Here is a 57,671-nt window from a genome sequence, read left to right on the forward strand (position 1 = left end):
AGTTAGTCGAAAGATAAATAGGTGGGACAACGGCATGGTGTTGCGTGTCTGACTCGATACCAGTACGTACTGCGATTGTTGCTGGCTTCCGGCTGCTCATAGGTGCTTCCTTACAAGTTTTGCGTCTGAGAATCACAGCGGCTTGTCGGCATTCTGCGGCTGTGTTAGATATATGTTATTCACTTTACTTTCATAAATGTGAGACGTCAACACTTCTGGACGTCTATATGTCTTTGCTTATGGCAGTAAATCCCGCTAAAATCACCACTATTAATTTATTCTAACAACTAAAGTGATGAAGGTACGCAATGGCCGACTGGAATGGTGAATACATAAGCCCATATGCTGAGCATGGAAAGAAAAGCGAACAAGTAAAAAAAATTACAGTTTCTATCCCTCTAAAAGTGTTAAAGGTTCTTACTGACGAGCGCACTCGCCGCCAGATTAATAACCTACGCCATGCAACAAACAGTGAGCTACTGTGCGAAGCCTTTCTACATGCGTACACAGGCCAACCACTGCCAACGGATGAAGATCTCCGTAAAGACCGTCCAGACGACATCCCGACTGAAGTGAAAAAGCTGATGACAGAGATGGGTATCGAATTCGAAGCGTTTGACGAAGAATAAAAACTACTCAGTCACTGCCTTCAATATTGATTCGCTATAGCTGAACCTTATTTGTCACATCACCCACTACGTTATCGGTAGCTGCTCTGTGAATGATAGACATAAAAAAAACCGACTCTTATGAGTCGGTTTTTTATTATTCTTTTTCGCTCAATAGAGCAACAGCTATTACGCTATTACGCTATTACGCTATTAAGGCATTAAGCCATATAGTTAGCAGGCATCTCAATACGAGCTACGCCAGATTCAACGGCCGCTACTGCAACCGCTTTTGCTACGCGAGGAAGTAGACGTGGATCCATTGGCTTAGGAATGATGTAGCCTTTACCAAACTCCAGTGCAGTCTCACCTGCAGCAGCGAGTACTTCAGCCGGAACTTCTTCTTTCGCTAGTTCACGAATCGCTTTAACCGCAGCCAGCTTCATCTCATCATTGATTTCGCTCGCACGTACATCAAGCGCACCACGGAAAATGAATGGGAAGCAAAGTACGTTGTTTACTTGGTTCGGGTAATCGCTACGGCCTGTACCCATGATAAGGTCAGAACGAACTTCATGAGCAAGCTCTGGCTTGATCTCTGGATCTGGGTTTGAACATGCAAACACAACAGGCTTATCAGCCATCAGCGTGAGTGCTTTAGCTGGTAGCAGGTTAGGACCCGATACGCCCAAGAACAGGTCAGCGCCTTCAATAACATCTTCAAGCGTGCGCTTGTCCGTGTTATTTGCGAATAGCGCTTTGTATTCATTCAAGTCTTCACGACGAGTGTGGATTACACCTTTACGGTCAAGCATGTAGATCTTCTCACGCTGAGCGCCACACTTAATCAGCAGTTCCATACAAGCAACCGCCGCTGCGCCAGCACCTAAACAAACGATCTTACACTCTTCAAGCTTCTTACCTTGAAGCTCAATCGCGTTCAGCATACCTGCAGCCGTTACAATCGCTGTACCGTGTTGGTCATCATGGAAAACAGGGACATCACAACGCTCAATCAGGCGACGCTCAATCTCAAAACAGTCAGGTGCTTTGATGTCTTCTAGGTTAATACCACCGAATGTATCTGCGATATTCGCAACCGTATCAATGAACTCATCGATTGTGCGGTGTTTTACTTCAATATCGATAGAATCTAAACCAGCAAAACGCTTAAACAGTAGCGCTTTACCTTCCATAACAGGTTTAGAAGCAATAGGGCCAAGGTTACCTAGGCCAAGAATCGCTGTACCGTTAGAGATAACTGCAACCATGTTGCCTTTACCTGTGTACTTATAAACGTTATCAACGTTCTGTGCGATCTCGCGAACAGGCTCAGCCACGCCTGGGCTGTATGCAAGTGCTAGGTCTTCTGCAGAGTTTGCAGGCTTCGTCAGTTCTACGGCAATTTTGCCTGGGATTGGGAACTCATGGTAATCAAGAGCTTGCTGACGGAATTGTTCTTGAGGCGATAACGCTTGAGAGGATTGATCTTGGCGGCTGTCTTCAGACATAGGTGTAGGTTCCTAGGATATTATTATTTGGGGGATCTTGTTCATGTTAATAGATGTACTTCAAAGTTCCTAGGTGGTTAAAGCCTCTGTCTCATTAAAAAACGAGATTTCACTACTAATAAGACCAGTGAGCAGTTGAAATTACTGTCGCTTGTTGAACTTTCGAGCGGATTTCAAGAATGGAGTGTGGGATGTAAGTTATGAAACAAAATTCAAGCGGGTTGCCTGTCGTTTTCGAGACGTTGATGGCTGAATAAGATTCAGCGTTTTCTTAAATTTCAGGCAACAAAAAAGGACACCGAAGTGTCCTTTTTATGTCTAAATAGCGAGAATTACTTCTTGCTAGAAAGAGCACCGAAACGCTTGTTGAAGCGATCAACACGGCCGCCAGTATCTACGATACGTTGCTTACCAGTGTAGAATGGGTGACATTTGTCACATACGTCTAGGTGGATAGATTCTTTTGCAAGCGTTGAGTTGAACTCAAATGTGTTGCCGCAAGAACAAGTTGCAGAAACTGCTTTGTATTCTGGGTGGATACCAGTTTTCATGGGATAACCTCAAGTAGGCCGTGTCGCTATACGATTCTAAGCCGCACACCACACGTAGTTAAAAAATAAAATAAAGACACCGCTGCATCACTAAACTGCGATAAAGCCATACCTTTAAGGCGCAGTATAGTAATGAATCTATAAGGCAGGATCAACTGATTTGATACATTTTTCACCAATAGCCTATTTATTTACTTTGTCGGCCTGAGATTTCGGGCTCTCATTATCTTCCTGCGTTAACTCGATACTCTCATCCAAACTGCTCCTCGAATTTAACGCCCTTATCCATTAGACTGTTCGCTCTCGTCAACTCAGATAAAGCTGTCCCTTTATGCGTCCAATGATTGCCCGCGTGGCACTGCCTGTTCCACTAGACAAGCAGTTCGATTACAAGATTCCTAACCACCTATTCCCGATTATTGGCGGACGAGTATCTGTGCCTTTTGGACGACAAACCTTAACTGGTATTGTTACAGCTCTGGTTAACGAATCTGAATTCGATCTAGACAAGCTCAAGCCCATTAAAGCCTTATTAGACAACCAACCCGTTTGGCCAGAATCGGTCTACTCACTCTTGGTATGGTGCAGCCAGTTCTATCAGTACCCACTGGGTGAAACCTTGGCTAATGCTCTACCAAGCGCTTTACGAAAAGGCAAAACTGCCGACTTCGCAACGCTTGTCGAGTGGCAATTGACCCCATCAGGCAGAGATCAACTGATGCAAGGCTTTGGTCGTGCGGTTAAGCAAGCCAAAGTGATGCACATGCTTGAGCACGGCCCTGTTCCTCATCAAGAATTCATTGATGAAGAAGTCGGGAGCGCGGTGCTTAAAACTTTGGAAGAGAAAGGTTGGATTGAGTCGGTAGAGAAAAAGCCAAAGCGCCAACCGTGGCCAGTTGAACTTGAAAACGAACAAGACAAGCCGAAGCTCAATGCTGAACAAGCGATCGCGATTGCGACAGTAAATAGCCAAACCGATTTTAGTTGCTTCTTGCTAGAGGGGGTTACCGGCTCAGGTAAAACCGAAGTCTACCTGAATATGATCAAGCCGATTCTCGACCAAGGTAAACAAGCGTTAGTCTTGGTACCGGAAATAGGCCTCACTCCACAAACGATTAATCGCTTTAAGCGTCGTTTTAATGTGCCTGTTGAGGTGATTCACTCTGGATTAAACGATTCTGAACGACTGAATGCTTGGCTATCGGCGCGCGATAAAATAGCGGGCATTGTGATTGGTACGCGCTCGGCTCTGTTCACTCCCTTCGCTGATCTGGGAATTATCATTGTCGATGAAGAGCACGACGCCTCTTATAAGCAGCAAGATAGCCTACGCTACCACGCTCGTGATGTAGCCATCATGCGTGCTCATAAAGCGCAGATCCCGGTTGTGTTAGGCTCGGCGACTCCGGCCTTTGAAACGCTGCACAACGCTCAGATCGGTAAATACAGTTATCTCACCCTTACTTCACGTGCGGGTGTCGCGCTGCCGACCACCAATAAAGTGTTGGATGTGAAGGGTGAATATCTAGAAAGTGGCTTGTCTGCTTCTTTGATTGCTGAAATGCAAAGACACCTCAAAGCAGGCAACCAAGTGATGTTGTTTCTCAACCGTCGTGGGTTCTCTCCCGCACTGATGTGTCACGATTGTGGTTGGACCGCAGAATGTAAGCGTTGTGATGCCTACTACACCTATCACCAATACAGCAATGAGATGCGCTGCCACCACTGTGGTTCGCAGCAGCATATCGTACACAATTGCCAAGGTTGTGGTTCAACGAACTTAGTGACGGTGGGTGTTGGTACCGAACAGCTAGAGGCTCAACTTGGTCAGCTATTCCCTGAATACAAAACCATTCGTATTGACCGAGACAGCACCCGCCGCAAAGGCAGCTTAGAAAGCGCGCTCGAGTCGATTCGTAAAGGTGAATACCAAATTCTTATCGGTACACAGATGCTTGCTAAAGGTCACCACTTTCCTGACGTGACACTTGTGGCGTTATTGGATGTTGACGCCTCTTTATATAGTAGTGACTTCCGCGCCTCTGAACGGTTGGCTCAACTGTTTACTCAAGTCGCCGGTCGAGCAGGCCGTGCCAGTAAGCCGGGTGAGGTTATCTTACAAACTCACCATCCAGAACATGGCTTGTTACAAGCGTTGCTGCACAAAGACTATAACCACTTTGCCCAAACCGCATTGGCCGAGCGTAAACAAGCGATGCTGCCACCTTATACCTTTATGACTCTGTTTAGAGCGGAAGCCAATGACACACGTTTGGTGGAAGAGTTCTTGCGTCAGGTTCGTCATACATTAGAATCGCACCCCTTGTTTGACCAATATTGCATGGTTCTAGGCCCCACCCCAGCGCCACTGGCCAAGCGAGCGGGTAAATCACGCTGGCAGTTGATTCTACAAACTCAGACTCGTTCGTTAATGCAGAAGTTATTAATGAGTGCCAAGTCGGCAATTAATATGTTACCTGCTGCGAAAAAAGTCCGTTGGTCACTCGATATTGAGCCGCAAGATTTGAGCTAAACCTACTTGGGTTAAAACTAATGATAAGTTTGTTCACAAATATTTCATATTTCTCGTGAGCAACCTCACACTAGTCATGTGATTTTTGTTAATCTAGCCGTAACTTTACACGGATGAAACGAATAAAATATTGCAATAAAAAAAGTGTTAGCAACACTTTCATAATATCTATCCGATTGTATTAATTATTCACGCCTTAAATACTTAGGCGACAAAGGAACTTAAAAGAGGGTTTAATTTATGGCGACAATGAAGGATGTTGCCCAGCTAGCAGGCGTCTCAACGGCAACGGTATCACGTGCATTGATGAACCCTGAAAAAGTCTCGGTTTCTACTCGTAAACGAGTTGAGACAGCAGTACTTGAAGCTGGATACTCACCCAATACATTAGCTAGAAATTTACGTCGCAACGAATCAAAAACCATCATCACTATCGTTCCTGATATCTGTGACCCTTACTTCGCCGAAATCATTCGTGGTATCGAAGATGCCGCTGTAGAGAATGACTACCTCGTTCTACTGGGTGACAGTGGTCAACAAAAGAAGCGTGAGTCTTCATTTGTTAACTTGGTCTTCACAAAGCAAGCAGACGGTATGCTACTGCTTGGCACTGATCATCCGTTTGATGTCAGTAAGCCTGAGCAAAAGAATTTACCGCCAATGGTTATGGCGTGTGAATTCGCACCTGAGCTTGAACTGCCAACGGTTCACATCGACAACCTAACCTCTGCATTTGAAGCCGTGAATTACCTCGCTCAGTTAGGTCATAAGCGCATCGCTCAGATCTCTGGGCCAACGACTGCAACCCTGTGTAAGTTCCGTCAACAAGGCTACCAACAAGCATTGCGCCGCGCTGGAGTATCAATGAACCCAGCTTACAGCACTGTGGGCGATTTCACCTTTGAAGCGGGTGCGCAAGCGGTTCGTCAATTACTAGCACTTCCTGAACAGCCTACAGCGATCTTCTGTCATAACGATGCGATGGCGATTGGTGCGATTCAAGAAGCGAAGAAGCTAGGTTTACGCGTTCCTCAAGACCTATCGATTGTTGGCTTCGATGACATCCAATTCGCTCAATACTGCGATCCACCGCTAACCACTATTTCTCAGCCTCGTTATGAGATTGGACGCCAAGCGATGTTGATGATGCTTGATCTATTGAAGGGCAACGATGTGCAAGCAGGTTCGCGTCTGCTTGAAGCTAAATTAGTCGTTAGAGGCAGCACCGCACCACCTCGAATGTAACCCTCAGAAATACCCTTATAAATCTGCGGCACATTTTGATGTGCCGCTTCCATTTCTGCACTATTATCCTCGCGCAATCTGGATTACCATGAGGACAGAATCAGCAACTATTGAATTGTCTTGTGGCTAATAGAGATTATGTAAAGCGCGGTCGTGGCACGAAAAAACCGACCAAGAAACAAGCCCCTCGCCGTAAACCTTGGCGCAGTGGTCTTTTGGCGATCCTCCTTGCCGGTGGTTTTAGTTATGGACTTTACTTATTGAGTAATGATCCTGAGCCGCCAGCACCAACACCTGTGGCTACCAAACCTAAGCCAAAACCAGCGAAAGTGATTCCACCGCCTCCTGAAGAGAAGTGGGACTACGTTGAAACGCTGCCAAGCCGCGAGATTGAAGTTAAAGCCAAAGAGCAAGAGATCTCTAAGATCCCTTACGTGATGCAGTGTGGCGCTTACAAAACGTCAGCACAGGCAGAAACGCGCAAGTTAGATATTGCGTTCCAAGGTATCTCGAGTGAAATCCGTAAAAAAGACGGCAGTAGCTGGTACCGTGTGGTTCTAGGGCCATACAAGTTGAAGCGTGACGCCGAGCGCGATCGCCATAAGCTGCAACGGGCGAAAATCGAACCTTGCGCTATTTGGAAAGACACCGATTAGATTTAGCGATAGTCGCAGTCTTAATCTTAGCAAAAGCCGAAAAACAAACTCCGAAAGCCTCCCATTGTGGAGGTTTTCTTTTATTTACTCCCTTTAGTCAGTTTTCCTTACAACTTCCGCCGATAAGTTGCGCGACATCACTCGCCCTTCCTTGAATTATCCGAGCAGCATCCTCATATACTTTTTATACCCAAAGATAAGAAATATTAAGAGGCCCTACTCGTGACTACCATTGTATCTGTACGTCGTAATAATAAAGTCGTCATCGCGGGTGATGGACAAGTATCTCTAGGCAATACTGTAATGAAGGGCAATGCCCGTAAAGTACGTCGCCTATACAACAATAAAGTACTGGCAGGTTTTGCTGGCGGTACGGCAGATGCTTTCACGCTATTCGAAAAATTTGAAAGCAAACTGCAAATGCACCAAGGCCACCTAACCAAAGCTGCCGTTGAGCTGGCGAAGGATTGGCGTAGCGACCGTGCTCTACGTAAATTAGAAGCACTGCTAGCAGTCGCGGATGAAACCGCTTCACTGATCATTACTGGTAACGGTGACGTAGTTCAACCAGAAAACGACCTGATTGCGATCGGTTCGGGCGGTAACTTCGCTCAAGCAGCAGCGACTGCACTATTAGAAAATACTGATTTAGATGCGCGTGAAATCGCAGAAAAGTCGCTGAACATTGCTGGCGATATCTGTGTATTCACCAACCATCACCACACTATTGAAGAACTAGAAAGCACCGTTGAGCTGCCAAAGCCAGAGTAACGACCGCTTCCATCAATAACGTTGTATTCAACAGTGATTAAAGAATTAAGGAAAAACCATGTCTGAGATGACTCCTCGCGAAATTGTTCACGAACTCAATCGCCACATTATCGGCCAAGACAACGCTAAGCGTTCAGTGGCTATCGCTCTACGTAACCGCTGGCGTCGTATGCAGCTTGAAGAAAGCCTGCGTGTTGAAGTTTCGCCAAAAAACATCCTGATGATTGGCCCAACGGGTGTGGGTAAAACTGAAATTGCTCGCCGTCTAGCGAAACTCGCTAATGCGCCGTTCATCAAGGTAGAAGCGACTAAGTTCACCGAAGTTGGCTACGTTGGTAAAGAGGTTGAGACCATTATCCGTGATCTAACGGACGTTGCGATCAAGATGACACATCAACAAGCGATGGAAAAAGTACAATACCGCGCTGAAGAGCAAGCTGAAGAACGTATTCTTGATGCCCTTCTACCACCAGCACGCGATGCTTGGGGTCAGAACGAGCAGTCAACGGAAGACACCACCTCTTCAAACACTCGCCAGATTTTCCGCAAGAAACTGCGCGAAGGTAAGCTAGACGACAAAGAGATCGAAGTTGATGTAGCGGCACCGCAAATGGGCGTTGAAATCATGTCACCTCCTGGTATGGAAGAGATGACCAACCAGCTGCAAGGCATGTTCCAAAACCTAGCGGGCGACACCAAGAAAAAGCGTAAGATGAAAATCAAAGACGCATTCAAAGCACTGACTGAAGAAGAAGCTGCGAAGCTTGTGAACCAGGAAGAGCTAAAAGAGAGCGCAATCTTCAACGCTGAAAACAACGGCATCGTATTCATCGATGAGATCGACAAAATCTGTAAGCGTGGCGACAGCTCAGGCCCAGACGTATCTCGTGAAGGTGTTCAGCGCGACCTACTGCCTCTAATCGAAGGCAGCACAGTATCAACGAAGCACGGCATGGTTAAAACTGACCACATCTTGTTTATCACATCAGGTGCATTCCAAGTGGCTAAGCCATCTGACCTGATCCCTGAATTGCAAGGTCGTCTGCCAATCCGCGTAGAACTTGAAGCTCTTTCTGCACATGACTTCAAACGTATTCTTACTGAGCCAAAGGCATCACTGACCGAGCAGTACATTGCCCTGATGAAAACAGAAGATGTCGGCATTGAGTTCACTGAAGATGGCATCAACCAGATTGCAGACGCAGCATGGCGTGTGAACGAAACCACTGAAAACATCGGTGCGCGTCGTTTACACACCGTCATGGAGCGCCTAATGGATGAAATTTCATTTGACGCAACAGACCGAGCAGGCAGTAAATTGCTGATTGATGAAGCTTATGTAATATCTAAACTTGGCGAGCTCGTAGAAGACGAAGACCTAAGTCGCTTCATCCTGTAGCACACAAAACTCCAACTTATTGCTCTATCTCAAAGAAATAGCAGCTAATAAGCGAATTCAAGGCCCACTTTCGAGTGGGCTTTTTATTACCCGAAAAATGGGCGTATACTCAAATCACAGTTTGAAACGAAGACTTACAAAGAAATAGACCTACGATGAAACAATCTCTACTGATTTGGCTTGATGCCGCACGACCAAAAACTCTGCCTCTCGCACTCGTCTCTATTCTTACAGGAAGTAGTTTAGCGTTCGCCGGCGGTCAGTTTTCTCTATCAATAGCCCTACTGGCTTTTTTAACTGCCACCTTATTACAAATCCTGTCGAACCTAGCCAATGACTATGGTGACGCAGTAAAAGGCACCGACAACGAAAACCGTCTGGGGCCAACACGCGCAATGCAATCCGGCGCGGTGACCGCGAAAACCATGAAGCAAGCGATCATCCTCAACATCGTGTTTACCATGCTCGCTGGGCTAATTCTTATTTTTCATGCCTTAACCTCGATTGAGAGTATCTTATCTTTCATCGCGTTAGGCGTATTAGCCATAATGGCTGCCATCGCTTACACCGTGGGCAATAAACCTTATGGTTATATTGGCCTTGGCGACTTATCTGTATTTATCTTCTTCGGTTTGTTAGGCGTTTCAGGCACATACTTCCTACACACTGGTCATGTTGAACCAAGCCTATTTCTTCCTGCCTTAGGCTGTGGATTAATGGCGGTTGCGGTACTCAACATCAACAACATGCGTGATATAGAGAACGACAGCGAATGTGGTAAGCGCACCATGGCGGTTCGCCTAGGGCAACGCAAAGCCAAACACTATCATTTTGCACTGCTTGGGCTCGCCCTTGCTTCTTTCGCTATCTACCTACTGATTCAAGAAAAACCGGTCTGGATCAGCCTGCCGTTTTTATTGAGCATTATTATTGTTTACAAACATGGCAAGGCCGTTTGGGAAACCGAAAAACCAGCGCAGATTGCACCAATGATGCCAGTGATTGTGAAATGCTCACTGGTCACTAACCTATTGTTTGCAGGGGTTGTCGTAGCTCAAACTCTATTGAGTTAAATGAGACTAATCATTGCAAAGGGATCAAGCACCGATATACTCAAAGTAAGCTCATTGTTCAAAAGGTATACTAATGGAATACAACACTTCAGCACTGTGCGACATATATTTGGATCAAGTTGATGTCGTGGAGCCCATGTTCAGCAACTTCGGTGGACGTGCATCCTTCGCAGGACAGATCACGACATTAAAGTGTTTTGAAGACAATGCTTTGATTCGCTCCGTATTAGAGCAAGATGGTCTGGGACGAGTGTTGTTAATCGATGGTGGCGGCTCACTACGCAAAGCGCTGATCGATGCTGAGATTGCCCTACTTGCCGAAGACAATGAGTGGGAAGGTATTGTGGTTTACGGCTGCGTTCGTGAAGTCGATGAGCTAGAAGACATGAACATTGGTATTCAGGCTTTGGCTTCTATCCCTGTTGGTGCGAGCCAAGAAGGTGTCGGCGAATTGGACGTACCGGTCAACTTTGGCAGCGTAACCTTCTTGCCGGAAGATTACCTCTACGCTGACAACACCGGCATTATTCTTTCGGCAGAGCCTTTAGATGTAGAACTTGATCTGGATGTTGAAGAAGAAGAGATCGAGTAACTATCACTCAGCTTCAAATAATAAAACAAACCATAAGAACACGAAGCATAAGAATACAAACAAAAACGCCCGCTACTCAGTAGCGGGCGTTTTTTTAAATCTGAAGAGTCAATTACTCTACGTCATCCATTTTACCAAGAAGGTTACGGATGCGATCTTGCCACGCTGAATGCTCTTCCTGCATTTGCTGAGTTTTTTGCTCTAGCTCGTGACGGCTTTCTTTAAGCTCACCAGCTTCTGTTGCTAGTGCTTGTTTCTCTTCTTTAAGCTCTTCCACTTCCATTTGAAGAAGTGCAATTGTATCTACTGCTGTTTGAATTTTTGCTTCTAGCTGCTCTAGTACTTCAAAAGACATTCTGGCCTACCTTTAAGTTATCCGTTTGATGGTGAAGGTCTACTCCACTTATTTCCCCATTCTACTCAGCAGAGCAAGGATAAACACTCAATATATTCGATATTTTGCGCCATTCGATGAAAAAAACAGCGCTTTTTACCGAATATTGACGTGAATTATTACTACCGCGACAACAGACTGATTATTTTGATGAATATTACCTGTTTTCACCCGCAAATTGATCAAGAGCAATCCCCAAAAAACAAAAAGGCAAACGTTTCCTTTGGGATATGGTAAAATTCGCCGCGAAATTTCTATTCCCCTTTTGAAAATTTTGGAGTCCGCATGAAACGCGATTTAGCAATGTCATTCTCTCGTGTCACTGAAGGTGCAGCACTAGCTGGTTACAAGTGGCTTGGCCGCGGCGATAAAAACGCTGCAGATGGCGCTGCTGTAGAAGTAATGCGTAGCCTACTGAACAAAACCGAAATTAGCGGCGAGATCGTTATCGGCGAAGGTGAAATCGATGATGCACCTATGCTATACATCGGCGAAAACGTCGGTATTGGCGGTGATGCAGTAGATATCGCCGTTGACCCAATTGAAGGGACACGCATGACAGCAATGGGTCAATCAAATGCATTGGCTGTATTGGCTGCAGGCGAAAAAGGTAGCTTCCTAAAAGCACCTGACATGTACATGGAAAAATTGGTTGTTGGCCCTGGTGCAAAAGGTGTGATTGACCTAGAACTGCCACTGACAGAAAACCTAGAAAACATTGCGAAAGCACTAGGTAAAACACTCGATACACTGGTAGTAACCACACTGGCTAAGCCACGTCATGATCAAGTGATTGCCGACATGCAAGCGATGGGCGTTCGTGTATTCGCAGTGCCAGATGGTGATGTTGCTGCTTCTATCCTAACGTGTATGCCAGACAGTGAAGTCGACGTAATGTACTGCATCGGCGGCGCGCCTGAAGGCGTGGTTTCGGCTGCGGTTATTCGCGCACTCGACGGCGACATGCACGCACGTCTGCTTCCTCGTCATGAAGTAAAAGGCGATACAGAAGAGAACCGCAAACACGGTGAGCTTGAACTAGAGCGTTGTGCAGAAATGGGCGTAACGGCGGGCATCGTATTGAAGATGGAAGACATGGCTCGTAGCGACAACGTTGTATTCTCAGCAACCGGCATTACTAAGGGTGACCTTCTAGAGGGCATCACACGTACAGGCAATATCGCAACTACAGAAACACTGCTTATCCGTGGTCGCTGCCGTACTATTCGCCGCATCAAATCTATCCACTACCTAGAGCGTAAAGACCCAGAAGTAATCGGTCACATCCTGTAAACCTAAACTAGGTTCAACAGAACACGCGAAGGCTGATACCAAGTATCAGCCTTTTGTTTTATTGGCCATCAATAACCTGTGCATTTCACCTACGCCATAGTAAATGGTTTGCTTTATAAACACCTTGCCTCATAATAGTAAGGTTCATTAGGTAGAGATAGTATGAAAACAAGCGACAAAATCTTACAGACCATTAAGCGTCAAGGCGCGGTAACCGCGAAACAACTGTCAGAAGAATTTGGCATGACGACAATGGGTGCCAGACAGCACCTACAAAGTTTGGAAGATGACGGTATTCTTGCGTTTCATGACGTCAAAGTAAAAGTAGGTCGCCCAACTCGCCATTGGTCCCTGACTCAACAAGGTCATGGTCAATTTTCAGATCGACACGGTGAACTCACCATTCAAGTGATCGATGCTGTCGAGAATCTGTTTGGTAAAGAGGGGTTAGCTAAGGTTGCGGCCGAGCGCGAACAACACACCCTTAAGCAATATCAAACCGCGCTGTCTGATTGTGACTCGCTGATCAGCAAGCTTAAAAAACTCACCCAGCTGCGTGAAGACGAAGGCTACATGGCTGAACTTCAAGAGCATGACGATCACTACATCTTGATCGAGAACCACTGCCCTATCTGCAAGGCTGCGACTCGCTGCCCTAGCCTGTGTCAATCTGAGCTCAATGTTTTCAAAGAATTACTCAAAGATGAATGTCATGTGAGCCGCACTGAACACATCATTACTGGCGAGCGTCGTTGTACTTATACCCTAACGCCAAGTTACTGATTCTGTCTCAATATTGAGAAAATACCAATAGATTAAATTTTGTACAAATTTCTTTCTTAAGCTTAAAGCATATGAAACATGCTTAATGCTAAGGAAGGAATCATGGCACATCCACAGCCCAATCAAAAACTGCCCCCTTTTGATGAACTGGTCCAACTCGCGAAAAGCGATCCGAAAGCATTCGATCAATTCAAACACGAGATGTGTGAACAGATGATTTGCTCAGCCTCAGAGACCATGCAAAACAGGCTTCGCGCTCAACAAAGTCATATCGATTTAGTCGTCAGCCGCTGCAAGAATCCACATCACGCTAATGTTGTTCTGATGCAAGAGCTGCGCTGTCAGGTCTGTAAATTCCAAGATGCACTCAAAGGCCGCTGCGATTTTGAAGAATCTATGCCTGAAAATGTCGTGCCTTTCAGGCCAAATACAGAGCCAAAAATGTACTAACCGTTGAAATGGACTAGCGACAAAAAGCCATTCAAAGAAAAACGCCTTATAAAGAAAAAGGGAGCACAAGGCTCCCTTTTTACTGATGAATCATTTAACCTTTAAACGGGATCTTCGCCGTAATCATTGCGGCCTTCTGTGCCTTTCAACAAGCCACACTCAATCAGAATCCACAAGCCACACACTAATGCTGCAACGGTTGCCGCCATATGAACTGGCGATACCGGCTCTGTCGTGGTCGCTGCCATTGGTGAAGCAAGGCGCCCTAGCACGAGTGGCACATTCAGCAGCAGCCAGTAGTTCGACTTATTGCGGTCGTGCCAGCGCTTAGCGGTGACCGCAAGATCTGGGATCACCAGCAGCAACAGGAAGATTGGTAGCAGGATGTAAGAGTAAGTCGGGAACAAAACAGAGATACCAGTAGCAAAACCAGTAATCGCTATATAGTAGAAAATATTCCAAATCCAGTAAGTCTTACGACCAATTCTCCCCTTGAAAGAGAGCAGTAAATCTTTCATCGACATCTTAAATACTCAAAAAATTAATACGCTACCAAAAAGTTAGCAGCAAATAGTCAGTTAATCACTTTTAGTTAGTTGATTCTTTTAAGCTAATTCATCACTTTCTGAAAGCAACTTTTATCCATATCTCGTATGTTGACCGTTAGGCTACGGATATGGCTTGCCTGTTCTTGTAAGGTTTGCATCAACAAACGCGACAATTCTCTTTTCTGTTCTTCGGTACGTCCTGAAAGTAACTCGAAGCTAATATGAACAAAATCCACATTGTCCTCTTCATCACCGACCAACCAGTTATGACAGCGCAGTGAACGAGACTTCACAGAAGGTACATCAAACAAACCACAGTTTAATGTAACTTGATGAAGGTCTTCCAGTAAACCTTGGATATTCACTCGCTCATCCACTGAATTTGAGTACTCTAGAACTAGATTCGGCATTATTACTTCCTATTGTTAACGCAATCGTTTGTCCCTTAATAGCAACTAACGATGAAAAATCCGAGAAGTTAGCTATTATTCTGTCTGCCGGATCACTGATATATGCTCAAAATCTACTCTGACCATTGAGTAAGATCCAAGAAAGTCATGACCACAGTCATGATCTGTTGATATTATTCTGTTATATTATTTCGTAATAAAGTTTACTTTTTTACATTCGATTTATTTAAATACTTTGGAGATATTCCTATGCGTCATCCTGTAGTTATGGGTAACTGGAAACTAAACGGCAGCAAAGAAATGGTTGTTGATCTACTAAACGGTCTTAACGCTGAACTTGAAGGCGTAACAGGCGTAGACGTAGCAGTTGCTCCACCAGCACTTTTCGTTGATCTTGCTGAGCGTACGCTTACTGAAGCGGGCAGCGCGATCATCCTAGGTGCTCAAAACTCTGACCTAAACAACAGCGGTGCATTCACTGGCGACATGTCTCCAGCAATGCTTAAAGAGTTCGGCGCATCTCACATCATCATCGGTCACTCTGAGCGTCGTGAATACCACGCTGAGTCTGACGAATTCGTTGCTAAGAAATTCGCATTCCTAAAAGAGAACGGCCTAACTCCAGTTCTTTGTATCGGTGAGTCTGATGCACAAAACGAAGCAGGCGAAACTGTTGCTGTATGTGCTCGTCAACTTGACGCTGTTATCAACACTCAAGGTGTTGAAGCTCTTGAAGGCGCTATCATCGCTTACGAACCAATCTGGGCTATCGGTACTGGTAAAGCAGCTACAGCTGAAGATGCACAACGCATCCACGCTCAAATCCGTGCACACATCGCAGAGAAATCTGAAGACGTTGCTAAGAAAGTTGTTATCCAATACGGCGGTTCTGTTAAGCCAGAAAACGCAGCAGCTTACTTCGCACAACCAGACATCGACGGTGCTCTAGTTGGCGGCGCAGCGCTAGACGCGAAAAGCTTCGCAGCTATCGCTAAAGCAGCAGCTGAAGCAAAAGCTTAATTTAAACGTCACCGTTTAGATTAAATGAAAGGTCAACTTAGGTTGGCCTTTTTTATTGCCTATCGTTTGAGATTCAAGCTTTAAAGCAAAACAACAGGCACAAAAAAACCGCTGATCAATCAGCGGTTTTTAAATTCTTTAAGCGAACGCTAAACGTGGCTTAGAACAACTCTTCTGCAACGCGGAACAGCTCAGAACGGTCTGGGTTCTGCATGTTCTCGATACAGTCGATGATGTCGTGGTGAACAAGCGCTTCTTTCTCGATACCAACACAACGACCACCATGGCCTTCTTGAAGAAGGTGAACAGCATAGTTACCCATGCGAGAAGCCAGTACACGGTCAAATGCAGTCGGGCGACCACCACGTTGGATGTGACCAAGAACCGTTGCACGAGTTTCACGACCTGTTGAAGCTTCGATCTCTTTCGCTAGTTCATTCGCATCCATCATTAACTCAGTTAGAGCGATGATTGCGTGCTTCTTACCTTTCGCAATACCATCTTGGATATTGCTGATAAGCTGATCTTTATCTAGGCCAGTCTCAGGTGTGATGATGTACTCACAACCACCCGCGATTGCTGACATAAGCGTAAGGTCACCACAGTGACGGCCCATGATTTCAACAATAGAAATACGTTGGTGAGAAGAAGACGTGTCACGTAGACGGTCGATTGAATCAATAACAGTGTTAAGCGCTGTTAGGTAGCCGATTGTGTAGTCAGTACCCGCGATATCGTTATCGATTGTGCCTGGAAGACCGATACATGGGTAACCCATCTCAGTCAGTTTCTTAGCACCCATGTAAGAACCGTCACCACCGATAACAACGAGTGCTTCGATACCGTGCTTCTTAAGGTTCTCGATGCCTTTCTCACGAACAGCAACGTCTTTGAACTCAGGGAAACGTGCAGAACCTAAGAAAGTACCACCACGGTTGATCACGTCAGATACGCTTGAACGGTCAAGCTTTTCGATACGGTCTTCAACAAGGCCTTGGTAGCCATCGTAAATACCGTAAACTTCAATGCCAACTGATAGCGCAGTACGAACTACACCACGAACTGCTGCGTTCATGCCTGGAGCGTCACCACCACTGGTCAAAACACCGATCTTCTTAATCATGCTCACCCTCGATTTTTGGGAATCTATTATTCAATTCTTATTCTTGCTGATTGTATATCAACAAGATTTTAAATCTATATTTGTGCGTTATGTTACATTTCCTCAACAGGAATAGCACTTAAATCGCGTAAAATTATGTAACATTTCTACTTCTGTAAGAGTATTACAGTTTTACTCAGTAACTTTGTTGATTCACATCAGAATCAACATTAATTGTTACTAAGGTGGTTTTTGAATCACCGAAGAATTAGTAATTTTTACTCACTTTAGTTCAAAAGCCACCTACTTACCATTTGCCAACCCTTTTTTAGCTCGCTTACCATGAGTGAAATTTCTGCTGCTTCTCGGGTCCAAATACGACCGAATACGGGTCTTGATGAATTAATACATCAGCATCAGGGAAAACGGAGATAAGCTTGTCTTCTACTTCGTCAGAAATGCGGTGCGCTTCAATAAGTGGGATATTATCTTCGAGTTCTAAATGCAATTGAATGAACCGAACAGGCCCTGAACGACGCGTTCTTAGTTGATGCACACCAAGCACACCTTCCACACTCAGCGATGTCTCTTTTATCTGTTTTAATTCTTCATCTGGCAGCTTTCTATCAAGCAAAGATTGAATGGCTTCTGTTGCCATTTGGTAGGCACTGTAAAGAATGTAGATACCGATACCAATCGCGAATACCGAGTCCGCTTGACCAATGCCAAACCAGCTCAGTGCTAGCGCGAGCATGATCGCCGCATTCATATAAAGGTCTGATTGATAATGCAGTGAATCGGCGGCTATCGCTTGGCTGCCCGTTTTGCTGACAACATGTTTTTGGAATCGAACCAAACCAAAGGTCATTACGATCGCGAACAAGCTGACATAAATACCAATTTCAGGAGAGTTCAGCTCATGCGGTCGGAAGAAACGCTCAATACCATTAAGAATAAGGAAACAAGCGGAACCGGAAATAAACATCGCTTGTGCTAATGCAGCAAGAGATTCTGCCTTACCATGACCAAAGGTATGTTCTTTATCGGCAGGCTGAAGAGAGTAGCGAACCACCACTAGGTTGACGACAGAAGCGGCGATATCCAACAGCGAATCAACCACAGAAGCTAATAAACTGACTGAACCTGTCACCCACCACGCAGCAACCTTCACAACCAATAATATGGAGGCAATGATGGTGGCAGCCCAAGCGGCGAGCGTAACTAAACGTGCGTATTCTTGTTTCATAAATTGGCTATAAAGTGACTGATAGCACAAAGTATAACCCGCAAACAACCGATTGAATATGACAGCCATGATGTAATACATTCATTTTTAAAGATCAAAAAAGCGGCACTAGGCCGCTTCTTTCTAAACACTTTCAATCAATTCAGCTTTCTCAAACCATGAATTACTTGTCTTTGTTCATGCGTTTTTCCATTTTGTCAGCACACTTCGCCATGCGCTCTTGTTGGATTTCTTTCAGCTGAGTTTTTTGCTCAGGCGTTAATACGCTCATCATTTGGTGTTGCTTCTTAAGCATTGTTACGCGACGCTCTGTTTGCTTCTCAACCATTTGGCTTGCTAGGTCGTTTGCTGCAGCTTCATCAAAAGTATCAGCTAGAACTAGATCTTGAACTTTCTCGTGATGCGCTTTCATTTGCGCCATTTTATCTGCTTTGTTGCCTGAGTGTTTTGCTTTCATCTCAGCGCGGTTCGCTTCGCGCATCTCTTTTAGTTCTGTTTTTTGAGCATCCGTCAGGTCTAGTTGGCGCATCACTTTCTTATCGAAGCCACCACACTTACCGTGCATACCTTTGTGATCACCTTTATCACCACCGCCGTATGCAAACGCACTCGCTGTACCTAACATAAGTGGAAGTGCCGCAGCTACTAGTACAAGTTTCTTAGTCATTTTCATAATTGTTGCCTCGATTCGGTATAATAAGTCATGTATTGCGTCTGTTTCTCAGCGCTTAGATATAGATTAGTCTTTCCCTCGTAAAGTGACGTTTAGAAAGCGTAAAGAATCGTAAAGAGTGAAAGTTGACGAATAATTAGCAGTATTATTAACGTGTAAATAGTAGATAACCGATTAAGGCTTCCCAATGGCGAACATTCTTCTTATTGATGACGACACAGAACTAACCAGCTTACTTAAAGACATCCTGAGCTTTGAGGGCTTCACTGTTTCCGAAGCCAATGATGGCTATGCGGGGCTTGACGCTATCAATGATGAGATTGATCTGATTCTTTTGGATGTGATGATGCCGCGCCTTAACGGTATGGAAACGCTAAAGAAGCTGAGAGAAAACTGGGAAACACCAGTATTGATGCTGACTGCCAAAGGCGAAGAGATCGACCGTGTTATTGGCCTTGAACTTGGCGCAGATGATTATTTGCCAAAGCCGTTCAGTGACCGAGAACTGCTCGCTCGTATTCGTGCCATCTTGCGTAGAACACAGACTAACACCGCGCCTAAATCAGCCAGCGACACCATTCAATACCAAGACATCGAAGTATTCCCTGGCAAGCAAGAGGCTTACTGTAATGGACAGATTATCGATCTCACCACCACAGAATTCGCTTTACTGAGCCATCTCATCCAAAACCCAGGACAAGTGATCACCAAAGAAGCACTGAGCTTGGATGTTTTAGGCAAAAGGCTGGCGGCGTTTGACCGTGCGATAGACATGCATATCTCCAATCTGCGCAAGAAGATTCCAGAACGTACTGACGGTAAGTCTCGCATCAAAACCTTACGAGGCCGTGGCTACTTATTGGTAGAGGAAGATTAATGCGCATCCCTAAAATCACCAGCTTATATGGACGTATCTTTGCTATCTTTTGGTTCACCATGTTACTGGTGCTTTTGTCGGTGCTGTCACTTCCCCATTTAGACCCTCGCGTGGCGCGAGATGTGCCCGCAGATCACCTAGATAAACTCGAGCGTATCGCTAAAATCACAGAGAAACGCTACGCCAAAGAACCTAATCTAGGCAAAATTGTGTTCCAACTTGAGGCACCACGTAGCCGCAAGGATTCTCGTGCTCGCATCTATTTAACCGACTTAGAAGGCGCTGTCCTTACGTCAAAAAGACATTCGGACTATAAGCTTAAGGCGATTCGCAACTTTGTTACCTCGATTGATAACCCTGAAGTACCAAAACAGAAACTATACGGACACTACATGGTGGCAGGGCCAGTACCGATCACACTCGCTGGTGAAGAATTACTGATGTATGCCGGAGTAAAATGGAACCAACCACCGCCATTTTTGCTGCGACTGTTTGATAGACCTTTACAACTATTGCTTGCGGTAATGCTAGCAAGTACCCCGCTATTGCTATGGCTAGCTTGGGCATTGAGCCAACCCGCACGTAGGCTAGAGCGCGCAGCGCAACGTGTAGCGAAAGGTCAGTTTGAGGTTGATCCAACACTTGAAAAAGGCACCTCAGAATTCAGACAAGCAGGTGAAAGCTTTAACCAGATGGTCGAAGCGGTAAACCAGATGATTTCGGGGCAACAACGCCTACTTTCTGATATCTCACACGAACTGCGCTCGCCATTGACTCGTCTACGCATGGCCAATGCACTGGCAATTCGTAAGCAAGGTGAGAGCCAAGAATTAGAACGTATTGATACCGAAGCGCAGCGTTTGGAACAAATGATCAGTGAGCTACTGACGCTATCTCGTATGCAGGTCGACAGCCACATTACTCGTGAGGTTCAACCTATCTCGAGCTTATGGGAGGAGATCTTAAAAGATGCAGAGTTTGAAGCTGAACAGATGGGTAAATTACTGACGTTTTCAGAGATCCCAGAGCGTTCTATTTCGGGTAACCCTAAGCTGCTGATGAGTGCCTTGGACAATATTACGCGCAATGCTATCTACTACGGCAAAGACCAAGTCGATGTGCAATTCCATGTTGTCCAAGATCAGCTGACGATTTGCGTCAATGACAACGGTGATGGTGTCCCGGAGGATGAACTGGATTCTATCTTCAGACCTTTCTACCGAGTTTCAACGGCACGCGATCGTAATTCAGGTGGCACTGGGCTTGGCCTCACCATTACAGAAAGTGCGATTCGCCAACACAGCGGAACCATCACTGCAAGCCGTAGCCAGCTCGGTGGATTACAACTCGAAATCACCCTGCCAATCTTGCCGATATAATACCCCCACAAAGAACACAGTTGATAATGATTGTTATTATCATTATGGTAAATCCTCTAATTAAGGAGGATTTACCATGTCACACACTTTCCCTGCTTTACCCTACGCTTACGACGCCCTAGAACCTTACATTGATGCTAAGACGATGGAAGTGCATTACAGCAAGCACCATAGAACCTACTACGATAAGTTTGTTGCGGCTGTTTCTGGCAGCGAGCTAGAGCAACAGTCTCTGACCGAGATCTTCGCTAACATTTCTCAACACAGCCCAGCGGTTCGTAACAATGGTGGCGGTTACTACAACCACATCTTGTATTGGAACTGCATGTCGCAAGACGGTGGGGGTGAACCCACGGGCGAGCTTGGCGAAGCTATCAAAAGTACTTTCGGAGATTTCGAGACATTCCAAGATCAGTTCGCTCAAGCGGCAATCAATACCTTTGGTTCAGGCTTCGCTTGGCTAGTGGTTGAAGAAGGACAACTGAAGATCATCTCGACCTCAAATCAAGATAATCCGTGGATGGATACGGTTGCCAGTAACGGCGAGCCCATTCTTGCACTCGATGTTTGGGAACACGCCTATTACATCAGCTACCAAAACCGTCGCCCTGATTACATCAATGCATGGTGGAACGTAGTGAATTGGAATGCGGTATCTAAAAACTACGCTCAGGCACTAGCGAACCAAGCCTAAGCTGAGGGTGGCGAACTGTACTCACTCAGCTTGCCACCGTATACTCTGGCTATCTTTGATTATTCTTGTGAACCAACATGTTTGATATCGCTCTATACGAACCAGAAATCGCGCCCAATACGGGTAACATCATCCGCCTATCAGCTAACTGCGGCGCAAACCTGCACCTTATCGAGCCGCTTGGTTTTGATTTCGAAGAGAAAAAAGTTCGTCGTGCGGGTTTAGATTATCACGACCTCGCACGAGTAAAGCGTCACAAGAATCTAGAAGCCTTCCTTGAGTATCTAGAGAATGAACGTGAGGGTGACTACCGTATCTTTGCTTGTACGACCAAGACCACTGGTCACCACGTTGATGCGAAATTCCAACAAGGTGATGTACTGATGTTTGGCCCTGAGTCTCGCGGCCTGCCTGCTGAGTTCATCGAAAGTATGCCAATGGAGCAACGCATTCGTATTCCAATGATGCCAGAAGCACGCAGCTTGAACCTGTCTAACGCAGTGGCCATTATTGCGTTCGAAGCATGGCGACAAATGGGTTTTGAAGGCGCGGTATAACCGAACGCTCAAGCTTATCTGTTATCTGTTATCTGTTATCTGTTATCAATAGTAAACAGTAAGTAACAGTCGGCGACACGCAATAAAAAGGCTCTTACCATTATCACTTTCTTGCGAAGGATAACGGTAAGAGCCTTTTCTGTTTGTCTCTCTATATAAAGAGACAAACCATTAATTTAAGCGGTTACGATCGTTGTCGTCGTCTTTCTTCTCAAACTCACCCTCAAAGGTGTTGCCGTCTTTTGATTGGTCAGATGGACCTGAATTGAATGGGTCTTGTCCAAATGGGCTCTGGCCAAAACCAGCTTGTCCACCCGCATGGAAACCACCAGACATATTGGTCACCACCATTTTTTCCATCATTTTCTTGGCAATCATCGCTCTTGGTGCAGGTAACAATACCAACATACCGAGTGCGTCCGTCATAAATCCCGGAGTCAGCAGCAATACGCCTGCAACCGCAAGCATCACGCCTTCAAGAATCTGTTGTGCTGGCATTTCGCCTTGTTGCAACCGACCTTGAACAGACATAAGTGTCTGAATGCCTTGGCTACGAACCAGCGATGCACCCACAAATGCAGTGATCAAAACCAACGCGATAGTTGGCCACAATCCTAAGAAGCCACCAACTTGAATAAATAGCCCAATCTCAATGATGGGTACGAAGATAAAGAGTAATAATAAGATAGGAAACACACGCCCTCCTTTGTTACGTCCAGTTTACGCTGAAAGCCCTACCAATCTCAAATTTATCCTGTAAATAAGCGTGTTTATTGACCCGGAATAAGTTTGCTAAATATTGACGAAACAAAAACGAAAAAGGTGATCAACTTAATATTTTTATGCGCTAAGTACAGTATCATGTGCCACATAAGTCAGGACGGATTTATCAGCCCAATATTCTAGCGAACGGAGTATTTGCACACAGAATAGGCTAATAACTAACTATATAATCAGAATAATTCTCTAAGGATCCTGTTATGGCTACTCAATCAGAAGCTCAAGTTGAAGCTCCTCAAGCTACTCGTCTCGAAGAAGATCTATTAGGTCAACGTCATGTTCCGGCTGATGCTTACTACGGCATCCACACTCTACGCGCAGTTGAAAACTTCAACATCTCAAATGTAACGATCTCAGATGTACCTGAATTCGTTCGCGGTATGGTGATGACAAAGAAAGCAGCGGCTTTAGCAAACAAAGAGTTAGGTGTAATTCCAAGCGAAGTGGCTAAATACATCATCGAAGCTTGTGACCTCATTCTAGACACTGGCAAGTGCATGGATCAGTTCCCATCGGACGTTTTCCAAGGTGGTGCTGGTACTTCTGTAAACATGAACGCGAACGAAGTCGTTGCGAACGTGGCACTTGAACTTATGGGCAAAGAAAAAGGCCAATACGAGTTCATCAACCCAAATGACCATGTAAACCGCAGCCAATCTACAAACTGTGCTTACCCAACTGGCTTCCGTATCTCTGTTTACAACAGCGTTCGTAAACTGATCGATGCTATCGAATACCTAAAAGGTGCATTTGAGCTTAAGAGCCAAGAATTCAACACAATTTTGAAAATGGGTCGTACTCAACTTCAAGATGCTGTGCCTATGACGGTTGGCCAAGAGTTCCACGCTTGGGCTGTAACCATCAACGAAGAAATCAAAAACCTAGAATACACTTCAAAACTACTGCTTGAAGTTAACCTAGGCGCAACAGCTATCGGTACTGGTCTGAACGCAGCTCCGGGTTACCAAGGCCTAGCAGTTAAGCACCTAGCAGAAGTAACTGGCTTAGAGTGTGTAGCGGCTGAAGATTTAATCGAAGCAACGTCTGACTGTGGCGCATACGTAATGACGCACGGCGCACTTAAACGTCTAGCCGTTAAACTGTCTAAAATCTGTAACGACTTACGTCTTCTTTCTTCAGGTCCACGTACTGGCTTCAACGAGCTAAACCTACCGGAACTGCAAGCGGGTTCTTCAATCATGCCTGCTAAAGTAAACCCAGTTGTACCTGAAGTAGTAAACCAAGTTTGCTTTAAAGTTCTAGGTAACGACAACACGGTTTCTTTCGCAGCAGAAGGCGGTCAGCTTCAATTGAACGTAATGGAACCTGTTATCGCACAAAGCATGTTTGAGTCTTTAGACATCCTAACAAACGCATGTGTGAACCTACGCGACAAGTGTGTAGACGGCATTACTGTAAACAAAGAAGTATGTGAATCTCACGTATTTAACTCTATCGGTATCGTTACTTATCTAAACCCATACATTGGCCACCACGAGGGTGACATTGTAGGTAAGATTTGTGCTGAAACAGGTAAGAGTGTTCGTGATGTAGTGCTAGAGCGCGGTTTATTGAGCGAAGAAGAACTTGATGACATTTTCTCTGTTGAAAATCTGATGCATCCTCAGTATAAAGCTAAACGCTACGAATAACGGTAGCGAGAAAGGGCTCCAAACGGAGCCCTTTTTTAGGCTCCAATACGGTTAACCCTGCTGATCTTGTGGATTTCCGTTAGTTGCATTTTTGCTTAATTAAACCTAAACCATAGAACTATTATGTGAACATTCCAGTGGCGAATGTTCACATAATAAAATCTAAAATGAGGTGTTACTTATGATTGCAGTAGAACTATTTGTCGTCCTGCTCTTTATCTTTTTGGGGGCCAGAATTGGCGGTATCGGTATTGGTTTTGCCGGTGGTGCTGGTGTTATTGCCCTTTCATTAATTCTTGGTGTTCCAACAAGCCAATCTTTTATCCCGGTCGATGTAATTTTGATCATCATGTCGGTTATCACCGCAATTGCAGCAATGCAGGTTGCTGGCGGTATGGACTGGTTGGTACAAATTGCAGAAAACTTTTTGCGTAAACACCCTGAACGTATCACCTTTTACGCGCCGATTGTGACCTTTGTAATGACACTGATGGCGGGTACTGGTCACACAGCATTCTCTACGCTGCCTGTTATTGCAGAAGTAGCAAAAGGCCAAGGTGTTCGTCCTTCTCGTCCACTGTCTATCGCAGTTGTAGCCTCTCAAATTGCGATCACAGCTTCGCCTATTTCGGCAGCAGTTGTGGCTTTCGCAGCGATGCTGGCACCCTTTGGTGTCGATTACCTAACGCTATTGATGGTTTGTATTCCAACAACCTTCATCGCTTGTATGGTTGGTGCGGTTGTCGCGAACTACATGGGCAGCGAACTGAAAGACGATCCTATATACCAAGAACGTCTAGAGAAAGGTCTAATCAAGCTAGCAACAGAAGAGAAACGCGAAATTCTACCAACAGCGAAGAGAGCGACTTACATCTTCCTTGCGGCGATTGGTTTTGTTGTTTGCTACGCAGCCGCTATCTCTAGCTCTGTTGGCCTAATTGAAAACCCAGCACTGGGCCGTAACGAAGCGATCATGTCTGTGATGCTGGCAGCAGCAGCGGCAATCGTGATGTTCACTAAGATTGATGCAGCGAAGATTTCTTCGGCTCCAACATTCCGTTCAGGTATGACAGCATGTGTTTGTGTACTTGGTGTAGCTTGGTTAGGTTCAACGTTTGTGAATGCACACGTTGCTGAAATCAAAGACGTTGCTGGTGCTTTACTTGCTGACTACCCTTGGATGCTGGCTCTTGTTCTGTTCTTCGCTTCTATGCTGCTTTACTCTCAAGGCGCAACAACGGTTGCACTAATGCCTGCAGCTCTAGCGATTGGCGTAGCACCACTAACAGCCGTGGCTTCTTTTGCTGCGGTAAGTGCACTGTTCGTACTTCCAACTTACCCTACGCTACTGGCAGCGGTTGAGATGGATGACACAGGTTCAACTCGTATTGGTAAGTACGTATTTAACCACCCATTCTTCATTCCTGGTGTGGCAACAATCAGTACAGCGGTAGCACTCGGCTTCGCATTCGGCGGTCTGTTTATCTAACACTCGCTGAAAAACTAAACCTAAAAGGAAGCTTCGGCTTCCTTTTTTCTTTTCTGCACAATGTGTTTATTTGATACGTATCAAATAAACATTATAAACCTAAAAATCCGAATAAAAATAAAGTTTGAATAAAATTCCAATAATATTCACGCCATTCACTAACAATGCCTGCCAACGCAACCACCCCTTGTTTCTCTCTAATTCACATCGAATATTAATCCAAGCTAACTAACCAAAAAACCTTGCTCTTTTTCTAACGTTTTTCATCCTATTCATTGGTCACTATTTTTGTGAACAATACCAAACTTAAATGGCGACGTAAGGAATAAAATAACCGCAGTTAAATTAAATCTTAATTCATTTGGATATATAAATATAAAGATACTTATATTTAAAGTCGGCAACGTCATATAGATGATCGCTCTATAAGGGCAAGAATTTTATATCGTTGAATGCTTTATAAATGTCACTGTATTTACAATCTATAAACATTAGTCGCTAATTCACGTCAATTCTATTTAGGATGATGTAAGGAGATAGCCATGACGACTCAGACGATACCAAGCGAGAAAAAAAAGGGCGGCTTCTTTGCCAACTTTAAATTCCCTTCTGCCTACACCATTCTATTTATTCTAATTGCATTCGTAGCCCTGCTTACCTGGGTTGTTCCAGCAGGCCAATACGACCGAGCAATGAATGAAGAGTTAGGTCGAGAAGTACCGGTAACCGGCACCTATCAAGCAGTAGAAGGTAACCCTCAAGGTGTGATTGACGTACTACTCGCGCCTATTGACGGTTTCTACGACCACAATAGCTATGAAGCTGCAGCAATCGACGTTTCGCTGTTCATCTTAATCATTGGTGGCTTCTTAGGACTAGTAACCAAAACTGGTGCCATTGATGCCGGTATCGAACGCGTCACTGCCCGCCTAGAAGGGCGAGAAGAGTTGATGATACCGATACTGATGGCATTGTTTGCTGCTGGCGGTACCGTCTACGGCATGGCGGAAGAATCACTGCCATTCTATACGCTACTAGTACCAGTAATGATGGCTGCACGCTTTGACCCTCTTGTTGCCGCTGCGACCGTACTGCTTGGCGCAGGGATTGGGGTGCTAGGGTCAACGATTAACCCATTCGCAACCGTGATCGCTGCCAACGCCTCTGGTATCCCATTTACTGACGGTATCGTGCTGCGTATTGCTATGCTCGTTATTGGTTGGATAATTTGTGTTGCCTACGTCATGCGTTACGCAAGAATGGTTCAAGCTGACCCAACAACATCGATTGTCTACGACAAATACAAAGAGAACAAAGCACACTTCCTTGGTAACGCGAGCGACGAAAAACTTGATTTCACCACAACGCGTAAATTAATCCTCACTATTTTCGGTGGCTCTTTCGCTGTGATGATTTACGGTGTATCGGTTGCTGGCTGGTGGATGGCAGAGATCTCAGCGATGTTCTTAGCCGCGACAATCATTGTCGGTATTGTGGCTCGCATGAGCGAAGAAGAGTTTACGACTAGCTTTATTGATGGTGCCCGCGACCTACTTGGTGTAGCGCTTATCATCGGTATCGCGCGTGGTATCGTGGTCGTGATGGACCGCGGTATGATCACCGATACCATTCTGTTCTCTGCAGAACAAATGGTTACCGGGTTATCTTCGGTTATCTTTATTAACGTGATGTTCTTCTTAGAGATTCTATTGTCATTCTTAGTACCATCAACGTCAGGGTTAGCGGTACTGACTATGCCAATCATGGCACCACTGGCCGACTTTGCAGGCGTAGGTCGTGACCTTGTTATCACCGCTTACCAATCAGCATCTGGCTTGGTGAACCTAATCACCCCGACCTCTGCGGTTGTGATGGGTGGCTTGGCGATTGCCCGCGTCCCTTATGTTCGCTGGGTTAAATGGGTAATGCCATTAGTCGGTATCTTAATGGTGTTCTGCATCGTTGTACTAAGTATTGGTGCGCTGATCTAACTTAAAGCACTTCACTCCGTTCTCATCCAAAGCCGCTTCCATAGCGGCTTTTTTATTGCTATCTAATCCAACTCCAACCCAATCACCAAAACAACCTGCCGAGCTGCACACGCTTCATTTAACGCCTCTCTATGACCTATCTCAGTAGCAAAGCTTAAACAAGCAAAAACCACTTGCGACAAAGAGTAAGCCAACGTTTAAACATCAAGGTTAAAGCTAATAAATCGCCAACTATTCTTCGCTCTTATATTTATACAAATATTTAGTCATTTATTAGCGTTAATTATATTTAAAGTAATTTAAACAGTAATAACCAAAGAGGAAATAGTAGTGATTTTTATAGGAAACCGGCTTAAAAAACCCAATTATAAAGTGTGACCACAATAGCTTTATTCGCATTTATTTTGTTAACAACTAATTAATTCCACATCCAAAATTAAATATCTAAATAAAAACATTGCATACTTCCAATCTAAGCTCATTCTTATCAATAAAACCATTTTGCATATAATCCCTCACAAATTGGATTCTAGCTAGGTGAATGAAAAAAGCATGCATAATATTCCCAAGGAGTTAACTATTTAGAAAAGACTGACAATAGTTGAAAGTGCATAAAGTTTGTTAAAACCCTTGATTTTAAAGGGCTACGGGATAAAAAACGATTTGTGATAGATCTCTAAGAATACCTGACTAGCAGGCGTAATATTAATTCCAGACAAGAGATATGAATAAAATAATTCATTCTTCTCAACTGAAAATAAATAATTACTCTTAGCAATAAAAGTAATTCAAATATATAAGAGAGAGACGATCATGAGTAAGTTCTATGTAGGTTCTGAAATAGGTCAATTACGCCGCGTTCTAGTTCACCGCCCAAGACGCGCACTGACTCACCTAACACCCTCTAACTGTCACGATTTGCTATTTGATGACGTACTGGCTGTTGAGCGTGCAGGTAAAGAGCATGACGCATTTACTCAAACGCTACGTGATCAAGGTGTTGAGGTTCTTCTTCTTACTGACTTGCTAGCCGACACACTAGCGGTGTCAGAAGCGAAAGATTGGCTACTAACCTGCCAAGTATCTGATTACCGTTTAGGTAAAACATTCGCCAATGATGTGCGCTGCTACTTGGGCGATTTACCAAACCTAGAGTTAGCAAAAATCCTAACGGGCGGTTTGTCTTACGCTGAGATGCCAATGAAATCATCTTCAATGATGCAAGGCATGCACGCACCAACCGACTTCATTATCGAGCCACTACCAAACCACCTATTTACTCGCGACACATCTTGCTGGGTATATGGCGGTGTATCTATCAACCCAATGGCGAAACCAGCTCGTCAACGTGAAACAAACCACGTTCGCGCTATTTATCGCTGGCACCCAACATTCGCAGGCCAAGACTTCATTAAATACTTCGGCGATGAAGAAAAAATCAATTACGACAACTCAACGATTGAAGGTGGTGACGTTCTTGTACTTGGTCGTGGCGCGGTTCTTATCGGTATGTCTGAGCGTACAACAGCACAAGGTGTTGAACACTTAGCATCTAGCCTATTCAAACACGGTCAAGCGACACAAGTTATCGCAATGCAGTTACCAAAACACCGCTCTTGCATGCACTTAGACACCGTAATGACTCACATGAACGAAGATACGTTCTCTGTTTACCCTGAAGTGGTAAGTAAAGACGTGCAGTGCTGGAACCTAACTGGCGATGAGTCTGGCGCTGTAAAAGTGAAAGAAGAAGGCTACTTCGTAACGGCTATCGAAAAAGCACTTGGCGTAGACAAGCTAAACCTAATCACAACCGGTGGCGACAACTTCCATGCAGAACGTGAACAGTGGAACGATGCAAACAACGTGCTAACGGTTAAACCTGGCGTCGTTATTGGCTACGAAGGCAACACCTACACCAACGAAAAATACGACAAAGCAGGCATCACGGTTCTTCCGATTCCAGGAGACGAACTTGGTCGCGGTCGCGGTGGCGCACGCTGCATGAGCTGCCCAATTGAGCGTGATGGTATCTAATCACTAAGACGAAAACGGCCAAGTTGAACGATCTTAAATAATCTCAGCTTGGCCAGAATGAGAGAACACAATTATGACTAAGCAAACTGTTGTTGTTGCACTCGGCGGTAACGCCCTACTTCGTCGCGGTGAGCCGTTAGAAGCCGATGTTCAACGCCGTAATATTGAAACCGCGGTTAAAACCATCTCTGAAATCGCGAAAGTGTACAACGTGGTTCTAGTACACGGTAATGGCCCACAAGTTGGCCTACTTGCTCTGCAAGGTTTGGAATACAAAAAAGTAAACCCGTATCCGCTGGATGTATTGGGCAGTGAAACTCAAGGCATGATCGGCTACATGCTGATGCAAGAGTTCAAGAACTACCTGCCTGACCGCAACATCTCGTGCATGTTGACTCAAATGACGGTTGATCCAAACGATCCAGCATTTGCGGATCCAACAAAGCCGATTGGTCCGATCTACGAAGAAGCAGAAGCGCGTGAATTAGCGGAGAAATTCCACTGGATAGTAAAACCTGACGGCCAACATTTCCGTCGCGTGGTACCAAGCCCACGCCCTACCGGCATTGTTGAGCACGAAGCGATCACACAGCTTATCGATGCGGGTCACCTAGTAATTTGTACTGGCGGTGGTGGCATCCCAGTGAAAAAAGAGAATGGCAAATTAGTGGGTGTTGAAGCGGTTATCGACAAAGACATGTCAGCGGCTTTCTTGGCGAAACAACTGGATGCGGATGCGCTGCTTATTTTGACCGATGCTGAGGCTGTGTACCTTGATTGGGGCAAGCCAACTCAACACGCACTGCGCAGCACCACACCAAGCGAATTGGCGAAGTTCACATTTGATGCAGGCTCGATGGGGCCAAAAATTGAAGCATCGTGCGAATTCATTCAACAAGGCGGAAAAGTAGTGGGTATCGGCGCACTCGAAGATGGTTTGCAAATCCTGCAAGGCCAAGCGGGCACCAATATCACCAAAGGTTAACGCACTAGCGAGCTTTATCATCTTGAAAAACTTAAAGCTTGAGAAGCTGAAACCTTGAGAGCTTTTAAAGCTTGCGAAAACAGAATTAAACGAAACAAACAGAACCGAACAAATTTAACTAAAAAATTGAATCGCGCTTTCTTGAATTTTCTTTCCCTGTAACAAGAAAGCGCCTAAATCTAAGAAGGAATACATCATGGCTTTTAACCTACGCAATCGTAACTTCCTAAAACTACTAGATTTCACTCCACGCGAAATTCAACACTTGTTAGATCTTTCTATGGAGCTAAAAAAAGCGAAGTACAACGGTTACGAACAGCCAACACTGACTGGCAAAAACATTGCGCTTATCTTTGAGAAAACATCCACTCGTACTCGCTGTGCATTTGAAGTTGCCGCATTCGACCAAGGTGCTCGAGTGTCTTACTTAGGCCCATCTGGCTCTCAAATTGGCCACAAAGAATCAATGAAAGATACCGCTCGCGTTCTTGGCCGTATGTACGATGGCATTGAATACCGCGGCTTCGGTCAAGAAATCGTTGAAGAGCTAGGCGCTTACGCTGGTGTACCGGTATGGAATGGTCTGACTGACGAATTCCACCCAACACAGATCCTTGCTGACTTCCTAACTATGACGGAATACGGTCGTGGTAAACAACTGCATGAAATCAGCTTTGCTTACCTAGGTGATGCTCGCAACAACATGGGTAACTCTCTGATGGTTGGCGCGGCGAAAATGGGCATGGACATTCGCCTTGTTGCTCCAAAACAATTCTGGCCACAAGAAGAGCTATTGGCTCAATGTCGTGAAATCGCAGAACACACTGGCGGCAAAATCACGCTAACAGAAGATGTTCAAGAAGGCGTGCAAGGTTGTGACTTCCTATACACCGATGTTTGGGTATCAATGGGCGAAGCAAAAGAAGCATGGGCTGAGCGTATTAACCTAATGATGCCTTACCAAGTCAACATGGACATGATCAAGGCAACAGGCAACCCACATGTGAAATTCATGCACTGCCTACCGGCTTTCCACGGCGAAGATACCACAGTAGGCAAACAGCTTGCTGCTGAATATCCGCAGCTTAAAGATGGCGTAGAAGTGACAGATGAAGTGGTCGAGTCTGAATTCTCTATCGTGTTCGATGAAGCAGAAAACCGCATGCACACCATCAAAGCAGTCATGGTTGCGACGTTAGGCAGCTAAGAAGTTAAGAAATTAAGCAGTTAAGCAGTTAAGCACTCACTTGTTCGCAAGACGTTAATAAGTTAGGTGCAATGACAGGGAAATGCGGGTGGCGTTCTTGGGATTTTGACCTTGGATAAAGCTCGCATTTTTTTTCATGTAGTTGAATAGATTATTACCTTAAAAAGCCTGAGATCCTCAGTTCCAACAAAGGCTTAAATGGAAGCTTAAAACGGACGTTATTTCGCATAAAAATCCATTAAATGAATACTTTACAGAAAGTATTGCATGGCCTTTTTATCTGAGTATAATCCTCCGCAATTTGTCTTAAGAGAGCAAAAAATGAACCGCAATTTTGTCGCACATGATTGTCAACCAATACGCCTTAGAATGGCGTTGGTGTCATTTTTATTTTGCTCTATTGATCGTTTCGAAGCCTCCTATTTTTAGGGGGCTTTTTTTTGTCCGCAATTTGACTGTATGCATAGAAAAAGGAAGACCCGTTATGGCGCATTCGTTATTTAACAAGCACATCATCTCCATTCCAGAGCTCTCTCGTGATGAACTGGAGCTTATCGTCGATACTGCTGCAAGACTCAAAGCAGAGCCAAATCCAGAGCTGCTGAAAAATAAGGTTGTCGCGAGCTGCTTCTTTGAACCTTCAACTCGAACTCGCCTTTCATTTGAAACCGCAGTTCAGCGCCTTGGCGGCACCGTCATCGGTTTTGATAATGGCGGAAACACATCGCTGGCTAAAAAAGGCGAAACACTTGCCGATTCGGTGCAGGTCATTTCTTCTTACGTTGATGCCTTTGTGATGCGTCACCCACAAGAAGGCGCAGCACGTTTAGCCTCTGAATTCTCTAACGGTGTGCCAATTGTGAATGGTGGCGACGGTGCTAACCAACACCCAACGCAGACCTTGTTGGATCTATTCTCGATTTACGAAACGCAAGGCACGCTCGATAACCTCAATGTGGCATTCGTTGGTGACCTAAAATATGGCCGTACCGTGCACTCATTGACGCAAGCACTCTCAAAATTCAATAACGTGCGTTTCTTCTTTATCGCGCCAGAAGTGTTAGAGATGCCAGATTACATCTGTGAAGAACTGGAAGAGATGGGTATCCAATACAGCACCCACAGCAGCATTGAAGAAGTGGTGCCTGAACTGGATGTGCTGTACATGACTCGCGTACAGAAAGAGCGCTTTGATGCGTCAGAATACGCACACATGAAATCGGCTTACATTCTGACGGCCGATACGCTGAAAGACGCTCGCCAGAACATGAAGGTGCTTCACCCACTGCCACGCGTCGACGAAATAACAACTGACGTCGATAAAACGCCACACGCTTACTACTTCGAACAAGCTGAAAACGGTGTGTATGCACGTGAAGCTTTATTAGCCCTAGTTCTAAACGACACTTTATAAGCAGGAGATACAGTCATGGTTAAACAAACTCAGCTACAAGTAGAAGCGATCCGTAATGGCAGCGTGATTGACCACATCCCTGCTCATCTTGGGATTAAAATTCTCAAACTGTTCAAGCTGCATAAAACAGAACAACGCATCACGATGGGGTTAAACCTGCCATCATCAGCGCTCGGCAACAAAGACCTAATCAAGATTGAGAACATCTTTCTGACCAAGGAACAAGCCAACCAATTAGCTCTATACGCTCCACAAGCGACAGTGAATCAGATTGAAGAGTACAAAGTGGTCAACAAGCTAACACTTGTGCTGCCAGAACAAATCAACAGTGTGTTCGCCTGCCCAAATAGCAACTGTATTTCTCACGGCGAACCTGTCGAAAGTAGCTTTAAAGTGCAACTAAAACACGAAAACGTACAGCTAAAATGTCACTACTGTGAAAAAGTATTCTCTCGCGAGATCATGAGTGAAATTCGCTAACCCTTAGCGCTATTACCTCCGCAACAAAAACCCTTTATAGTTTATGGATATTTATTCCCAACACGGAATAAATATCCATTTAACCAAAGAATAAAACTCCACAATAAAAGCAATTAACCAGAATTTTGTTTGGTGATCGCCCTCAAAAAGATAACTATCCTTTAGTGTTAGACTCAATGAATAGATGATCATACATCTCGCATACCCTCCCTCTTATTTCGGGGTTCATCGGTAAGCCCTAATTAACAATCGTACTCTACGGCTTTGGGAGTGCGTTCTGCGCTATGGACAAGCGATATCAACACGTTGACCTTAAGGAGTTGTTCATGAACCAAATCACTGAGCACGGTTGCTTGTATTCAGCTGAAGATAAAACACTGACTGCCGCGTGCAAACGCTTACTACAACAACAAAGCTTCTCGACCCAGAATCAACTGCGCGAGAAACTGGTCGACATTGGCTATACAGGTATCAGCCAATCGACTGTCTCTCGCATTTTGTCACAGCTTGGCGTTGTCAAAATTCAGAATGCCTGTGGTAAAAAGGTTTACTGCATCACGGTTGAAAGCGCGCCTGTGCGTGTCGATGCCTCAATCTCATCACAAATCGAATTAATTACTCACAACCAAGCGATGGTGATCGTAAAAACAAACCCTGGTTGTGCACAGTTGGTCGCAAGATTAGTCGATATCGACCCACATACCGAGATTATCGGTACGGTTGGCGGCAATGACACCGTACTAATTATCCCGAAAGACACGATGAACATTGATGCTTGCGAACAAGTAGTAAGAGCACGCTTGGGTGTTGCCTAAATGTCTTATTGGCAAGGGCAGTTCACTGCAGTTGCGCTGCTAACCCTCTCTCGACTGCCTAAGAAAGTGGCTCACCCGCCCTAGCGGATATTTGCTGGTCGATGAAACTAATCACAAACTATTACGGTCTGATTGAGTTAAGATACCTTCAACTCCATTTTGATGACTAAATAGTATGCGACGACTTGCCACATTACTTTTTGTTTGTGTTTCCCTGTTCACCCAGCCTGCGTGGGCGCTTTTTGGAAACGACAACGCCGAGCCAAGCTTCGGAGGCAATAACAACGGTTTTGTCCCTGTAGACCAAGCTTTCCCTTTCAATTACTACCAGCAAGACAGCAAGGTCCTTCTCGACTGGCAAGTAAAAGAGGGCTACTACCTCTATCAACATAGCCTCTCGTTCACTGGCCAAAATCTCGCTATCGGCAATGTTGAAATGGAAGATGGCCAACCACACCAAGATGAATTCTTCGGTGAGGTGAGCATTTATACTCAGCCGTTATTCGTGCAAGTTCCACTACAGAGTTACCAAGATGGCTCACAGCTGATCGTTAAGTATCAAGGTTGTGCAGATGCTGGTTTCTGCTACCCACCAGAAACTCGAGTAATCGACATTGAACCGTTTACTTCGACGAATCCTGGGGATATAAAAAGCAGTGATGTGCAAAACAGTGGTGATGCCCAAAATAGCAGTGTCTCACAAGGTTCATCTGCTGCAGCTGGTGAAGCAGACAATTCAGTACAACCCTCTTCTCCTACAGCTGACACAGCAAGCAATGCCACTCAACAAACCAATGCTCCCGTTTCAAAAGAAGCAGGCTTAGCCGATAAGCTCGGTGACAGTTGGTGGACTCCATTACTATTCTTAGCACTCGGTGTTGGCTTAGCCTTTACGCCGTGCGTTCTGCCAATGTACCCAATTCTGACGGGTATCGTCTTGGGTGGCGGCAAGCTCAGCCAAGGCCGCGCGTTAATGCTGTCGTTCATTTATGTGCAAGGCATGGCGTTAACCTACACCTTATTAGGTTTAGTGGTTGCTTCAGCAGGTATGCAGTTCCAAGCTGCGATGCAACATCCTTATGTACTGATCGCGTTGAGCGTTCTGTTCGTGGCGTTGGCGATGTCGATGTTTGGCGTTTATAACCTGCAACTTCCAAGCAGCATCCAAACTTGGCTTAACAATCAAAGTAACAAGCAACAAGGTGGCAATACCTTGGGCGTGTTCGCGATGGGTGCTATCTCTGGCTTGGTGTGTTCACCTTGTACCACGGCTCCATTGTCAGGTGCGCTGCTGTATGTCGCTCAAAGTGGTGACCTATTAACGGGTGCGATTGCTCTGTATGCGTTAGCTATGGGTATGGGTATCCCGCTGATCTTGGTTGCGGTATTTGGTAATAAGCTACTGCCAAAAGCAGGCAGCTGGATGGATAAGGTGAAGATCGTATTCGGCTTTATCTTGCTGGCAGCGCCTATATTCCTGCTAGAGCGCATTATTCCTGAATTATGGGCAACCGTGCTTTGGTCTGGATTAGGCTTCATCGCCTTTGGTTGGCTTTACCACAGCAAGAATGCACTGCCATTCGGCGGCTGGAAGCAAAGCGCAGTGGGTATCATCGCGATGCTCGGCCTATTCGCTTCTGCGCAACCTGCGTTGAATTACTGGTTTGCGGAAAAGAGCGTGGTGGTTGAACAGCAAATCCAATTTGCACGCATCAACACGGTTGAAGAGTTAGAAATCCAGCTCATCGAAGCGAAGAAACTCGGTAAGCCAGTGATGCTCGACTTCTACGCCGATTGGTGTGTGGCCTGTAAAGAGTTTGAGAAGTACACCTTCCACCAAGCTGATGTTGAGAACAAGCTTTCTGATTTCGTCCTGCTTCAGGCTGACGTAACGAGAAATATGCCTCAAGACATTGAACTGCTTAAACAATTACAGGTGCTGGGCTTACCAACAATTGAGTTCTGGGATAGCGAGGGTAACCATGTTCCAAATGCTCGTGTTACTGGATTTATGGCTGCAGATGTATTCTTAAAACACATGCAAGACCACCAGCTATAACGGCAATATTCACCGGAATATCTGCCTCAACGAAAGCCGCACTGTCCCTCCGTAACGAGATGACAGTGCGGCTTTTTTGCTATTCCGAGTAACGCTTTCTTATTCCGGGGGTAAAAGTCGATATGGTTCAGACTTTTAATGCATAGATATTGTCCACATACTCAATCAGGATGATAATAAATATTAACTAAATTGTTAAAAGTATGAACGTCATGGACTCGACCTATACCATCATCATTGCTGATGACCACCCTCTCTTTCGCAACGCCCTGTTTCAGTCAGTTCATATGGCGATCAGCGGTGCGAACCTGCTTGAGGCTGATTCCCTCGATGCCTTACTGACTCTGCTAAAGAAAGAATATGAACCCGACCTGTTGCTTCTCGACCTTAAGATGCCGGGAGCAAACGGGATGTCAGGCTTAATTCAACTGCGTGCTGAATACCCAGATTTACCGATTGTGGTGATCTCTGCCAGCGAGGATGCCAGCGTTGTCACTCAGGTGAAGAGCCACGGTGCCTTTGGCTTTATTCCTAAGTCGAGTGATATGCGTGAATTGGTCAGCGCACTCAATCAAGTGCTGAATGGAGATCCGTTCTTCCCTGAAGGGCTGATCACCAACAATGCAGCCTGTAGCGACCTGGCAGAAAAGCTTTCCACATTGACGCCTCAACAATACAAAGTGTTAGGAATGCTATCGGACGGCCTGCTGAACAAGCAAATCGCGTATGAATTGAATGTTTCGGAAGCGACCATCAAGGCGCATATGACAGCCATCTTCCGTAAACTGGATGTGAAAAACCGAACTCAAGCAGTTATCTTGCTACAAGAAATCCACAATTAAGCTTCGTTTACATCCTCTTCTAAAGTCGTCTTAGGCAAACATAAACCCAGCTTGACGACTTTATGATCATCTATCTCTGCAACCACCCAAGTGATGTCATGCCACTCAAAGCTGTCACCTAATACCGGGTGTGCCCCAAGCTCTTGATCAACCAATTGTTTTAGCGTCATTTCCCGCTCTTCTTCCGAGCCAAGTTCAATACCATAACAATCGCTTACCGCAGCGACCGATAACCCAACATCTAAGAAGAAGTCACCAAAGAATCGAGCGGCTTCTTCTGCCAAAGGTGCCTCACTGAAGAGCTCACTTAGGCTATCTAGGTCTTTATCTTGACCAAGCACACAGAGAATATCGTTCGCCTCTAATATGGTACTGCCCGATGGGTGAAGCAAGGCATCTTGTCGAAACAGTGCAGTGATGCGCGTCCCTTCAGGCATCGATAAACGCTTGAGCGGTTCACCGACACACCACTTTTCCTCTTTCAGCTTGTAGACAAACATCTCCCATTCACTGGTCGGATAAATCTCGATACCGGTACGAGAAATCGGTGTTGGCGTTGGCGGTAGAGTCACTTTAGCGAGTCTTGCGACTTTCATTAAGCTGCCGCCTTGAACAATCAGTGAAACCATAACCACGAAGAAGGCGATATTGAAATACAGCTGAGCATTTGGCAGGCCAGCCATCATCGGGAAAACCGCCAAAATGATCGGAACTGCACCACGTAAACCGACCCAAGAGACAAACCAGCGCTCCTTGGTGGTAAAGCTTCTGAACGGCAACAAACCCAACCAAACCGACACTGGACGAGCAAACAAAATCATACCGAAAGCCAGTGCTAACGCAGGAAGTGCAATGTCCATTAAGGTCGATGGTGTCACCAATAAACCCAACACCAAGAACATCACGATCTGACTTAGCCACGTCATACCGTCTAAGACATTAAGAATAGAGTGTCGAGAACGCGTTGGACGATTACCAATGAACAGACCGACTAGGTAAATCGATAATATGCCACTACCACCAAGCATGTTAGAGAACGCAAACAGAGCCACGCCCCCACTGAGTACCAGAATGGAATAAAGGCCATCAGCCAGTTGTACTCGATTGATTAAGCTCCATAGAACCCAGCCGCCGCCGATACCAACAAGAGTACCGATACCAAACTGCATCGCAAAGCTTTGCAGTAGGAAGTTCATTCCCATCTCAGCGTCAGGGTTACCTAACAGCGCAATTAAGGTCACCGTCAGGAAGACCGCCATTGGGTCGTTAGTGCCTGATTCGATCTCTAGAGTTGAACCCACACGCTCATTGAGACTCTGCCCTTTCAGCAAAGAGAATACCGCTGCCGCATCGGTTGAACCAACAATCGCCCCGACCAAGATGCCCTGCATTAATGACAAGTCAAACAGCCAAGCCGCCATTAATCCGGTTAAGGTTGCTGTACATGCGACACCTATCGTCGCCAGCGAGAGCGAAGGCCAGAAAGCGACCTTGAAGCTCGCCACCTTGGTTCGCATACCGCCATCCAACAGAATCACGGCAAGCGCAAGGTTACTCACCAAGTAGGTCAGTGAGTAATCATCGAAATGAATATTACCGGGTCCATCTTCACCCGCTAACATACCAACGAACAAAAAGATCAAAAGAATAGGAACGCCCAATCGAGAGGACACTTGTGAGAAAAGCACGCTGATGGCGATGAGTACGGCACCAGTCAAGAATAAGTGGTTAATGGTTATTGCGTCCAATTCGTTCCCCCAAAGAATAAAATCCGAGCTTTAAGCCTGTTGATCTTTTGCCACTAGCTTGTTGATCTTCTGCCGTTTAGCAAGGCACGGTCGGTGAAAGTGCCGTGGTTACTATAACAAACTTATGTTTCGCTTCGTGTCATAAGCAGGGCTAAATACCGTTTCTCGGTCATTTAGTTGTTAAATTTTATGACTCGCAGTCTAATTCATCCCTTTTTGTTAGACCTTTGGCTAATTTAACAATACTGTAACATCACATTTTTCTATGGTTATGTCTCCTAGCTCCCATATTTCAGTACATTAGCGCTAATACCATCCCGACTAAAGTTGCACAGATCCCTTGACTTATCCTTGCTACATTCTAAATCGTAACATTACGTTAACACGCTATTTTACAAAACGGTTTCACAAAAACGGTTTCTACGAAAACGGAATAAAGGAGAAGGCAATGGCGTTCGAATCTACGGAACATGCTCAAGCCTACTGGAAGGAAAACTTGGGAATAATGGGAACACTACTCGCAATATGGTTTGTGGTGTCTTACGGCGCTGGCATCTTATTTGTGGATGTCCTCAATACCATTCAATTTGGCGGATTTAAGCTAGGTTTTTGGTTCGCTCAACAAGGTTCAATTTATACCTTCGTGGCGTTGATATTTATTTACGTTGTTCGCATGAATAAGCTGGACAAAAAATACAACGTACAGGAAGACTAGAGGCTAGAACATGGATATTCAAACTTGGACGTTTATTCTCGTCGGTATTACTTTCGCAGTATATATCGGCATCGCAATCTGGGCTCGCGCTGGAACAACCAGTGAATTCTACGTTGCTGGCGGCGGCGTACACCCAGTAGCAAACGGCATGGCAACAGCCGCTGACTGGATGTCGGCAGCATCATTCATCTCAATGGCAGGTATCATCTCATTCGTTGGTTACGACGGTGCGGTTTACCTTATGGGTTGGACAGGTGGTTACGTACTACTTGCGCTATGTTTAGCACCTTACCTACGTAAGTTCGGTCAGTTTACGGTTCCTGATTTCATCGGTGAACGTTACTACTCGAAAACAGCACGTATGGTAGCGGTATTCTGTGCAATCTTCGTATCATTTACGTACGTTGCAGGCCAGATGCGTGGTGTTGGCGTTGTATTCTCTCGTTTCCTAGAAGTTGATATTAACCTAGGCATCATCATTGGTATGGGTATTGTGTTCTTCTACGCAGTGCTTGGTGGCATGAAAGGCATCACTTATACGCAGGTAGCTCAATTCTGTGTCCTCATTTTCGCCTTCCTTGTTCCAGCAATCTTTACCTCAATCATGATGACGGGCAACCCACTTCCACAAGTTGGTATGGGTTCAACGCTATCAGGCACGGATGTTTACCTTCTTGATAAACTGGATGGCCTAACCGAGGAGCTCGGATTTACCGCCTATACCGAAGGTAACAAGAGCATGGTAGATGTATTCTTCATCTGTGCAGCTCTAATGGTCGGTACTGCGGGTCTTCCACACGTAATCATTCGCTTTTTCACAGTACCCAAAGTACGTGATGCTCGTATCTCAGCGGGTTGGGCACTACTGTTCATCTCATTGCTATACACAACAGCACCCGGCGTTGCAGCGTTCGCTCGTGTAAACATGATTGAAACGATTAACGGTCCTGACATGCAAGGTGTCGCAGCAGTAGACGCACCAAGCTGGTATAAAAACTGGGAAAGCACTGGCCTAGTAGGTTGGGAAGATAAGAACGGCGATGGCAAAATGTTCTACTCGGGCGATGAACGCAACGAGATGAAGATTAACCGTGACATCATCGTACTGGCTTCTCCAGAGCTAGCAAAACTACCTAACTGGGTTGTAGCACTACTTGCAGCCGGTGGCCTAGCAGCCGCACTATCAACAGCCGCAGGTCTACTATTGGTCATCTCAACGTCGATTTCACATGACTTGTTGAAGAAAGGCTTTAGACCAAACATGACCGACAAGCAGGAGCTATTAGCCGCTCGTTTGGCAGCGATGGTCGCGATTGTCGGTGCTGGTTACTTAGGTATTAATCCACCAGGTTTCGTAGCTCAGGTAGTAGCTTTTGCCTTCGGCTTAGCCGCAGCATCCTTCTTCCCTGCCATCATCCTAGGTATCTTCTACAAGAAGATGAACAAGGAAGGCGCAATTGCAGGTATGTTGTCAGGTATTGCCTTCACAGCAAGCTACATCATCTACTTCAAGTTCATTAACCCAGCAGCAAGCACACCGGAAAATTGGTGGTTTGGTATCAGCCCAGAAGGCATCGGTACGCTAGGTATGTGTCTAAACTTTGTAGTATCAATTGCAGTGAACAAAGTGACCGCTGAAGTTCCTGAAGATGTACAAGAGATGGTTGAGAACATTCGTTACCCGAAAGGTGCTGGTGAAGCTCACGACCACTAAACAAAGATGTTTAGCAAAAAATGAATCAGTACTTACATTGTAGGGATTAGGTACTGACTCAAGAAAGCCGATACTTTATGTATCGGCTTTTTCTTTTTCCCTGCTATTTTATAAAAAGACTAAAGAAAGGGTTGTTTTTAAACTTTCATTTGATAATAATTATCATTAACATCCATTAAAGAGATGCAAATGATGATGAAAGAGCAGCAGGTTCTCTATTCAAGATTTTACAAAGCACAGGATCGCTTTGCTTCATTAGAGCAAGTTCAAGGTAACGAACCGTTTGTGATTCGAGACTATATCGAATGCGCACTCACGCTGTCGGCTTACTATGAAAAGCATGCCGCTCAAGAAAATATCTTGTTGTGTGAACTGTACCTGCGCCAAGTTTTCTTTCATTTAATTGAAGCGATTGAGTCTCCTGACCACAGTTTCGCCTTTCGTCATATCTGCCTAGACTCTATTCACTCGCCACTATTTTATTTAAAACGCCACTACCGCCAGCAACCGCACGGCCAAGCGCGTTTTTTGAATATCAGCCAGACACTACAACAAGTCCAAGCCCCACTTGGCTAACAAGGATAGAACATGACCCAAGAATTTCGGATTGAGAAAGACAGCATGGGCGAAGTTAAAGTCCCTGCCGATGCGCTGTACCAAGCGCAAACTCAGCGAGCCGCGGATAACTTCGCGTTTAGCTCCCACAGGATGCCAACCAATTTCATTCAAGCACTGGCGTTAATTAAGCAGGCCGCTGCCGATACCAATGCTCAGTTAGGCTTGTTAGAAGGTGATATTGCCAACGCGATTGCCGAAGCCAGCCAAGAGATCATTGAGGGTAAACACCTCGAGCAATTCCCTATTGACGTTTACCAAACGGGTTCTGGTACCAGCTCTAACATGAACGTCAACGAAGTGATTGCCACATTAGCTTCAAGAAGCTTGCAAGGCGACGTGAACCCTAATGATCACGTCAACATGGGCCAAAGTAGTAACGATGTGGTACCAACCGCAATTCAAGTCAGTGTGGCTTTGATGGTCGAAAATAAGCTGTTACCTGCATTAACTCACCTTTCTGAATCGCTTGCCGTTAAGCAACAAGAGCTTGCTGAAATAGTAAAAACCGGTCGTACCCACCTAATGGATGCAATGCCAATTACCTTTGCACAGGAACTTGGTGGTTGGAAATTTCAAATTGAACACGCCAAGCAATCGATAGAGAACACCCTGCCAGCTATTAAGGCTTTAGCTCAAGGCGGAACCGCAGTCGGTACAGGGATAAATGCTGACCCACGTTTTGCCGATAAATTTGCGAGTAACCTGTCTCAAACAACAAAGATCAGTTTTACCTCGAGTGAAAACTTCTTTTTTAACCTCAGCAGCCAAGACGCGATCGTTGCATTGTCTGGTCAGCTTAAAACTGCAGCAGTTGCGATCATGAAGATCTCAAACGATCTTCGTTGGATGAACTCCGGACCGCTGGCTGGCTTAGGTGAAATTGAATTGCAGGCTCTACAGCCAGGTTCATCGATCATGCCCGGAAAAGTAAACCCTGTGATTCCAGAGGCAGCTGCAATGGCGGCAGCACAAGTGATTGGCAATGACACCACCATTACGGTGGCTGGACAATCGGGTAACTTCCAACTGAATGTGATGTTGCCGGTGATTGCTCATAACGCGTTAGAAAGTATTGAATTGTTGGCAAACAGCTCTGTCGCATTAGCTGACAAAGCGATTGCCACCTTCACGGTACGCCAAGACAATCTCGACTTGGCGCTGTCAAAGAATCCAATTCTCGTGACAGCCCTAAACCCTGTAATTGGTTACCTCAAAGCGGCGGATATTGCCAAGAAGGCTTACAAAGAAGGCTTACCGATTCTTGATGTTGCGGAAAGAGAAACCGACCTTAGCCGAGAAGAACTCAGCAAGCTTCTTGATCCAACCACACTGACGCAGGGTGGAATCGCAGGCTAGTTAGTTAGTTAGCAAGAAAATAAGAACTAACGATCCTTACTGAAACAAAAAGGCCTCATACGAGGCCTTTTTTACATCCGTTCATTAATTAGGAATTCGAGCTGATTATTCTTAACTAACTCACCCGATTTAGAACCGCTCTTAATTTTAGCGGTTTCACGGGCTTAGCAATAAAGCTAAAGCTATTGGCCTTTATCGCTGCCAACATGTCATCAGTTCTGTCCGCACTAATAATGACGCCCTCAAAAGAATCACCAAGACGTAGGCGGCACTGCTGTAAGACTTCAAGTCCAGTTCTGCCATTATCTAAACGATAATCAGAGAAAATCACATCTGGATGCCATTCATCGTCTAAACACTTTAAGCTTTCAACCAAATCAACAGCCGTCTTAACCTCACAGCCCCAACGACCAATCAGGTTTTCCATACCGACTAATATTTCTCGTTCATTATCGACACACAATATTTTCAAGTGTTCGATATCACTGGTCGCCATTGGTGTCGAAACTTGCACAACCGGAGCAACCTGTTCGGCTCTCGCTAACGTGATGGAAAAAACACTGCCTTGCCCTGGCCATGATCGCATTGATATTTGGTGACCCAAGACATGAGCGATGCCTTTAGAAATCGCGAGCCCTAACCCCAAGCCTTGATCGGCACGAACTTGGCTACCACGGGTAAACTCTTCGAAGATTTCCTGCTGCTTATCTTCATCGATACCGGTTCCGTTATCCCATACATCGATTCGCACCTGGCCGTTAACTCGCCTCGCTCCAAGCACCACTTTCCCTTCAGGGTTATAACGAAAGGCGTTAGTCAAAAAGTTCTGAATAACACGTCTTAATAACTTAGGGTCAGAGTGAATAAACAGAGATGAAGGGATCATCTTGAACTGGATTTTTTGTTGTGTCGCCAAAGCACTAAATTCAGCATTCAAATGGATAAGAACATCATGCACGGCAATAGCATGAACATTGGTTTCTAATTTTCCCGACTCCAATCGAGAGATATCTAATAAATCACCAATCAAGTCTTCAGCAGCACCCAGTGCACTTTCGATATGGGATGAAAGCTGCTTCACCTCTTGTTCTTTTGCTACCTCAGAGAGCGAAGAAGCAAACAAGCGAGCAGCATTCAGTGGTTGCATTAAATCGTGGCTAACCGCAGCAAGAAAACGACTCTTGGATTGTGATTCTTGATCCGAAATCTGAGTTGCTTTTACCAAGCGATGATTCAGTTTCTCGAGCTCTTGAGTTCGCTCATGCACTCTCGATTCCAAGCTTTCATTGGCATCTTTTAGCGCTTGCTCTGCTTGTCTGAACACCGTGATGTCGGTAAAGCTCATCACAAAGCCACCACTTGGCATCGGGTTACCTTGCACTTCAATGACTCGGCCATCAGGACGAATACGAGAAGAGGTATGTCGGGTGCCTTGTTCAAGGTGATAAACACGACGTCGAACGTGATCTTCTGGGTCACCCGGACCACACAAACCTTGTTCAGCATTATGACGAATAACGTCAGCAATCGGTCGGCCTACTTGAATCAACCCGGCCGGAAATTCAAACAGTTCTAAATAACGCTGATTCCACGCTACCAAGCGCATCTGTTTATCCACCACCGCAATACCTTGGCCAATATGCTCGATTGCACCTTGCAGTAAGCCACGACTAAAATCATATAGCTCAGAGGCTTCATCAACAATAGTTGCAACCTCTTCAAGTTGCATGTTTCTGCCTTGCAACGCAGAAGTGAGTACTAACTTAGCAGAAGAGGCACCAAACACACCCGCAAGCACGCGTTCTGCATGTCGAATCAGGCTTGCAGGCGCTTGTTGATTAGGAAGCAGCGGTTGACCGTGTTGTTGCCAATAACTGTGTAAGGCACTTTTTGCTCGTTTTCGACCAACAAAACGAGACGCGAGCATCTCCAATTCAGCCACTGTTACACGGCTCTGATAGAGGCTTATATTTTCATTCTCAGGTAACGGTGTACCAACAAATGCCGCTGATTGTAAGCGCTCACTTAGGCTTGGTCTTGTCATCATCGAAACCACGACATAACACAGGGTGTTGAGCACAATACTCAATACGATGCCCCAGTTTGAGCTACTGATATCCCAGCTACTTAGTAATTCTGGCGGCGTAATAATCCACAACAATAGGTTGCTCTCGCTATCACCTGCCAACATGCTGGTTTGGCTCATCAAGGTAATAAGCCAAATAACTGAACCTACCAATAAACCTACATAAACCCCCTTTCGATTCCCTGGCCGCCAATACAAGCCACCAAGCAATGCCGGTGCAAACTGCGCGATGGCAGCAAACGAAAGAAAGCCAATCGCCGACAAGGAATGAATCGTATCAAGTGCCTGATAAAACACCCAAGCGCCGAGTAAAAGTAGGAGGATCAATCCGCGACGAATCACCAATAACAAACCAGAAAAATGCTTATGGGTTCTTTGGGTTAGACGCATACGACGCAACAGTAACGGCATCACCAAATCGTTCGATACCATGATCGCTAATGCGATGGTCGACACAATCACCATGCCACTGGCAGCGGAAGTACCACCCAGAAAAGCGAGCAGGGCAATATGATTAGCCCCTTCGGCCATTGGCACACTGATGACATAGGTATCGGCAGGCATGTTAGTGAGTAACCCCTGACCTGCCCAAGCAATAGGCAGAACGAACAGCCCCATCAAGATAAGGTAAACTGGGAATAACCAACGTGCCGTATGCAAATCTTGCGGGCGTTCGTTCTCAACCACCATGGTATGGAACTGACGAGGTAAACAAACAATAGCCAGCATGGTTAAAACGGTATGGATGATTAAGGTCGGAATATTGGGCGATTCATAGGTGGAAGCTGCAACATCAAGCAGGTCAATTTTATCGCTACTCATCGCCAGATAAATGATAAACAAACCGACAATTAAAAATGCCACGAGCTTAACAATAGATTCAAATGCCACTGCCATCATCATGCCACGGTGATGTTCTGTGTTGTCGATGTGTCGAGTACCAAACAGCATCGTAAAAATAGCTAAAGCACCAACAACAAACCAAGAAACATGATAATCCTGATAACCAAAATCAGCCGCGAGGTTAGGGGCGACAATATCCAAGCCCATGGTAATACCACGAAGTTGTAGTGCGATATAAGGAAGAATACCGACGACGGCAATAATGGTTACGGCAACCGCCAATCCTTGTGATTTTCCGTAACGAGCCGCGATAAAGTCAGCAATTGAAGTGATATGTTCACGCTTCGCAATTAGGATCAGCCGAGCTAAGATCCGCCACCCTAGCGTAAACACCAAAATAGGCGCGAGATAAATGGGTAAAAAGGACCAAGGGTTATTACTGGCCTGCCCGACCGTGCCATAGAAGGTCCACGAGGTACAATACACCGCGATAGAAAGGCTATAAATCCACGGGCGCCAACGCGATAGCCAACGAACCTGCCTGTCTCCATACCAAGCGATCAGAAATAACACGCCCAAGTAGGCTAAAGAGACTGGAACTACTACCCATCCTTGCATTGAAAACCCTTTCTTCATCCATAAAAAAACCTCTCCATAAGGGAGAGGTTTCATTTAACTAAGGATACGTCATTAACTCAATCGCATCGCTCAAATTCTGTGCTTTGGGCTTTAATTCTGAGCATCAGATTGAGCTGAGGCTGTTTGATTAACCTCAACCACTGAACTTCTTTCATCCAGTTTAATGAATAAGGCTAATCCGCCCATAGCAGCCATGCCCCAGAAAATATTCGCACCCCACAGTTCATACCCCCAACCACTCAAGGTCGTCATCAGTGCGATAAAAGCACCAAGAGGGATCGCATTATAAAGAGCTTGCAGCGCCACCATCTTGTTTTGCTCTTCAGATTGAATGTATTGAATCGCAGCAATATGAGCCATTGCGAATGTCACACCGTGCAGCAACTGAGCCACTATCAATACTGGAATCGCAATCGTTGATGCTGTGATACCCCAACGAGCCATTACCCCGATACCAGCTATCACAAACAGAGTGCGCAATGATAATCCAGCAAACAATCGCTTGCTCAGAGCAAATACAGCCACCTCAGCAACCACAGCCAAGCTCCACAGATAACCGATGATCGCCTCAGAGTGCCCCGCCTCTTTCCAGTAAATCGCACTAAAGCTGTAATACGCGGCGTGGCTTCCTTGAAGCAGTGCCATCAATGCAAGAAACTTCACTACCGACGATTCACGTAATAGTTGACCAAGTTTAGGTCTTTCAGCAACTTGCTCTGATTCTGTCACCGGCATTACGTTCGGGTTTCTCATCGCGAACAACAGAGAAACCAAAACTCCTGCCAGCGCAGTATACAAAATCATATCCGTGCCAAATTCAGCCACCAGATAACCAACCACCGTTGAACCTGCAATAAATGCAACTGAACCCCACAAACGTGTACGTCCGTAATCGAGCATCTTGAGACGGCTGTAATGGTTCGCCATTGCATCAGAAAGCGGAATAATCGGTCCATAGCAGAGGTTGAACATTACCGTTGCTAGCAGCATCAATAAAAAGCTACCACCAGTAAAGAAATGGAAACCAACAAATAATAGCGCGACAAAACTGAGGCAACGCAATGCTGGTATTAAATGCTCAACTTTATGGATACGCGGTGTTATCACAAAGTTGGCAACACAACGCGTAGCCAAACCCACACCAATTAATACGCCAATGTCCCCTGCAGAAACGCCTTGGTCTTCAAACCACAGCGCCCAAAATGGCAGATAAACGCCATAGGCAAAAAAGAAACCAAGAAAATACTGGGATATCCAGCCATAAGGGGAAGGACTAAACATAGGCGACCTATAAAAATGTGTGGAACAAGGAAGCGCCAATTATGCCTAGGTCGCATACGATGAAAAAGGGAATTATTACTAAGATAACATTCCCATATTGAACCCAATCGTCATTTCACACTTCAATCAAGATCATGCTTCAGCCAAGAACCACATTCGCATTTAGACTAAAGTCGTCTGGAGCTTCTCTGGTAATTTGTCAGACTGAGTAAAGACTCCCACTTGTTTCGATGCTTATGCCTGATAAATTTAATATGCAGCACCCACCCTTCGATAGCCTGTCCGACACCGAACAGTTGAAGCTGCGCTCTTCATTAGACGTGGTGTATTACCGCTCTCAAGAAGTAATCCTGGAAGCCGATAGGCCGAGCCGACACCTGCACATTTTGATCAAAGGAGCGGTTGAAGAGCGCGCGAGCAGTGATGGCGAGATTTACGCACACTATGCCAATGACGATATTTTTGATGTCCGAAGCCAGTTTGAACCTCACACCAAACACCAATACATCGCGCTCGAAGATACATTAAGTTATCTGCTGCCCACCGAGATTTTTCTCGAGCTTTACCACGCTAATGGCCAATTCGCCGCCTACTTTGATAGCAACCTATCAACACGTAAAGCACTGATCGAAGCCGCCCAACAGCAGCAGAATCTAGCCGAGTTCATATTGACCAAAGTGGATGACTCTATCTATCACCCACCACTGATACTTGAACCGAACCAACCTATCAACCAAGTCACTCAAACCCTTAAAGAACGAGGGTTGGACTCAGCTCTGATTCATTTGGAACATGATGATCCAAAAGCTTTGGAATCATCATGTTACTTACCGTATGGAATCGTCACTCGAACCAATTTATTGCATGCTGTGATGCTCGATAATTTCCCACTGGATGCGCCCGTCGGCAAGATCGCGACGTTTCCGGTGATGCACGTAAATCAAGGCGACTTCTTATTTAACGCCATGATTACCATGACCAGAAATCGGGTAAAAAGGTTGATGGTTTGTGATGGTCTAAATGCAGTTGGCATGGTGGATATGACACAGATCCTCAGTGCATTCTCCACTCACTCTCACGTTCTCACTTTGCGTATTGCTCGCGCCACCAGCGTTGAAGAATTGGCAATGGCTTCTAACAAACAGCGTCAACTGGTCGAGAGCTTGCTCAGTAACGGGATTCGCACACGCTTTATCATGGAGCTGATTTCTGCGGTTAATGAACAGATCATAGAGAAAGCTTTTGAGTTGGTGATCCCACCGGCACTGCATAATCATTGCTGCCTAATCGTGTTGGGGTCCGAAGGCCGTGGGGAACAAATTCTCAAAACCGATCAAGACAACGCGCTAATAATTCAAGATGGTTTGGAGTGGCATCAATGCCAAAGTGCCATGAACGACCTCACTCATACCCTTCAACAATTGGGTTACCCACTGTGCCCTGGCAACGTGATGGTCAACAATCCGAAATGGGTACATTCAGAACAAGAGTGGAAACAGACCCTCACCCATTGGGTAAAAAAAGCCACGCCAGACACCGTAATGGATATTGCGATCATGGCAGATGCACACGCAGTAGCGGGTAATAGAGAGTTATTAAAACCTGTAAAGCAGCACCTCAGCGATTTGATGCTCGGACAAGAATTGATTCTGACGGAGTTCTGCCGCCCGGCGTTGAACTTCTCGGTCCCCCTCACCCTATTTGGCAATGTGAAGCAATCCAAGTCAGGGCTCGATATCAAACAAGGCGGTATTTTCCCAATCGTGCATGGTGTGAGAGCGCTTTGCCTAGAGCATGGTGTCACGGTCAACAACACCTTCGAACGCATTGAGCAGCTGGTCAGCAAGAAGGTATTAGAGCAAAGCACCGCAGACAATCTCAGTGAAGCTCTCAAACAATTCTTTAAGTGGCGCTTAGCCCAAAGGCTTTCTCAGCAGCACAGCAGCAACAAGATCAACGTCAAACTGATGGAGCGAGCAGACAGAGATCTGCTTCGTCATAGCTTACATGTGGTGAAGAAATTCAAGCAATGGCTAGGTTACCACTATCAAATAAGAGATTAGGCGGCTGAACGATGAATAGATTGGTTCGTTATTACTGGCATCACAAGCTCAAAGGCTCTCCTTATCAGCCTCTGTTTGCTACGCCTACACATAATGAATATGTATCGCTCGATTGTGAAACCACCAGCCTCGACCCTAATCAGGCGGAACTAGTCACTATTGCCGCGACAAAGATCATCGGTAACCGAATCATTACCAGCCAACCTTTTGAAGTTCGACTCAGAGCACCTCAGTCACTCGATTGCAATTCCATCAAAATCCACCGCATTCGCCATCAAGATCTAAAGCACGGTATAGAAGAGAAACAAGCCCTAATTGAGCTACTGAACTTCATCGGAAATCGTCCTTTAGTCGGCTATCACATCCGCTATGACAAGAAGATTCTCGACCGTGCCTGTTTAAAACAGCTTGGGTTTCCACTGCCTAACCGATTAGTCGAAGTGAGCCAGCTCTACCAAGATAAACTCGAAAGGCAGCTACCCAATGCCTATTTTGACCTCAGTATCGATGCTATCTGTCGTCAGCTCGATTTACCTATCCCGGTCAATAAACATGATGCATTACAAGATGCTATCTCCGCTGCTCTGATTTTTGTTCGCCTAAAGCACGGCGACTTACCGCGCTTCAACTCTTCGTATACCTAATTCAACTACTGCCTTTCCACATAGAGAGCAATCTCTCAAAAATGAACTTAACTCGCTATTTTTTAAGTGAAAAGCGGCGTCTCATCCTAAAGTCTAATTGTGGAAATCGCCGTCCTAGCCGAGAGTGATAGCACAACGACGGTTCTGTAATAGACCTAGAAACTGAACACAAAGGAAGTTGCCAGTTCATTAGGAATGTAGGCACAAGGAGAGATGCAATGAGTGAAGCCCACGTTTATCCGGTAAAAGAAAATATTAAATCAACCACGCACGCGGATAATGACACTTACCTAGCCATGTACCAACAATCTGTTTCTGACCCTGAAGGCTTTTGGGGTGAACACGGAAAAATCGTTGATTGGATTAAGCCTTTCACACAGGTAAAAAACACCTCTTTCGACCCTGGCCACATTGACATTCGCTGGTTTGAAGATGGCACGCTTAACGTTTCGGCTAACTGTATCGACCGCCACCTTGCTGAGCGCGGTGATGAAGTCGCTATTATCTGGGAAGGCGATGACCCAGCTGATGATAAAACCCTAACCTTTAACGAACTGCACAAAGAAGTGTGCCTGTTTTCAAATGCTCTGAAAGAGCAAGGTGTACGCAAAGGTGATGTGGTTTGTTTATACATGCCAATGGTTCCAGAAGCTGCTGTTGCCATGCTGGCATGTACCCGTATCGGTGCGGTTCACACAGTCGTATTTGGTGGTTTCTCACCAGAAGCTCTGTCTGGTCGTATTATCGATTCAAATTCTAAAGTCGTTATCACTGCCGATGAAGGCGTGCGTGGCGGCCGTGCTGTTCCACTGAAGAAAAACGTCGATGAAGCACTGACTAACCCTGAAGTGAAAAACATCGAGAAGGTTGTCGTATTCAAACGCACCGGCGGTGATGTTGCTTGGCACGAACACCGTGATGTTTGGTGGCATGATGCTATTGCTAATGTATCGGCAGATTGCCCACCAGAAGAGATGAACGCAGAAGACCCACTATTCATCCTTTATACGTCAGGCTCTACAGGTAAACCGAAAGGTGTTATGCACACCACAGGTGGCTACCTTGTTTATGCAGCCATGACCTTCAAATACGTATTCGACTACCAAGAAGGCGAAACCTTCTGGTGTACAGCGGATGTAGGCTGGATTACCGGTCACACTTACCTTGTTTACGGGCCGCTTGCCAATGGCGCAAAAACAATCCTATTCGAAGGCGTGCCTAATTACCCGAACACAAGCCGTATGAGTGAAGTGGTCGATAAGCATCAAGTTAATATTCTTTATACTGCACCAACAGCGATTCGCGCTTTGATGGCGAAAGGTAATGAAGCGGTTGAAGGTACTTCTCGTGACAGCCTAAGAGTCATGGGTTCAGTAGGTGAACCTATCAACCCTGAAGCGTGGGAGTGGTATTACAAAACAATCGGTAATGAGCAGTCTCCGATTGTCGATACATGGTGGCAAACAGAAACGGGCGGTATCTTAATCTCACCACTGCCGGGCGCAACAGACCTAAAACCGGGTTCAGCGACTCGCCCATTCTTCGGTGTACAGCCCGCGCTGGTTGATAACATGGGTAACATCATTGAGGGTGCAACAGACGGCAACCTTGTGATTCTTGACTCTTGGCCAGGCCAGATGCGTACCGTACATGGCGATCATGACCGTTTTGAACAGACTTACTTCTCAACCTTTAAAGGCATGTACTTTACCAGTGATGGTGCTCGTCGTGATGAAGACGGTTACTACTGGATTACTGGCCGTGTTGATGACGTGCTTAACGTATCTGGTCACCGTATGGGTACCGCTGAGATTGAATCGGCTCTAGTGGCGTTTGATAAGATTGCTGAGGCCGCGATTGTCGGTATTCCTCATGATATTAAAGGCCAAGCCATTTACGCTTACATCACATTGAATGATGGTGAGTTCCCAACTGCAGAGCTTCATAAAGAAGTGAAAGACTGGGTACGTAAAGAGATTGGTCCTATCGCAACGCCAGATGTCCTGCATTGGACAGACTCTCTGCCAAAAACTCGTTCGGGTAAGATCATGCGTCGTATCCTGCGTAAAATTGCCACCGGCGATACTGGAAACCTAGGTGATACCTCGACACTGGCCGACCCAAGTGTGGTTGATAAACTGATTGCAGAGAAAGCAGAACTGGCATAAGCAACCCGTCACATTAGCTAATCACTGTTTAAAACAGACCATAACGAAACCGTCACCTATGTGGCGGTTTTTTTATGACCGATCTTGATCTCAAATATCTTCGATAAAATTAAAGCCATCGTGGTTTTTTGTTAAGTTGATAACAATTCCATGCTGTACTTATAGGAGATTAGACCAGTAAATTGCTGCGATTTGCGCTGAATTAGCTATAATCTGGTTCTAATTTTTAAATTTGGGTTTTTCTTACTGGAAATTAACCCCAAATTTTCAATAAAATGGCAACATTCACATTCGTAAACACGATAAAGGAAGATAGCCCCACAATGTCTACAAAGTTTCGCATTCTAGTTTTAAATGGCCCAAACCTTAACCTGTTAGGCCTTAGAGAGCCTGCACACTACGGTTCTCAAACACTTGACCAGATTATTAGCTCATTGACCGAGCAAGCGAAAACACAAGATGTTGAGCTGTCTCACTTACAGTCAAATCGTGAGTATGAACTGATTGAAGCTATCCATAGTGCTTATCAAAATGTTGATTTCATTATTATCAACCCAGCGGCCTTTACACATACCAGTGTGGCGTTGCGTGATGCACTACTTGGTGTTGCTATCCCATTTATTGAGGTTCACCTATCGAATGTTCACGCACGTGAATCATTCCGTCACCACTCTTACCTATCTGATAAAGCAGAAGGTGTGATTTGTGGCTTAGGTGCCCAAGGTTATCAATTTGCTTTGACGGCTGCGCTCAACAAGCTCAACGCAAAGTAAATAAAAACAACGAACTATTACTAACCTACTCAGTCAAAGAGTAAGTTCAATTAACAGATAAAGAGAAAGAAACAATGGATATTCGCAAAATCAAAAAGCTAATCGAATTGGTTGAAGAGTCTGGTATTTCTGAGCTAGAAATCTCTGAAGGTGAAGAGTCAGTACGAATCAGTCGTAACAGCCCTGTATCTACAGCACCGATTCAATATGCAGCGGCTCCAGCTCCTGTAGCGGCAGCACCTGCGGCGGCACCTGTAGCAGCAGAAGCAGCAGCTCCTGCAGTTCCAGCTGGTCACCAAGTTCTTTCTCCAATGGTTGGTACTTTCTACGGCGCTCCAAGCCCAGATGCAAAACCATTCGTTAAGGTTGGTCAATCTGTAACTGCTGGCGAAACGCTATGTATCGTTGAAGCAATGAAAATGATGAACCAAATCGAAGCTGATAAATCTGGTGTTGTAACGGCTATCCTAGTTGAAGACGGTCAACCAGTAGAATTCGACCAAGCTCTAGTAATTATCGAATAATAGAGAGCACTCATTATGTTAGATAAATTAGTAATCGCGAACCGTGGTGAAATTGCACTGCGTATTCTGCGAGCATGTAAAGAGCTTGGCATCAAAACGGTAGCGGTTCACTCAACAGCTGACCGCGATCTTAAGCACGTACTGCTTGCTGACGAAACCATTTGTATCGGTCCAGCTCGTGGTATCGATAGCTACCTAAACATCCCTCGTATCATCAGCGCAGCTGAAGTTACAGGTGCAGTAGCTGTTCACCCTGGCTACGGCTTCCTATCTGAAAATGCAGATTTTGCAGAACAGGTAGAGCGCAGTGGTTTTATCTTCGTTGGCCCTAAAGCTGAAACCATTCGCATGATGGGTGACAAAGTGTCAGCTATCACGTCAATGAAGAAAGCTGGCGTACCTTGTGTACCGGGTTCTGACGGCCCTCTTGATGATGATGAAGTGAAAAACAAAGCGCACGCTAAGCGCATTGGTTTCCCTGTAATCATCAAGGCATCTGGCGGCGGCGGCGGTCGTGGTATGCGTGTTGTTCGTACTGAAAAAGAACTAACAGAAGCTATCGCGATGACGCGTGCTGAAGCAAAAGCATGTTTCAATAACGACATGGTTTACATGGAAAAATTCCTAGAAAACCCACGTCATATTGAAGTACAAGTGCTTGCAGATGGCCAAGGCAATGCTATCCACCTAGGTGAGCGTGACTGTTCAATGCAGCGTCGTCACCAGAAAGTTGTGGAAGAAGCACCAGCTCCAGGTATCACTGAAGAGATGCGTAAGTACATCGGTGACCGTTGTACTCGTGCATGTCTTGAGATTGGTTACCGCGGCGCAGGTACATTTGAATTCCTATACGAGAACGGTGAGTTCTACTTCATCGAAATGAACACTCGTATCCAGGTTGAGCACACGATTACTGAAATGGTAACGGGTATCGACCTAGTGAAAGAGCAACTTCGCATTGCTGCTGGTCAGCCTCTATCATTCACACAGGATGATATTAAGCTGCGCGGCCACTCAATCGAATGTCGTATCAACGCGGAAGATCCAGTTCGTTTCTTACCATCTCCAGGTAAGATCACGCGCTTCCATGCTCCAGGTGGTATGGGTGTTCGTTGGGAATCTCACATCTATACTGGCTACACAGTACCACCACACTACGATTCAATGATCGGCAAGCTGATCACTTACGGTGAGAACCGTGACGTAGCGATTGCACGTATGAAGAACGCACTAGCAGAAATGATTGTTGAAGGTATCAACGTCAATACTGAGCTGCAATTAGCGATTATGAACGACGAAAACTTCCAACACGGTGGGGCAAACATCCACTACCTTGAGAAGAAACTTGGTCTGCAATAGAAGCTAGTCTTCCGTAATACGTTCTCTGTAGAACAGTAATAAATGCTCACTTCGGTGGGCATTTTTGTTTTTAAACACTCGCAAAAATCAATCAATAATCCCTCTTATAATCCGCGGTGTTTTGATGAATTTGCTCATATTTTCTGCTAGACTCCCCATCCAATTTTTCTCATATAGAAGATGCAGCCATGCCTTGGATTCAAATCAAGCTTAATGCGACCAATGAAAATGCCGAACAAATCGGCGACATGTTAATGGAAGAGACTGGTGCTCTTTCCGTAACTTTCCTGGATGCACAAGATACCCCTGTATTTGAGCCTCTGCCGGGTGAAACTCGCCTTTGGGGTGATACTGACATTCTCGCGCTTTACGACGCTGAGACTGATACTGGTGTCGTTCTAGCGCAGATTAAAGCAAGCAACATGTTCCCTGCAGACTTTGCTCATAAAGTAGAGCAAATTGAAGACAAGGATTGGGAACGTGAATGGATGGACAACTTCCACCCAATGAAGTTTGGTGAGCGTTTATGGATCTGCCCTAGCTGGCGCGATATCCCTGAACCTGACGCTGTAAACGTAATGCTGGATCCCGGTCTTGCATTTGGTACAGGTACTCACCCGACAACGGCATTGTGTCTTGAGTGGCTTGAAGGCTTAGACCTTACAGGCAAAACCGTGATCGATTTCGGTTGTGGTTCAGGCATCCTAGCGATCGCTGCGATCAAACTTGGCGCGGCAAAAGTTATCGGGATCGACATTGATCCTCAAGCCCTGCTTGCATCAAAAGACAACGCACAACGCAATGGCGTGGCAGAGCAACTAGAAGTCTTCTTACCACAAGATCAACCGGAAGGTTTACTTGCTGACGTTGTTGTTGCCAACATCCTTGCTGGCCCATTACGCGACCTTTCTGGCATCATTAAAGGCCTAGTTAAGCCAAATGGTGTACTTGCGATGTCGGGTGTTTTAGATACACAAGCGGAAGATGTTGCGACTTATTATCGTGATGAGCTTCACATTGATCC

51 protein-coding genes and 1 pseudogene (2 of these 52 cut by a window edge) are annotated in these 57,671 nt (G+C 45.5%); 38 read left to right on the forward strand and 14 right to left on the reverse strand.

The annotated features are described in order from the left end of the window. Positions 1 to 100, reverse strand: the 5' portion of a protein-coding gene (locus L3V36_RS16680) for an O-succinylhomoserine (thiol)-lyase (RefSeq protein ID WP_029222061.1). The gene continues 1,082 nt to the left of window position 1, outside the view; only the first 100 of its 1,182 coding nucleotides appear in the window; the start codon lies at positions 98 to 100; its stop codon lies beyond the left edge, outside the window. A gap of 208 nt (positions 101 to 308) precedes the next feature. Between L3V36_RS16680 and metJ the strand changes: the two genes are divergently transcribed. Continuing rightward, on the forward strand, positions 309 to 629 hold the full coding sequence (metJ, locus tag L3V36_RS16685) for a met regulon transcriptional regulator MetJ (protein ID WP_004729686.1): 321 nt from the start codon (positions 309 to 311) through the stop codon (positions 627 to 629). Positions 630 to 829: 200 nt separating this feature from the next. On the opposite strand, the gene L3V36_RS16690 is transcribed toward metJ, so the two are convergent. Next, on the reverse strand, positions 830 to 2,119 hold the full coding sequence (locus L3V36_RS16690; RefSeq protein ID WP_017077602.1) for a malic enzyme-like NAD(P)-binding protein: 1,290 nt from the start codon (positions 2,117 to 2,119) through the stop codon (positions 830 to 832). A gap of 332 nt (positions 2,120 to 2,451) precedes the next feature. Beyond that, a complete protein-coding gene (gene rpmE, locus L3V36_RS16695) occupies positions 2,452 to 2,670 on the reverse strand; it encodes a 50S ribosomal protein L31 (RefSeq protein WP_004729688.1) in 219 nt (72 codons plus the stop codon). 331 nt (positions 2,671 to 3,001) lie between these two features. On the opposite strand from rpmE, the gene priA reads away from it, so the two are divergent. The 7 genes from priA (at position 3,002) to rraA (ending at position 10,939) form a co-directional block, all read left to right on the forward strand. Further along, entirely contained in the window at positions 3,002 to 5,203 is a 2,202-nt protein-coding gene (gene priA, locus L3V36_RS16700) for a primosomal protein N' (RefSeq protein WP_102447464.1), read from the forward strand. Positions 5,204 to 5,443: 240 nt separating this feature from the next. Continuing rightward, positions 5,444 to 6,448, forward strand: a complete 1,005-nt coding sequence (gene cytR / locus L3V36_RS16705; protein ID WP_004729690.1) for a DNA-binding transcriptional regulator CytR — start codon at positions 5,444 to 5,446, stop codon at positions 6,446 to 6,448. Between the two features lie 122 nt (positions 6,449 to 6,570). Next, positions 6,571 to 7,104: a cell division protein FtsN gene (gene ftsN / locus L3V36_RS16710; RefSeq protein ID WP_102447465.1), complete on the forward strand. Its 534-nt coding sequence runs from the start codon at positions 6,571 to 6,573 to the stop codon at positions 7,102 to 7,104. A 222-nt stretch (positions 7,105 to 7,326) separates the two neighbouring features. After that, on the forward strand, positions 7,327 to 7,875 hold the full coding sequence (gene hslV / locus L3V36_RS16715) for an ATP-dependent protease subunit HslV (protein ID WP_004729692.1): 549 nt from the start codon (positions 7,327 to 7,329) through the stop codon (positions 7,873 to 7,875). A 58-nt stretch (positions 7,876 to 7,933) separates the two neighbouring features. Beyond that, positions 7,934 to 9,274, forward strand: a complete 1,341-nt coding sequence (hslU, locus tag L3V36_RS16720; RefSeq protein ID WP_017077598.1) for an HslU--HslV peptidase ATPase subunit — start codon at positions 7,934 to 7,936, stop codon at positions 9,272 to 9,274. A gap of 155 nt (positions 9,275 to 9,429) precedes the next feature. Continuing rightward, entirely contained in the window at positions 9,430 to 10,347 is a 918-nt protein-coding gene (locus L3V36_RS16725) for a 1,4-dihydroxy-2-naphthoate polyprenyltransferase (RefSeq protein WP_017092186.1), read from the forward strand. Between the two features lie 73 nt (positions 10,348 to 10,420). Beyond that, entirely contained in the window at positions 10,421 to 10,939 is a 519-nt protein-coding gene (gene rraA / locus L3V36_RS16730) for a ribonuclease E activity regulator RraA (protein WP_004729695.1), read from the forward strand. Positions 10,940 to 11,051: 112 nt separating this feature from the next. Here the strand turns inward: rraA and zapB are convergent, their stop codons facing one another. Beyond that, positions 11,052 to 11,294, reverse strand: a complete 243-nt coding sequence (gene zapB / locus L3V36_RS16735) for a cell division protein ZapB (RefSeq protein WP_004729696.1) — start codon at positions 11,292 to 11,294, stop codon at positions 11,052 to 11,054. Positions 11,295 to 11,618: 324 nt separating this feature from the next. On the opposite strand from zapB, the gene glpX reads away from it, so the two are divergent. From glpX to L3V36_RS16750, 3 genes are all read left to right on the forward strand, one after another. Continuing rightward, the gene (gene glpX, locus L3V36_RS16740; protein ID WP_004729697.1) at positions 11,619 to 12,626 is read left to right on the forward strand and encodes a class II fructose-bisphosphatase; all 1,008 of its coding nucleotides are present in this window, start codon (positions 11,619 to 11,621) and stop codon (positions 12,624 to 12,626) included. 162 nt (positions 12,627 to 12,788) lie between these two features. Then, on the forward strand, positions 12,789 to 13,409 hold the full coding sequence (locus L3V36_RS16745; protein WP_004729698.1) for a metalloregulator ArsR/SmtB family transcription factor: 621 nt from the start codon (positions 12,789 to 12,791) through the stop codon (positions 13,407 to 13,409). A gap of 102 nt (positions 13,410 to 13,511) precedes the next feature. After that, on the forward strand, positions 13,512 to 13,859 hold the full coding sequence (locus tag L3V36_RS16750) for a DUF3135 domain-containing protein (protein ID WP_102447466.1): 348 nt from the start codon (positions 13,512 to 13,514) through the stop codon (positions 13,857 to 13,859). Positions 13,860 to 13,960: 101 nt separating this feature from the next. Here the strand turns inward: L3V36_RS16750 and L3V36_RS16755 are convergent, their stop codons facing one another. Beyond that, the gene (locus L3V36_RS16755; RefSeq protein ID WP_017077593.1) at positions 13,961 to 14,383 is read right to left on the reverse strand and encodes a DUF805 domain-containing protein; all 423 of its coding nucleotides are present in this window, start codon (positions 14,381 to 14,383) and stop codon (positions 13,961 to 13,963) included. Positions 14,384 to 14,469: 86 nt separating this feature from the next. Next, entirely contained in the window at positions 14,470 to 14,817 is a 348-nt protein-coding gene (locus tag L3V36_RS16760; RefSeq protein ID WP_017077592.1) for a 5-carboxymethyl-2-hydroxymuconate Delta-isomerase, read from the reverse strand. A 249-nt stretch (positions 14,818 to 15,066) separates the two neighbouring features. Between L3V36_RS16760 and tpiA the strand changes: the two genes are divergently transcribed. Continuing rightward, the gene (tpiA, locus tag L3V36_RS16765) at positions 15,067 to 15,837 is read left to right on the forward strand and encodes a triose-phosphate isomerase (protein ID WP_004729704.1); all 771 of its coding nucleotides are present in this window, start codon (positions 15,067 to 15,069) and stop codon (positions 15,835 to 15,837) included. A gap of 160 nt (positions 15,838 to 15,997) precedes the next feature. Here tpiA and pfkA read toward each other — a convergent pair whose 3' ends face one another. From pfkA to L3V36_RS16780, 3 genes are all read right to left on the reverse strand, one after another. Further along, on the reverse strand, positions 15,998 to 16,960 hold the full coding sequence (gene pfkA / locus L3V36_RS16770) for a 6-phosphofructokinase (RefSeq protein ID WP_004729705.1): 963 nt from the start codon (positions 16,958 to 16,960) through the stop codon (positions 15,998 to 16,000). Positions 16,961 to 17,276: 316 nt separating this feature from the next. Further along, the gene (fieF, locus tag L3V36_RS16775; protein WP_026012358.1) at positions 17,277 to 18,185 is read right to left on the reverse strand and encodes a CDF family cation-efflux transporter FieF; all 909 of its coding nucleotides are present in this window, start codon (positions 18,183 to 18,185) and stop codon (positions 17,277 to 17,279) included. Between the two features lie 163 nt (positions 18,186 to 18,348). Continuing rightward, on the reverse strand, positions 18,349 to 18,858 hold the full coding sequence (locus L3V36_RS16780; protein WP_076648678.1) for a CpxP family protein: 510 nt from the start codon (positions 18,856 to 18,858) through the stop codon (positions 18,349 to 18,351). A gap of 187 nt (positions 18,859 to 19,045) precedes the next feature. On the opposite strand from L3V36_RS16780, the gene L3V36_RS16785 reads away from it, so the two are divergent. The 4 genes from L3V36_RS16785 to L3V36_RS16800 all read left to right on the forward strand — a co-directional run bounded on the left by L3V36_RS16785 (position 19,046) and on the right by L3V36_RS16800 (position 22,365). Beyond that, positions 19,046 to 19,735 (forward strand): response regulator, encoded by a 690-nt coding sequence (locus L3V36_RS16785; RefSeq protein WP_017092189.1) that lies wholly within the window; start codon positions 19,046 to 19,048, stop codon positions 19,733 to 19,735. Further along, entirely contained in the window at positions 19,735 to 21,114 is a 1,380-nt protein-coding gene (gene cpxA / locus L3V36_RS16790; RefSeq protein ID WP_102447467.1) for an envelope stress sensor histidine kinase CpxA, read from the forward strand. Before L3V36_RS16785 ends, cpxA begins: the two co-directional genes overlap by 1 nt. A gap of 76 nt (positions 21,115 to 21,190) precedes the next feature. Further along, a complete protein-coding gene (locus L3V36_RS16795; RefSeq protein ID WP_102447468.1) occupies positions 21,191 to 21,808 on the forward strand; it encodes a superoxide dismutase in 618 nt (205 codons plus the stop codon). A 77-nt stretch (positions 21,809 to 21,885) separates the two neighbouring features. Next, positions 21,886 to 22,365 (forward strand): tRNA (cytidine(34)-2'-O)-methyltransferase, encoded by a 480-nt coding sequence (locus tag L3V36_RS16800; protein WP_004729711.1) that lies wholly within the window; start codon positions 21,886 to 21,888, stop codon positions 22,363 to 22,365. Positions 22,366 to 22,536: 171 nt separating this feature from the next. Here L3V36_RS16800 and L3V36_RS16805 read toward each other — a convergent pair whose 3' ends face one another. Next, entirely contained in the window at positions 22,537 to 23,061 is a 525-nt protein-coding gene (locus L3V36_RS16805) for an FxsA family protein (RefSeq protein ID WP_004729712.1), read from the reverse strand. Between the two features lie 284 nt (positions 23,062 to 23,345). Between L3V36_RS16805 and aspA the strand changes: the two genes are divergently transcribed. The 5 genes from aspA to arcC all read left to right on the forward strand — a co-directional run bounded on the left by aspA (position 23,346) and on the right by arcC (position 31,299). Next, entirely contained in the window at positions 23,346 to 24,797 is a 1,452-nt protein-coding gene (aspA, locus tag L3V36_RS16810) for an aspartate ammonia-lyase (protein ID WP_004729713.1), read from the forward strand. A 181-nt stretch (positions 24,798 to 24,978) separates the two neighbouring features. Continuing rightward, a complete protein-coding gene (locus tag L3V36_RS16815) occupies positions 24,979 to 26,286 on the forward strand; it encodes an anaerobic C4-dicarboxylate transporter (RefSeq protein ID WP_102537804.1) in 1,308 nt (435 codons plus the stop codon). Positions 26,287 to 26,828: 542 nt separating this feature from the next. After that, positions 26,829 to 28,277, forward strand: coding sequence for a YfcC family protein (locus tag L3V36_RS16820; protein WP_102537805.1), 1,449 nt, complete (start codon positions 26,829 to 26,831; stop codon positions 28,275 to 28,277). Between the two features lie 813 nt (positions 28,278 to 29,090). Continuing rightward, the gene (gene arcA / locus L3V36_RS16825) at positions 29,091 to 30,314 is read left to right on the forward strand and encodes an arginine deiminase (protein WP_017077581.1); all 1,224 of its coding nucleotides are present in this window, start codon (positions 29,091 to 29,093) and stop codon (positions 30,312 to 30,314) included. Between the two features lie 73 nt (positions 30,315 to 30,387). Further along, positions 30,388 to 31,299 carry a carbamate kinase gene (gene arcC, locus L3V36_RS16830; RefSeq protein ID WP_004729718.1) on the forward strand — a complete coding sequence of 304 codons (912 nt, stop codon included), beginning with the start codon at positions 30,388 to 30,390 and terminating at the stop codon, positions 31,297 to 31,299. Between the two features lie 17 nt (positions 31,300 to 31,316). On the opposite strand, the pseudogene L3V36_RS23965 reads toward arcC, so the two are convergent. Continuing rightward, positions 31,317 to 31,497 (reverse strand): annotated as a pseudogene (locus L3V36_RS23965) (hypothetical protein). On the opposite strand from L3V36_RS23965, the gene L3V36_RS16835 reads away from it, so the two are divergent. From L3V36_RS16835 to L3V36_RS16860, 6 genes are all read left to right on the forward strand, one after another. Beyond that, positions 31,496 to 32,506 (forward strand): ornithine carbamoyltransferase, encoded by a 1,011-nt coding sequence (locus L3V36_RS16835; protein ID WP_017094773.1) that lies wholly within the window; start codon positions 31,496 to 31,498, stop codon positions 32,504 to 32,506. The pseudogene L3V36_RS23965 and the gene L3V36_RS16835 overlap by 2 nt on opposite strands. 484 nt (positions 32,507 to 32,990) lie before the next feature. Beyond that, positions 32,991 to 33,920 (forward strand): aspartate carbamoyltransferase, encoded by a 930-nt coding sequence (pyrB, locus tag L3V36_RS16840; protein WP_017083816.1) that lies wholly within the window; start codon positions 32,991 to 32,993, stop codon positions 33,918 to 33,920. Positions 33,921 to 33,935: 15 nt separating this feature from the next. After that, the gene (gene pyrI / locus L3V36_RS16845) at positions 33,936 to 34,400 is read left to right on the forward strand and encodes an aspartate carbamoyltransferase regulatory subunit (RefSeq protein WP_004729721.1); all 465 of its coding nucleotides are present in this window, start codon (positions 33,936 to 33,938) and stop codon (positions 34,398 to 34,400) included. Positions 34,401 to 34,726: 326 nt separating this feature from the next. Further along, complete coding sequence (locus L3V36_RS16850) at positions 34,727 to 35,215, forward strand: arginine repressor (protein WP_004729722.1); 489 nt, start codon at positions 34,727 to 34,729, stop codon at positions 35,213 to 35,215. Positions 35,216 to 35,390: 175 nt separating this feature from the next. After that, a complete protein-coding gene (locus L3V36_RS16855) occupies positions 35,391 to 37,274 on the forward strand; it encodes a protein-disulfide reductase DsbD (protein ID WP_102447469.1) in 1,884 nt (627 codons plus the stop codon). Between the two features lie 212 nt (positions 37,275 to 37,486). Then, entirely contained in the window at positions 37,487 to 38,116 is a 630-nt protein-coding gene (locus L3V36_RS16860) for a response regulator transcription factor (protein ID WP_102447470.1), read from the forward strand. Here the strand turns inward: L3V36_RS16860 and L3V36_RS16865 are convergent. Continuing rightward, entirely contained in the window at positions 38,113 to 39,864 is a 1,752-nt protein-coding gene (locus L3V36_RS16865; protein WP_054542675.1) for a potassium/proton antiporter, read from the reverse strand. The two genes, L3V36_RS16860 and L3V36_RS16865, sit on opposite strands and share 4 nt — an antisense overlap. A 448-nt stretch (positions 39,865 to 40,312) precedes the next feature. Here L3V36_RS16865 and L3V36_RS16870 point away from each other — a divergent pair, with 448 nt between their 5' ends. From L3V36_RS16870 to L3V36_RS16885, 4 genes are all read left to right on the forward strand, one after another. Beyond that, positions 40,313 to 40,579 (forward strand): DUF4212 domain-containing protein, encoded by a 267-nt coding sequence (locus L3V36_RS16870; RefSeq protein ID WP_004729726.1) that lies wholly within the window; start codon positions 40,313 to 40,315, stop codon positions 40,577 to 40,579. A gap of 10 nt (positions 40,580 to 40,589) precedes the next feature. Further along, a complete protein-coding gene (locus tag L3V36_RS16875) occupies positions 40,590 to 42,293 on the forward strand; it encodes a sodium:solute symporter family protein (RefSeq protein WP_102447471.1) in 1,704 nt (567 codons plus the stop codon). Positions 42,294 to 42,482: 189 nt separating this feature from the next. Continuing rightward, a complete protein-coding gene (locus tag L3V36_RS16880) occupies positions 42,483 to 42,869 on the forward strand; it encodes a hypothetical protein (RefSeq protein ID WP_004729728.1) in 387 nt (128 codons plus the stop codon). A gap of 12 nt (positions 42,870 to 42,881) precedes the next feature. Continuing rightward, the gene (locus L3V36_RS16885; RefSeq protein WP_102447472.1) at positions 42,882 to 44,267 is read left to right on the forward strand and encodes a class II fumarate hydratase; all 1,386 of its coding nucleotides are present in this window, start codon (positions 42,882 to 42,884) and stop codon (positions 44,265 to 44,267) included. Between the two features lie 115 nt (positions 44,268 to 44,382). Here the strand turns inward: L3V36_RS16885 and L3V36_RS16890 are convergent, their stop codons facing one another. Further along, complete coding sequence (locus L3V36_RS16890; RefSeq protein ID WP_102447479.1) at positions 44,383 to 47,814, reverse strand: PAS domain-containing hybrid sensor histidine kinase/response regulator; 3,432 nt, start codon at positions 47,812 to 47,814, stop codon at positions 44,383 to 44,385. A 111-nt stretch (positions 47,815 to 47,925) separates the two neighbouring features. Further along, positions 47,926 to 49,116 (reverse strand): 3-phenylpropionate MFS transporter, encoded by a 1,191-nt coding sequence (locus L3V36_RS16895; RefSeq protein WP_102447473.1) that lies wholly within the window; start codon positions 49,114 to 49,116, stop codon positions 47,926 to 47,928. A gap of 230 nt (positions 49,117 to 49,346) precedes the next feature. Between L3V36_RS16895 and L3V36_RS16900 the strand changes: the two genes are divergently transcribed. The 7 genes from L3V36_RS16900 to prmA form a co-directional block, all read left to right on the forward strand. Then, a complete protein-coding gene (locus L3V36_RS16900; protein ID WP_102447474.1) occupies positions 49,347 to 51,179 on the forward strand; it encodes a DUF294 nucleotidyltransferase-like domain-containing protein in 1,833 nt (610 codons plus the stop codon). Between the two features lie 11 nt (positions 51,180 to 51,190). Then, positions 51,191 to 51,823 carry a 3'-5' exonuclease gene (locus tag L3V36_RS16905; RefSeq protein WP_004729733.1) on the forward strand — a complete coding sequence of 211 codons (633 nt, stop codon included), beginning with the start codon at positions 51,191 to 51,193 and terminating at the stop codon, positions 51,821 to 51,823. 218 nt (positions 51,824 to 52,041) lie between these two features. Continuing rightward, positions 52,042 to 53,991: an acetate--CoA ligase gene (gene acs, locus L3V36_RS16910; RefSeq protein ID WP_004729734.1), complete on the forward strand. Its 1,950-nt coding sequence runs from the start codon at positions 52,042 to 52,044 to the stop codon at positions 53,989 to 53,991. A 323-nt stretch (positions 53,992 to 54,314) separates the two neighbouring features. After that, positions 54,315 to 54,764, forward strand: coding sequence for a type II 3-dehydroquinate dehydratase (aroQ, locus tag L3V36_RS16915; protein WP_029224581.1), 450 nt, complete (start codon positions 54,315 to 54,317; stop codon positions 54,762 to 54,764). Between the two features lie 74 nt (positions 54,765 to 54,838). After that, positions 54,839 to 55,288 (forward strand): acetyl-CoA carboxylase biotin carboxyl carrier protein, encoded by a 450-nt coding sequence (gene accB / locus L3V36_RS16920; protein ID WP_102447475.1) that lies wholly within the window; start codon positions 54,839 to 54,841, stop codon positions 55,286 to 55,288. Positions 55,289 to 55,303: 15 nt separating this feature from the next. Further along, positions 55,304 to 56,647 (forward strand): acetyl-CoA carboxylase biotin carboxylase subunit, encoded by a 1,344-nt coding sequence (accC, locus tag L3V36_RS16925; protein ID WP_004729738.1) that lies wholly within the window; start codon positions 55,304 to 55,306, stop codon positions 56,645 to 56,647. 188 nt (positions 56,648 to 56,835) lie between these two features. Next, positions 56,836 to 57,671: the 5' portion of a 50S ribosomal protein L11 methyltransferase gene (gene prmA / locus L3V36_RS16930; RefSeq protein ID WP_017083825.1), read on the forward strand. 52 nt of this gene lie beyond the right edge of the window; only the first 836 of its 888 coding nucleotides appear in the window; it begins with the start codon at positions 56,836 to 56,838; its stop codon lies beyond the right edge, outside the window.

Origin of the sequence: Vibrio sp. G-C-1 (genome assembly GCF_021728015.1) — a bacterium.
Taxonomy (GTDB): Bacteria; Pseudomonadota; Gammaproteobacteria; order Enterobacterales; family Vibrionaceae; genus Vibrio; species Vibrio splendidus.

Coding starts and splice junctions, on each gene's coding strand:
- zapB (WP_004729696.1), bottom strand. CDS start 11,294: ATGTCTTTTGAAGTACTAGAGCAGCTAGAAGCAAAAATTCAAACAGCA.
- hslU (WP_017077598.1), top strand. CDS start 7,934: ATGTCTGAGATGACTCCTCGCGAAATTGTTCACGAACTCAATCGCCAC.
- L3V36_RS16815 (WP_102537804.1), top strand. CDS start 24,979: ATGATTGCAGTAGAACTATTTGTCGTCCTGCTCTTTATCTTTTTGGGG.
- L3V36_RS16785 (WP_017092189.1), top strand. CDS start 19,046: ATGGCGAACATTCTTCTTATTGATGACGACACAGAACTAACCAGCTTA.
- L3V36_RS16725 (WP_017092186.1), top strand. CDS start 9,430: ATGAAACAATCTCTACTGATTTGGCTTGATGCCGCACGACCAAAAACT.
- arcA (WP_017077581.1), top strand. CDS start 29,091: ATGAGTAAGTTCTATGTAGGTTCTGAAATAGGTCAATTACGCCGCGTT.
- pyrI (WP_004729721.1), top strand. CDS start 33,936: ATGGTTAAACAAACTCAGCTACAAGTAGAAGCGATCCGTAATGGCAGC.
- tpiA (WP_004729704.1), top strand. CDS start 15,067: ATGCGTCATCCTGTAGTTATGGGTAACTGGAAACTAAACGGCAGCAAA.
- L3V36_RS16850 (WP_004729722.1), top strand. CDS start 34,727: ATGAACCAAATCACTGAGCACGGTTGCTTGTATTCAGCTGAAGATAAA.
- L3V36_RS16890 (WP_102447479.1), bottom strand. CDS start 47,814: ATGCAAGGATGGGTAGTAGTTCCAGTCTCTTTAGCCTACTTGGGCGTG.
- L3V36_RS16875 (WP_102447471.1), top strand. CDS start 40,590: ATGGATATTCAAACTTGGACGTTTATTCTCGTCGGTATTACTTTCGCA.
- cpxA (WP_102447467.1), top strand. CDS start 19,735: ATGCGCATCCCTAAAATCACCAGCTTATATGGACGTATCTTTGCTATC.
- metJ (WP_004729686.1), top strand. CDS start 309: ATGGCCGACTGGAATGGTGAATACATAAGCCCATATGCTGAGCATGGA.
- L3V36_RS16860 (WP_102447470.1), top strand. CDS start 37,487: ATGGACTCGACCTATACCATCATCATTGCTGATGACCACCCTCTCTTT.
- cytR (WP_004729690.1), top strand. CDS start 5,444: ATGGCGACAATGAAGGATGTTGCCCAGCTAGCAGGCGTCTCAACGGCA.
- L3V36_RS16820 (WP_102537805.1), top strand. CDS start 26,829: ATGACGACTCAGACGATACCAAGCGAGAAAAAAAAGGGCGGCTTCTTT.
- accC (WP_004729738.1), top strand. CDS start 55,304: ATGTTAGATAAATTAGTAATCGCGAACCGTGGTGAAATTGCACTGCGT.
- arcC (WP_004729718.1), top strand. CDS start 30,388: ATGACTAAGCAAACTGTTGTTGTTGCACTCGGCGGTAACGCCCTACTT.
- L3V36_RS16835 (WP_017094773.1), top strand. CDS start 31,496: ATGGCTTTTAACCTACGCAATCGTAACTTCCTAAAACTACTAGATTTC.
- rraA (WP_004729695.1), top strand. CDS start 10,421: ATGGAATACAACACTTCAGCACTGTGCGACATATATTTGGATCAAGTT.
- L3V36_RS16795 (WP_102447468.1), top strand. CDS start 21,191: ATGTCACACACTTTCCCTGCTTTACCCTACGCTTACGACGCCCTAGAA.
- L3V36_RS16750 (WP_102447466.1), top strand. CDS start 13,512: ATGGCACATCCACAGCCCAATCAAAAACTGCCCCCTTTTGATGAACTG.
- fieF (WP_026012358.1), bottom strand. CDS start 18,185: ATGAAACAAGAATACGCACGTTTAGTTACGCTCGCCGCTTGGGCTGCC.
- L3V36_RS16755 (WP_017077593.1), bottom strand. CDS start 14,383: ATGTCGATGAAAGATTTACTGCTCTCTTTCAAGGGGAGAATTGGTCGT.
- acs (WP_004729734.1), top strand. CDS start 52,042: ATGAGTGAAGCCCACGTTTATCCGGTAAAAGAAAATATTAAATCAACC.
- L3V36_RS16760 (WP_017077592.1), bottom strand. CDS start 14,817: ATGCCGAATCTAGTTCTAGAGTACTCAAATTCAGTGGATGAGCGAGTG.
- L3V36_RS16880 (WP_004729728.1), top strand. CDS start 42,483: ATGATGATGAAAGAGCAGCAGGTTCTCTATTCAAGATTTTACAAAGCA.
- pfkA (WP_004729705.1), bottom strand. CDS start 16,960: ATGATTAAGAAGATCGGTGTTTTGACCAGTGGTGGTGACGCTCCAGGC.
- L3V36_RS16780 (WP_076648678.1), bottom strand. CDS start 18,858: ATGAAAATGACTAAGAAACTTGTACTAGTAGCTGCGGCACTTCCACTT.
- L3V36_RS16745 (WP_004729698.1), top strand. CDS start 12,789: ATGAAAACAAGCGACAAAATCTTACAGACCATTAAGCGTCAAGGCGCG.
- L3V36_RS16905 (WP_004729733.1), top strand. CDS start 51,191: ATGAATAGATTGGTTCGTTATTACTGGCATCACAAGCTCAAAGGCTCT.
- rpmE (WP_004729688.1), bottom strand. CDS start 2,670: ATGAAAACTGGTATCCACCCAGAATACAAAGCAGTTTCTGCAACTTGT.
- L3V36_RS16885 (WP_102447472.1), top strand. CDS start 42,882: ATGACCCAAGAATTTCGGATTGAGAAAGACAGCATGGGCGAAGTTAAA.
- L3V36_RS16855 (WP_102447469.1), top strand. CDS start 35,391: ATGCGACGACTTGCCACATTACTTTTTGTTTGTGTTTCCCTGTTCACC.
- L3V36_RS16870 (WP_004729726.1), top strand. CDS start 40,313: ATGGCGTTCGAATCTACGGAACATGCTCAAGCCTACTGGAAGGAAAAC.
- aspA (WP_004729713.1), top strand. CDS start 23,346: ATGGCTACTCAATCAGAAGCTCAAGTTGAAGCTCCTCAAGCTACTCGT.
- glpX (WP_004729697.1), top strand. CDS start 11,619: ATGAAACGCGATTTAGCAATGTCATTCTCTCGTGTCACTGAAGGTGCA.
- accB (WP_102447475.1), top strand. CDS start 54,839: ATGGATATTCGCAAAATCAAAAAGCTAATCGAATTGGTTGAAGAGTCT.
- aroQ (WP_029224581.1), top strand. CDS start 54,315: ATGTCTACAAAGTTTCGCATTCTAGTTTTAAATGGCCCAAACCTTAAC.
- L3V36_RS16900 (WP_102447474.1), top strand. CDS start 49,347: ATGCTTATGCCTGATAAATTTAATATGCAGCACCCACCCTTCGATAGC.
- L3V36_RS16690 (WP_017077602.1), bottom strand. CDS start 2,119: ATGTCTGAAGACAGCCGCCAAGATCAATCCTCTCAAGCGTTATCGCCT.
- pyrB (WP_017083816.1), top strand. CDS start 32,991: ATGGCGCATTCGTTATTTAACAAGCACATCATCTCCATTCCAGAGCTC.
- L3V36_RS16800 (WP_004729711.1), top strand. CDS start 21,886: ATGTTTGATATCGCTCTATACGAACCAGAAATCGCGCCCAATACGGGT.
- L3V36_RS16895 (WP_102447473.1), bottom strand. CDS start 49,116: ATGTTTAGTCCTTCCCCTTATGGCTGGATATCCCAGTATTTTCTTGGT.
- priA (WP_102447464.1), top strand. CDS start 3,002: ATGCGTCCAATGATTGCCCGCGTGGCACTGCCTGTTCCACTAGACAAG.